The organism is Chromobacterium sp. INPA-IVC, assembly GCF_059047085.1.
In genome coordinates, this window is record NZ_JBTNLS010000003.1 from 1 (window position 1) to 57,671 (window position 57,671).

A 57,671-nucleotide genomic window follows, 5' to 3' on the forward strand; every position below is an offset into this window, starting at 1 on the left:
CGGGCCTTTCGGCGCTTCCACCGGGGCCGGCGTCGGCGCCGGTTGCGGCTTCGGATCGGACGTCACCGCCTGGATGGCGTTGGCCGATTGCGTGACCGGCGGCGGATTCACCACCGGCGGCACATAGGCCTGCGGCTTCGGCGTCGCCGGCTGCTGCACCACTTTCTCGATCTTCGGCGGCGGCGGCGGAGGGGGCGGCGGCGGTTCGCTGATCACCGACACTTCCACTTTCTGCTGGATCACCTTGACCACCCCCTGGGCCAGGCCTGTCACCAGCGCGTAGATCAACAAGGCATGGAATACGACGACGCCCGCCAAGCCGGCCGAGCGGCGGCTAAGCATCCCACTGTTGCGCTTGATGGAAACACTGCTCATTGCGATTACCTTCCCTGCTTGCATGCGCTTGCGGACCGGGAGCCGGCATTCGACGGCGCCCGACAACACAAAGTGAACTCCTGTAACGGACTTGCCGCAATCCGTAATCACCCCCAGACACCGAGCGGCGCCCGGGGGCCGCATGCCCTATGGCTTACATTTTGTAGTTGAACTTCATGAAGTAAGCGCGACCCACTTGGTCAGCAAAACGCGCATCGTAGTTGCCTTGGAACAGGTACTGCTGATTGCTCCACGGCGGCAGTTGGTCAAACAGGTTGCGCACGCCAGCGGTCAGGGTCAGCTGCTTGTTCACCTCGTAGCTGCCGGACATGTTCCAGGTGGAGTACGGCTTGACCATATGATTGGTCGAGGCGAACGCGCCGGAATTCTGGTCGGTATAACCGGACTTGTAGTTCTGGGACAGCAAGCCGCTCCAGGCGCCGCGGTTCCAGTTCAGGGTCAGGTTATGCTGCCAGCGGAAGGTCGGTTCGTTTTGCGTGGCGACGTACTGGCCGAGGTTGCTGTAATAAGGACCGTTTTCCTCGATCTGGTAGATGTTTTTGGCGAGATAGGTGCCCGCCAATTCGACCGTGAAGTTGCCGACCGAAGTTTTCGGCAGCATCCAGCGGAAATCGACATCCAAACCAGCCGAGCTGGAATTGCCCATGTTCTGGGTGGTGGAGATCGCCGTCAGGTTACCGCCATTGTTCGGATCGTAGAACAGCAGGCTGTTGTGATTGCCGTCAAACAGAGTCGCCTCGGACAAGGTGCTGATCTGATGCTTGACCATCACCCACCACAGATCCGCGCTGGCGGTGATGCTCTTGATCGGCTCGATCACGATGCCGACCGACAGCGAGGAGGACTTCTCCGGCTGCAGCTTGGTGTTGCCGCCCACCTTGAGGTAACGCTGCAGGCTCGGGCAGCTGGCGGACAGGCTCGGGCAGCTCAGCGGATCCGCGTAGAAGTTGCCGGTCAGCTGGCTCTGGTTGGGCTGGTACATGTCGTACAGCGACGGCGCGCGGAAACCCGTGCTTGCGGAGGTGCGCAGCAGCACTTGCGGCGACAGCTCATAACGCAGCGACACTTCCGGGCTGACAGAGTTGCCCACGTCATTGTAGTGGTCGTAACGAACCGCCACCTTGCCGTCCAGATGCTTCACGATGGGCACATCGGCCTCGGCGAACAGCGCCGACACGCTCCGGTTGCCCTTGGTGTTCAGGGACTGGTTCATGCCAGGACCGATGGCGTCCTTGGAGATCGGGTAATTGAAGTTGTGCTCCAGCGTGTCATGCCGGGTCTCTCCGCCGAATGCGACGGCGAGCGGACCTGCCGGCAACTGCAGCACTTCCTTGCTCAGGCTGAAATCGGCGCTGGCGACGGTGTACTTGCCGTCGTCAAGATGGCCCTTGATGCCGATCTGATTCCAGACGTTCGGGTCCGTGGCCAAACCGGATACCAGGCTGATCTGATTGTTCAGATAAGCGTTGGCCACTTCCTTGTCGCCAGTAAAGCCGCTAACCAGTTCCTCGGTCGCATAGCTCTGGGAATATCCCAAGCCGGTCTTATAATCCCAGCCGCCCAGTTGGCCTTCCAGGTTGAGTTGGAGCTTCTGCTGAACGTTCACGGCCTCCGTCACGCGATTGCCCAGAGGCATGGTGCGCAGGAAGGGAGAGATGGACGCGCTGCCGTCAGCCGTGACGATGCCCTGGGTCCCGCTCGGCAAGAAAACCTCAAGCCCGGTCGGCGCAGGCGCCGAGATCGTCGTGTTCTTGTTGCGGGTGATGTTGTAGGTCACCGACAGCTCATGATTGTCGCCTATGCGGAGCGTACCCTTCGCCAGGCCAGACCACTGCTCCGTTTCCGGCTGAATCCCCACCATGGTGCCCGGATACATTTTGCAAGTGCCGCCTTTGGCAGTGGCCGCGCCGCAATTCGGATAACCGCTCGGCCCGATCAGGCTGTTGCCGCCATCGATGGTGTAATTCGCCGGATAGCTGTTGGAGCTGGCCTTCATCGCCGGCGTGATCGCCGACGCGAAGTCGCGCTGGCTTGCCATGATGGGATCAGTCTTGTGATAGGAGGCGGTGGCGTAGACGTTGAAGCCGTCTTTGGACAAATTGCCATAGCCGTAAGAACCGTTCAGGTTCTTTTCATTGCCGCCGGAACGCTGCGGCGTCATGAAGTCGCCGCCGATGCTCAGGCCTTCGGAGGTCTTTTTCGTGATGAAGTTGATCACGCCGCCGATTGCATCGCTGCCGTAAATGGCCGCTGCGCCATCCGGCAACACATCCACTCGCTCGATGGCTGACAGCGGAATGGCGTTCAGGTCGGCCGCGGTGCCGTCGAAGGGGTGGTAAGGCACGCGGCGGCCGTCCAGCAGCACCAGCGTGTATTGCTGGCCGAGGCCGCGCAAGTTGGCAAACGCGGCGCCGCCGGTGGAAAGGCCGACGCTGGAGTTGGCGCCGATATTGGACTGGTTGGAAGCCAGGGCATTGACCACCTGCTCAACCGTATTCAGCCCCTGCTTGGCCAGATCGCTTACCTTGATCGTGGTGACCTCGGTAGCCTTTTCACTTTTCAGGCGCTTGATGTGCGAACCGATCACATCCACGCGCTGCAAAGAGTTATCCCCTGAGTCATCGGCATGAGCCAGCTGCGCGTATCCAACGCTGCCGACTAGCGACAGCGCCACCGCAAGCGCTTTTCTCTTGTAGTTCATCATTTCTCCAAATCCCTTGTAGAGGTACTGCCCGCCGCCTCATGGGCGGCCGTCTTATCTATTTGTCGTGCCAAGTAAAGGCGATTCGAGTGTGAAAGTTTGTAATGACTAACGTCAACAGCCATTTACTTTTGTCTATCGTCTCAAAAAGAAAGCAAACAAACACATTCAGATAAATCACAAACCGTCACAATTAAATCAAAAATACACGCAACAATTTCAGCACTATCTTGCTCTTGCCGTCACACTTCGTCACAAATACAAATTGAGAAATACTTTTTAACCCATATGAATGATGTCTAATTTGTTGCATTTACGCAGTGGATTCATCTTTATGTTGTGATATTCACACTCCACCTCGGCTTACCCCATCTTATTTAATTCATAAAAACTCATCACAGGCATGAGCAATGATAAAGCCCAAAAAATAGGCGAATCGTGCAAATGCTCTATTTCATCATTTGTCACTGCGATTCATCTTCCCAAAAGGATAAATGTTTGCAAATTTGATTAAATAATAAGTCAAAGTATGAATTTGTATTAAATTCATTTGGCATTTTTATTCTGAATGACCTATTGCGGAATAGTCGTATGAAATTACGGCATGCCTCAGACAATTTGTAGGCAACCACCGGCCAAGGGCGCGAACACAATTCGCAATACAAGCCCTGCCGCTATCAGGAAAAGACATATCGTTTTTTCCTGTATTTAAACCGCAAGAGGAGAAACTGCATGTTTGCAAAACAGCACGCTATAGCACTGATCGTTGCCGGCGTATTCGCCGCCGGCGCCCAAGCAGGAGAAGCCTGGGTCAACACCGCGACCCAAGCTCATCCGCTGGTCTCCACCCTGACCAGCTCCGTCGCCGCCAAGAGCGTCGGCGAACTCGCTGCCGGCCAATCCGTGCATGTAGCCGTGACCCTGAAGCTGCGCAACAAGGCTCAACTGGACGCGCTGACCGAAAGCCTTCTGGCCGGCACCAGCCACAAGACCCTGAGCCACGCCGACTTCATGGCCCAGTACGCGCCGACCCAGGCTCAAGTGCAAAAGGTGGTGGCCCACCTGCAAAAGAACGGCTTCCGCAACATCAAGGTGGCCCCGAACCGCATGCTGGTCACCGCTGACGGCAGCGCCGCCACCGCCAAGACCGCATTCAACGCCACCCTGCACCACTTCAACGTCAACGGCCGCACCGCCTTCGCCAACGTGACCGCCGCTCAGGTTCCGCAATCGCTGGGCGACACCGTGCTGGCCGTTCACGGCCTGCAGAACGTTCACACCTTCCACACCACCCTGCGCAAGAGCGGCGTCAAAACCCTGGCCTCGGCCAGGACCAACAGCGTGGTCGGCCACAACCCGACCGACTTCCCGTTGATCTACAACGCCAGCAGCCTGCCGCCGGCCAGCAACACCACCGTCGGCATCATCTCCGAGGGCGACCTGACTCAAACGCTGCAAGACCTGCAGCAGTTTGAAGACTCCGCCGGCTACAGCTACGTGCAGACCAATGTGGTCAACGCCGGCGACGCCTCCTCCGACACCGACGGCACCGACGAATGGAACCTGGACAGCCAGGACATCCTGGCGGCCGCCGGCGGCGCGCTGCAGCAGATGAACTTCTACGTCGCCACCTCGATGACCAACGCCGACATCACCGCCGCCTACAACTCGGCCGTCAGCGATGGCTCCGCCAAGGTGATCAACGTATCGCTGGGCGAATGCGAAAACGACGCGAAGAGCGACGGCACCATCGCTTCCGACGATCAGATCTTCCAGACCGCGGTAGCCCAGGGCCAAACCTTCTCGGTTTCCACCGGCGACTCCGGCTCCGCCGAATGCAGCGGCCCCGGCCAAAGCTATCCGGCGGTTTCCCCGTACGTGATCGCCATCGGCGGCACCACGGTGAATACCAGCGGCACGACCAAGTACTCGTCTGAGAGCGTGTGGAACGGCGGCGGCGGCGGCCCGAGCACCAACGAAGCGGCTCCGTCTTGGCAAACCAAGGCTGGCGTGCTGACCACCTCGAAGACCAAGCGCGGCGTGCCGGACGTGTCGTTCGACGCGGATCCGAACAGCGGCGCCCAAGTCATCGTCAACGGCAGCAGCTCGCAGATCGGCGGCACCAGCCTGGCCGCTCCGCTGTTCACCGGCTTCTGGGCCCGCATCCAGTCCGCGCACGGCAACAGCCTGGTTTCCCCGAACCCGGCCATCTACCAGTACTTCAAGGCCAACCCGTCGCTGTACCACGACGTGACCACTGGCAACAACGGCGGCTACAAAGCCACCGCCGGTTGGGACTACGCCACCGGTTGGGGCAGCCTGAACGTCGCCAACCTGAATACCTTCATCAACAGCCACTCCGGCTTCTAAGACGGCATCTGGCAAAAGAAAAGCCCCGGACAACCGGGGCTTTTTTCCATTCTGGCGCTGAGCAAACCACACTTCTCGGCGATGACAAATCTATTCAAATCATGCAATTACAAATCAACCGGGCAATTGAAGAGTAAATACTTTACAAACTAGAACAGACCCGCTATCACGGAAAAACGCGCGCATGGACACAAACTCCACTGCTCACGGCGCGGCTTTTCAGGAGAAATGGCATGCGGGCCAATAAACCGACTCTATCCCTGTTCCTTGGCCTGTTCAGTCTGGCGGCGAATGCCGCCGGCTGGATCAGCACCGGCACCCAGGCGCACCCGACCCAGCAGCTGATCCCCGAGGCCCGCGACGCGGGAGAAGTGGCCGGCGGCGAACTGGTGCACATTGCGGTCAGCCTGGCCGTGCGCAACAAGGCCGCGCTGGACGCGCTGACCGACAGCATCCAGGCCGGACAGGGGCAGCCGATCACCGATGCCCAGTTCATCGCCCAATACGCGCCTACCCAGGCCCAGGTGCAACAGGTGGTCAATCATCTGCGGCAAAACGGTTTCCGCAATATCGCCGTTTCCTCCAACAACCTGCTGCTCACCGCCGATGGCAGCGCCGCCACCGTTTACAGCGCCTTCCAGACCAAGCTGCGCCGATACAACGTCAATGGCCGCCAGGCGGTGGCCAATACGCAGGACGCCCAGGTGCCGGCCAGCCTGGCCGGCATCGTGCTGGCGGTTCACGGCTTGCAAAGCGCCCACCAATTCCATGCCGCCTTCCACGCCCAAAGCGTCAGCAAGGCCGCCTCCGGCGTCATCGCCCACAAACCGGCCGACTTCGCCTCCATCTACAACGCCGCCAGCCTCCCCTCCGCCAAGAACGGCGTGGCCGGCATCATCGCCGAGGGCAACCTGAGCCAGACAGTGGCGGACCTGAACAGTTATGCCAAGAGCGCCGGCTTCGCCGCGCCCAGCGTCGCCATCATCAACGCGGGCGCTACCAGTTCCGACACCTCGGGCATCATGGAGTGGAATCTCGACAGCCAGACCATGCTCGCCGCCAGCGGCGGCGCGCTGAAGCAGCTGCAGTTTTACGTCGCGCCGTCGATGAGCAACGCCGACATCGCCGCCGCCATCAACGCGGCGGTGGCCGCCAACAGCGCCAAAGTGATCAATGTGTCGCTGGGCGAGTGCGAGCTGGGCGCGAAAGCCTCCGGCATGACCGCCAGCGTAGACCAGATGCTGCAGGCCGCCGTGGCGCACGGGCAGACTTTTTCCGTGTCTAGCGGCGACTCCGGCTCTTATGAGTGCGGCGGCAATACCGCCTATCAAAGCTATCCGGCGGTTTCGCCCTACGTGATCGCAGTGGGCGGCACCACCCTGACCACCAGCGGAGCAACGATCTACGGCAGCGAAAAAACCTGGAGCGGCGGCGGCGGCGGCCCCAGCGCCACCGAAGCCGCGCCGTCCTGGCAAACGGCCGCGGGTGTGCTGACCGCGTCCAAGACCAAGCGCGGCGTGCCGGACATCGCCTTCGACGCCGACCCGAACAGCGGCGAGCTGGTGCTGGTAGCCGGCAGCACTTACCAGGTAGGCGGCACCAGCCTGGCCGCGCCGCTGTTCAGCGGATTCTGGATCCGCATCCAGTCGGCCAACGGCAACAAGCTGACTTCGCCGGCCAATGCCATCTACAAGTACTTCAAGGCCAACCCGTCGCTGTACCGCGACGTGGCCAGCGGCAGCAACGGCGCCTACAAGGCCGCGGCAGGCTGGGACTACGCCACCGGCTGGGGCAGCCTGAACATCGCCAACCTCAACGCCTTCGTCGCCAAAACCGCCGGTTTCTGAAATGCCAGACCGCAGCGCCCCGCCTCGGCGGGGCGTTTGCTTTGGCCAGGCTGCCGCTTAGAATGACAGCATCGCCTCCCATCCCGGCAAGCCATGAAACCCGACCTCGCCATCAGCCTGCTGCACCAATGCCGCCACGCCACGCTGGCCACCCAGTCGCACGCCTACCCGGGCTACCCCTACGCCAGCGCCGTCCAGTTCTTCTGCGACGAACATCATCGGCCGGTATTCGTGGTCAGCGCGCTGGCCGAGCACAGCAAGAACCTGCTGGCCGATCCTCGCATCAGCCTGTCCCTGCTCGCGCCGGACGGCGGCGCGGCGCAATCGGCCGCCCGGCTGACCATGCTGGGCGACGCCGAACGCTTCGACGCCTCCGACGCGCTGCGCCGCCGGCTGCTGCGCTATCTGCCGGAAGCGGAAGAATGGCTGGCGCTGGATTTCATGTTTTTCCGCTTGATTCCCACGCGGCAGCGCTTGATCGCCGGCCTGGGAAAGATGGGCTGGATAGAAGACAGCGCCTGGACGGCGCTGCCCGCGCTGGCGCTGGATGAAGAGCAAGCGCTGCTAGACGAGGCGCAGGCGGCGCTGCCGGCATCCATCCGGCTGCTGGGCTGCGATTGTTTCGGCGCCGACCTGCTGGACAATGGCCGCTACCGGCGCGGGGGGGGGGGGGGGGGGGGGGGCGACACGTCACAAGGGCGCGGAAAGGGTGTGTNNNNCGTACGCCCCCCCCCCCCCCCCCCCCCCCCCCCCCCCCCCCCCCCCCCCCCCCCCCCCCCCCCCCCCCCCCCCCCCCCCCCCCCCCCCCCCCCCCCCCCCCCCCCCTGCCCCCCCCCCCCCCCCCCCCCCCCCCAGGTCCGCGAACGGCTGCTGCGGCTTGGTTAAAGGATGATCAACCGCCCAGTTGCAGGCGCGAGGCGGCGAAAGGCGCCTTGGAGCCATCCGAGTAGCGCTGGGGCCAGATCAGCGGCGGCGTGGTCCAGGTGAAGTCCTTGCCCTCGAATTCGATGAAATAAGCCTGCCAGCCCGGTTGCGCGGCGTCCGGCGTGAATTCGAAGCGGCACTCGCCCAGCCGGCACTTGCCCTCGATCGGCTGATCCTGATAGCGGATGCCGGAACGGAGGCGGAAATCGCGGCGGTCCGGATTATGCGCCAGCCACAGTTTGGCGCGTACCGCCGGCTCCCGAGTGCTCACGCTGATCCGTCCATTGCGCTCGTCCCCCTCCACGCTGGCTTCGGGCAAAGACTTGCCCGCCAGCCAGCGGCCCATGAACTGGCTCAGCGCCTCGCCCACCTGCTTGCTGCCCACATAATGGGACTGATTGGGCAGATAGCGCAGCTGCATCGGCCCCTTCAACATCGGCAGGTAGCTCCAGGCGGAGTCCGGCACCGCGAAATCGTCCCCGGACGCGGAAATCATGTATTTCTTCAAGCGCGGCATGCTTTTCGGGTAATTGACCACATCCTCGAACCGCAGCAAGGCGTCGAAGCCGGGGCTGCCGTTCAGCACCTCGCCGGTGATGCCGTTTCTGTCATAATCGCGCAGCGCCACCGGCCATTGCTTGCCGTAGCTGTTGTACACGTGGGTGAAATTGACGCGCACATTCCAGAAATCGGCGACTACCGGCACGATGGCCTGGACCCGCTCGTCGTTCAATCCGGCCAGCCAACTGGTCCAGCCGCGCTTGGAACTGCCTGACAACACGAAGGCGCGCGCATCCGGCAGGCTGGCCTGGATCGCGTCCATCGCGGCGACGGCCGCCTGCGTCATCGGCAGATGCAGCGAGCTGAAACGGTCGGCCTCCGGCTGGTCCACGCTCTTGCGCCAGGTATAAGCGACCAACGCATCCTCGCGTCCGGCCGGCTGTCCGTCCAGTTTCAGGCTCTGGTTGGGCGCGTAATACAGCTCGGCCACCGCGATGCCCAGCCCGCGCGCCAGCTCCGCGATCGGCAACGGATCCCGCGGCGCTTGCGGCCCCTTCTCGGCATGGTTGCTGCCGCCGCTGACATACAGCAACACCGGCGAGCCGGGCTTGCGTCCCGGCGGCAACGCCAGCTTCAACTCATGCTCCCACTGCGGCGCGTCGCTGGCCAGCGTGCTGCCCTTGCCCGGCCAGCGCTGCGATACAAATCCATAATCGCGTACCTTGACGCCGCCCTCTTCGCTTTCGCCGAGCAACTTGGCCGGCTGCTGGCTGGCCCTGGCCTGCTTCAGGTATTGCGATACGGTTTGCGGATCGCTTGGCGCCGGGACGGGTTCCGCTTGCGAAATGGCGGGAAGCGACAGGCAGAGCGCGATGCCGGCGCGGCGCGCGGCGGTGGAAAGTGAAGCGTTCATCAGGATGGCATTCATATTATTTGCAAAGTTGATTTTCATTAGGCGCGGATAGAGCAAATGCACTCCCGCCCACGATGGACAGCCTCCGGTCCAATCCGTTCAGGAAATACGCCCCTGCCGCCCATCAATGAAAAAACCCCGCCGGATGCGGCGGGGTTTCTCGCGATGGCCATGGCCTCGGCGCTTACATCGATTCCAGCACCTTGATGCCCAGCAGGTCCAGACCGGCGCGCAGCGTCCTGGCGGTCAGCGCGGACAGCTGCAGGCGGCTGGCGCGAACCTCGCCCTCGCTCTTCAGGATCGGGCAGGCTTCGTAGAAGCGCGAGAACAGCGTGGCGATGTGGTACAGGTACTGCGACAGGTAGTGCGGGTAGCAGCCTTCCACCACGGCGTTCAGCGTGTCTTCGAACTGCGCCAGCGCGGCGGCCAGCTGTTTCTCGGCCGGCTCGGTGATGACGATCTTGGCGTTGGCGTCATAGCCCTCGGCCTTGCGGAACACGCTCTGCACGCGGGTATACGCGTACTGCAGATATGGCGCGGTGTTGCCTTCGAAGGCCAGCATGGTGTCCCAGTTGAAGATGTAATCGCTCATCCGGTTCTTGGACAGGTCGGCGTATTTCACCGCGCCGATGCCCACCGCGTTGGCGATTTCGCGCTTCTGCTCTTCGGACAGGTCCGGGTTCTTTTCCGCCACCAGCGCGTAGGCGCGTTCCTGCGCCTCGTGCAGCAGTTCGATCAATTTGACCGTGCCGCCGGAACGGGTCTTGAACGGCTTGCCGTCATCGCCCATCATCACGCCGAAGCCGACGTGCTCCAGCTTCATCGCCTCCGGCGCGAAGCCGGCCTTGCGGCAGATGGTGAACATCTGGGCGAAGTGCTGGCTCTGGCGCGCGTCCACCACGTAGATCACGCGGTCCAGCTTCAGCTCGCGGTGGCGGTAGCGCACCGCGCCGATGTCGGTGGTGGTGTAGATGAAGCCGCCGTCCTTCTTCTGGACGATCACGCCCATCGGCTGGTCTTCCTGGGTGCGGAATTCCTCCAGGAACACCACCTGCGCGCCGTCGCTCTCGGTGAGCAGGCCGGCCGCGCGCAGTTCCTGCACGATCACCGGCAGGTCGTCGTTGTACGACGATTCGCCGCGCACGTGCTCGCGTTTCAGACCGACGTTCAGCGTCTGATAAACCTCTTCGCAATGCTTCAGCGACACGTCGACGAAGCGGCGCCACAGCTTCAGCACCTCCGCATCGCCGCCTTGCAGCTTGACCACGTAGTCGCGCGCGGTGTTGGCGAAGTCCTCGCTCTCGTCGAAGCGGATCTTGGCGTTGCGGTAGAAGGTTTCCAGATCGGACAGCTGCAGGTCGGCGTCGCCGGCGTGGCTGGTTTCCACCAGATAAGCCACCAGCATGCCGAACTGGGTGCCCCAGTCGCCTACGTGGTTGGCGCGGACCACGTCGTGGCCGACGTATTCCATCACGCGCGCCAGCGCGTCGCCGATGATGGACGAGCGCAAATGGCCGACGTGCATTTCCTTGGCCAGATTGGGAGAGGAATACTCCACCATCACGCGCAGCGGCTGCACCGGCGCGATGCCCAGCTTGTCGTCTTTCAGGGCGGCTTCGCTTCGTCGGGCCAGATATTCAGGGGCTAGATGAATATTGATGAAACCCGGACCGGCGATTTCCACCTTGTCGGCGATGCCGGCAAGATCCAGAGCGGCGACGACCTTTTCGGCCAGCGCGCGCGGATTGGTTTTCAGCGCTTTGGCGGCGCCCATTACACCGTTGGCCTGGTAGTCGCCGAATTCCGGCTTGGAAGCCGGCTGGACCACGGCAGGCGCGTCAGGCGCGCCCGCTGCCGCCAGCGCTGCCTGTACCCGTTCGTTGATCAGTTGATGAATCGTCATTGATAGCCCCACGAAATGCCGCGAAAACGAAAAAATGTCTTCGCTTCTGAAAAATGTGTGTTTGATTGTATGCGCCCGCGTCGATGCGGGCAATGCTTGGCCCCGCCCGATCCGGCTGGAATCGACCATCATTTGATCCCATACGGCATGAGCCGGCTATTTCCGCCGGATAAACGCGCCGGCCGGCATGAAAAGGGACAATGATAAAGGCATTCGGCGCAGCGCGGAGCAAATAAAAAGGCAGCGGACAATGCCGCTGCCTATGGGAGGCAAACCGTTTAGAAGGTATAGACCGCCTGCGCGCCCAGCATGTCGTTGCCCTTCTTCATGCTGCCGTCGTTGCGCTGGAACACCGCCTGGCTGGCCCAATCGTGCCGGTACTCGAACTTCAGCGTGAACTGGTCGGTCGGGAAGAACAGCAGGTCGGCGGTCAGCGCCATGCGGTTGGCGCCCTTGCAATCGGTGGCGCCGCTGGCCACGCACGCCGGGTCGACGCCAAACGCGTTGACGCCGTCGTAGCCGCCCGCCCCCAATGCCACGCCGCCTCCGCCGCCGCCGTTCTTGCTGTTGTTCAGGTAGTCGTAGCGCAGCGTGGCGCCCATCTTGCCCAGCGACTCCGTCATCCACTTGCGGTGGCCCAGCAGCGATACGCCGTACCACTGCGCCGAACCGCCGTTCCAGGCCGCCTTCTGCTGCTGGCCGTAGTCCAGCTCGGCGTTGTACTGGATGTCGCCCAGCGTGTAGCTGGCGTCAGCCTCGGTGAAGAAGTAATTGGAGTAAGGATCGGCGGACACGCACTGGTAGCCGAAGCCGACATTGCCGCCCAGGCAGCCATTGGTCACCGGAACCGGGCTTGTCGCCGACTGGGCCGCGCTGGTCAGCAAGGTCTGCCGGCCGGCGTTGAACGACCAGCCCAGATCCAGCGCGCTGCTCCAGGTGTAGTCGACGCGGGCGGTGAAGGTGGGCGTGTTGTTGCTCTTCACCTGCGGATTGCCGTTGGCGGAGTTGGTGCCGGTATTGGCCAGGTTGGCGTGGGTGCGGTACTGCTCGTTGGCCAGCAGGAACTTCCACGCCCATACGTCGTGGCTCCAGTTGAAGCCGGCGCCGACGTAGCTGCCTGGGTCGCTGAAGTCGTACAGCAGGCCGTGGGTCAGCGTCACCATCTGATTGGACTGCTGCACCTCGTATCCTCCGAAACTGTTCATCAGGCCGGCGTTGAAGGTCCAGGTGTCGGACAGCGGGAAGTTGATCACCGCGGTATTGATGATGTTGTTGCCGCTGCCGCCATCCAGCAGCGTGTTGCCGCTGCCGCGATTGGGCATGATGCTGATTTCGGCGCTGGGCGCGGTGGGGCCGACGCCGAAGGTCTTCTTGATGTCCAGATAAACATCGCCGAAGGTGCTGTTGCTGTAGGCGTAGACGTTCTGGTGGTTCAGGAACTGGAAGCCGGAGCTGTTGTTGTTGCGGTTGTAGATATAGGTGGGGTCGAGATAGCCGGTGACGCTGAGGCCAGCCAGCGGCCCGTCGGTGGACGCGGTGTTGAGCTTGTCCACCTTCAGCTCCATATTCGCCACCCGCTCTTTCAGCTCGGTGTTGGCGTCCTCGCCCCCGGCTGCGGCCGCATCCTTCTGGCCGACAGTGGAAGTGGACGCCGTCGCCGCCTCCACCGCCTTTTGCAGCTCCGCCATCTGTTGCTGCAGCTTCTGCATCTGCGACTTCAACCTGGCGATCTCGTCCGCCTTGGCGTCGGCCATCGCCATGCCCGGCAGGGCCGCGATCGCCGCGCTGATCAGTAACCTCTTCATCTTCGTTTCTCCTTGTGCCGCACTGCTTGTCGTTGTTTCCATCCGCAACCGCCCGGCACGGCAGGCACAGCCCTGGCTCCGGGCCGCATCGCCCGCCGTTGTCAACTATTGGCGAAGGCCAAGCGCATCTCCTTTTCCCGCTTGCGCGTCATCGCGCTCATATAGATATTGGCCGCCACCACGCCCAGCGACACCAGCACGATGAACAAGGTGGCCAGCGCGTTCATTTCCGGATTCAGGCCCAGCCGCACCCGGGAGAAGATCACCATCGGCAGCGTGGTGGAGCCCGGGCCGGACAGGAAGGCGGTCAGCACCAGATCGTCCAGCGACAGCGTGAACGACAGCAGCCAGCCCGATACCAGCGCCTGCGAGATCAGGGGCAGCGTGATGACGAAGAACACCTTCAGCGGGCGCGCGCCCAGGTCCATCGCCGCTTCCTCCAGCGACAGGTTCAGCTCCCTCACCCGCGACTGCACCACGATGGTGACGTAGGACACGCACAGCATCACGTGGCCTATCCAGATGGTGAACACGCCGCGCCCCTCCGGCCAGCCGAAACTCTGTTCCATCGCCACGAACAAGAGCAGCAGCGAGATGCCCTGGATCACTTCCGGAATCACCAGCGGCGCATTGACCATGCCGGTGAACAGCGCGAACAGCCGGAAGCGGCCGAAGCGCCCCAGCACGAAGCCGGCCCAGGTGCCCATCACCACCGATGCCGTCGCCGTCATCAGCGCGATCTTCAGGCTGAGCCAGGCCGCGCTGATCAGCTCGTCGTCGTCCAGCAGCGCCGCGTACCACTTGGTGGAGAAGCCGGACCATACCGTCACCAGCTTGGATTCGTTGAACGAATAGATCACCAGCAACGCGATGGGCAGGTAGAGGAAGGCGTAGCCCAGCCCCAGCACCAGGAAAGACAAGGGTTTGCTCGGCTTGATCATCGCGCCTCCTCCATGCTCTTGACCTGGTAGTGCTGGAACAGCGCCATCGGCACCAATAGCAGCACGACCATGCAGCAGGTGACGGTGGCCGCCATCGGCCAGTCCATATTGTTGAAGAACTCGTCCCACATCACCCGGCCTATCATCAGCGTGTCCGAGCCGCCCAGCAGCTCCGGAATCACGTACTCGCCCACCGCCGGAATGAACACCAGCAGGCTGCCGGCGATGATGCCGTTCTTCGACAAGGGCAGCGTCACCTGCCAGAACGCGCGCCACGGCTTGGCGCCCAGGTCGTAGGCGGCTTCCAGCAACGTCAGGTCCATCTTCACCAGGTGGGCATACAGCGGCATGATCATGAACGGCAAGTAGGAAAACACCATGCCGATGTAAACGCCCCAATTGGTGTGGTACAGATGCAGCGGGCTGTCTATCACGCCCAGCCACAGCAGGAACTGGTTGAGGAAGCCGTCGTTCTTCAGGATGCCGATCCAGGCGTAGACGCGAATCAGGTAGGAAGTCCAGAACGGCAGCATCACCATCATCATCAGCGTGTTGCGCGTCGCGCCTTCGGCCCGGGCGATGTAGTAGGCCATCGGGTAGCCGATCAGCAGACACAGCACGGTGGAGACGAAAGCCATCTTCACCGAGCTGATGTAGGTGGCGAAGTACAGATCGTCGCTCAGCATGAACTTGTAATGGCCGATATTGAGCGCGATGCCGACCACGTCGTTTTCAAACTTGACCAGCGGCGTGTACGGCGGAATGCCCAGCTGTTGCTGGGAAAAGCTGATGCCCACCACCAGCAGGAAGGGCAGCAGGAAGAAGACGAACAGGAACAGGAAGGGCACGCCTATCGCGGCCCCTCTGCCCGTCGGCAGACAGCGTTTCAGATCTGGTAGTTTCATGACGGCACCACGACGCCCGCGGCGTCAAAGCGTTGCATCCCCATCGGCGGCGCGCGCCGATGCCCGTCGTCCGCCAGAATAAGCGGCCGATGTTCCACAGCTGTCCGGCCGTCCCGGAACATCCGGGCGGCGGACGATTGTGCTTATGCGATGAAAGGCCGGGCCGAAACCCGTCCGGCCCCGGGCTGGCTCAGCGGCCGGTCTTCAGCTGGGTCCACAGCCGGTTCTGCAGCCGCATGATGTCCGGCGGCAGCGGCTTGAGCAGGAACAGCGTCTTCATCACCGGCTCCGGCGGATAGATGGTGGGATCGTTGGCGATCTCAGGCTTGACGAACTTGCGGGCCGCCGCGTTGACGGTGGGATAGAACACCTCGTTGGTGATCTCGGCGTTCACTTCGGGCGTCTCGATGTAGTTGATCCACTTATGCGCCTCCTCCGGATGCGGTGCGTCTTTCGGGATCACCATCACGTCGAACCAGATCGGCGCGCCGGACTTGGGAATCACGTAGCCCAGCTGATAGGAGCGCTTGGCCTCCGCGGCGCGGTGCTTGGCGATGTTGACGTCGCCAGACCAGCCCAGCGCCAGACAGATGTCGCCGTTGGCCAGATCGTTGATGTAGCCGGAAGAGTTGAACTGGGTGATGTAGGGGCGGATCTTCTTCAAGGCCTCGAACGCCGCCTGGTAGTCGGCCGGGTTCTTGCTGTTCGGGTCCTTGCCCAGATGGTGCAGCGTGACGGCGAACACATCGTTGGCCTGATCCAGCACCGACACGCCGCAGCCCTTCAGCTTGGACACGTATTTGGGATCGAACAGAATGTCCCAGCTGTCCAGCGGCGCGCCGGCGCCCAGCAGCGCCTTGACCTTGGTGTAGTTGTAGCCCAGGCCGTCGGTGCCGTAGGCCCAGGGCACGCCATGGGCGTTGCCGGGATCGGCGTCGACGATCTTGGCCATCAGCGCCTTGTCCAGATGCGACAGATTGGGAATTTTGGACTTGTCCAGCTTCTGGTAGATGCCGGCCTCGATCTGCTTGGCCATGAAGTTGGAGGTGGGCACCACGATGTCGTAGCCGGCGCGGCCGGTCAGCATCTTGGCCTGCAAGGTGTCGTCGCTGTCGTAGACGTCGTATTTCACCTTGACCCCGGTCTGCTTCTCGAAGCCCGGAATGGTGGTCTTGGCAATGTAGTCGGACCAGTTGTAGACGTTGAGCACTTTATCCGCCGCCTGCGCGCCGGTAGCCGGCAGCAGCAACAGCAGCGAGTACAGCGCGTGGCGAACCAGTTTCTTCTTCATGACAGGCTTCCTAAAGTGGCACGACCATAAACGTCCTCCGTCCCGGAGCGGCCTGCGGCGATCCCGACGCGATGGACGCGCGTCGATATGGACATGCCGAATATTGACCGGCCACGCCAAGCGGCGGAACTTCGAATCACTGCGTTCCATGCTGTCAGCCGCTGACAATCCGCCGCAGACGCGCGACGGCATAATGCCAACATATACCCTGCGGCCATGGCCGCAATGATTACGGCGTTACGGCATGTAAAACGGCAAACGGATGGTATGGATTCAGCTGAGCGGGAAGGGACGGGAAGGCGGACCGGCGCGCGGGGCTTCCGCGAACGGACGAGAAGGATGGCTGAAAAGCGCGAAGTCTACTGGACAGCGACAGGCGGCGGGCATCATCGTTTCCTCTCTTGGTCTCCGTACTGCACTGATGCGTTTAATAAAATCAACGCATTCATATTTATGTCACTACTTTTTAACCATATTCCCGGATACGCGCAAGCCGGCAAAAGGTAAACGGCGATGTCCGTCGCGCGTGAACCCCATGCGCCATGGCCCCGCCGGCGCAAACGGGTTCTGGCTGGCATCCATTTCTCCCAGGCCAGCCGGCCATTCAGGACTATGGCATAAAAAATAAAACCAACTGTCGGCTGCGTGGAAATCGCGCAACACCAGCCATGCACGCAGCGCTCACCATGCAAAGCAAAAAGGCTGCCAAAGGCAGCCTTTTGCGAAGACGCGGAGCGGGCCGCGCTTACAGCAGCCGGGTGATCAGCGCCTTGCCGTCGTAACCGGCCAGCCCCGGGATGCGCACCTGCATGCCGTTGCCCGGCGCGACCTGCACCGCCTCGCCGTTGCGGGTCATCTCGGCCAGCTCGATCACGCGGTTGCCGGACGGATGGATCACTTCCAGCTTGTCGCCGACGCCAAAGCGGTTCTTTACCTCGATCAGCGCCCAGCCATCGGCGTCGACCTCGATCACGTCGCCGACATACTGGCTCTGCTTGGCCTTGGAGTGGCCGGTCAGATAGTTCTGGTAGTCCTGGCTCTGATGGCGCTCCAGGAAGCCCGGCGTGTAGCCGCGGTTGGCCAGGCCATCGAGATCGGCCAGCAGGCCGAGGTCGAACGGACGGCCGGCGACGGCGTCGTCGATGGCTTTGCGGTACACCTGAGCGGCGCGCGCCACGTAGTACAAGCTCTTGGTGCGGCCCTCGATCTTCAGCGAGTCCACGCCGATCTTGACCAGCTTCTCCACCTGCTCGACGGCGCGCAGGTCTTTGGAGTTCATGATATAGGTGCCGTGCTCGTCCTCGATGATGGGCATCAGCTCGCCCGGACGGCTGCCCTCTTCGATCAGATAGGTCTTGTCGGCCAGCGGATGGCGCTGTTGGCTGCCGCAGGACGAGAAGCTCTGATTGGCCTCTTCCATCGCCTTGTTGAAGTCGAACTGGATCACCTGCACGTCGCCGGCGGCATCGCCCTCGGTATCGTGCATCTTGTAATCCCAACGACAGGCGTTGGTACAGGTGCCCTGGTTCGGATCGCGGTGGTTGAAGTAGCCGGACAGCAGACAGCGGCCGGAATAGGCGATGCACAAGGCGCCGTGCACGAACACTTCCAGCTCCATGTCCGGGCATTCCTGGCGGATCTCGGCGATCTCGTCCAGACTCAGCTCGCGCGACAGGATGATGCGCTGCACGCCCAGCTTCTGCCAGAACTTGACGCCCATGTAGTTGACGGTATTGGCCTGCACCGACAGGTGAATCGGCACTTCCGGCCATTTTTCGCGAACCATCATGATCAGGCCTGGATCGGCCATGATCAGCGCGTCCGGCTTCATCGCGATGACCGGCTCCATGTCGGCCATATAGGTCTTGATCTTGCTATTGTGCGGCAGGATGTTGCTGGCGACGAAGAACAGCTTGCCTCGCGCATGGGCCTCGTCGATGCCCTGCTTCAGCTCTTCCAGCTTGAAGTCGTTGTTGCGTGCGCGCAGGCTGTAGCGCGGCTGGCCGGCGTACACGGCGTCGGCGCCGAAGTCATAGGCGGCGCGCATCTTGTCCAGCGTGCCGGCGGGCAGCAAGAGTTCGGGTGCTTTGATCATTGCGTGGGGAATTCTCGGTGTATCAGTTGAGCAGACAGGAAACCGGCAGCGGCTCCCTGTCCGGCTTGACGAAGGCCTTGCGCGCGGAGTCCGTCTGCAGACGCTCCGCGGAATAGTACTGCTCCAACACCGCCCGGGCGTCGCAGGCCAGATCGCTGCAACGATCGAGGAAGGCTGGCCAGTCCTCCATCAGCGAAGGGCAGGACTCGACGCGGCTGTACGCGATGGCCAGCAGCGCCATCGTCAGCGTATGGTTGTACTTGGTAGCCGCGCCATTGGCCATCGCGAAACGCGACAGCGCATGCGCGCAGCGCGCGGCCGCTTCGGGGGCCGGGTATTCCCGGCGATAACCCCAGGCTGCGTACAGGTGGGCTCGATGATTGAAATCCGACGCAGGCAGCGCATTGGCTTCCAGCTGACGCAGGAATACCTGGTGCTCCATTATGCAGACACTCCGCAAGTGCAAAAAACGACAGGCCCCGCACCATAGCGGAGCCTGTTTTGAATTTTATCCGGTCGCGATTATGCGCGGCCGAAAGGACAGCGTCAAGCCCGCCTGACGCATCCTGACAACTTTAAGCCGCTGTTTTTAAAAGCCGTTTCATTTTCGTGGTTTTTGTAAAAGAGCCAATAGCGAACTTAACTGCCCCGCCAGCGCCAACAACAGCAGCAACGGGCACAGCAGCGCGGCCAGCGCGCCCTCGGCCGCCCCGCCGCGCCAGAACGCGGAGGCCAGCATGAATATCAGGGTGGACAGCAGCAGCGTGGCGACGGCCAGCTTGCGATTGTCGCGCATGCGTTGGAACAGCTTGATCATGAATACCTGCTTCGGTGAGATTCAACGGCCGTCGGAGACGGATTCGGTCAGCCGCGCCAGCGCTTCCAGCTCGTCGGCGAAGAAGCCGGCCTCGGCGCGGGCGGACAGATTATAGTCGCCGGGATGCAGCTGCATCGCGTGCTGCTCCAACAGACCGCGAAAAGTGGCTTGCGGTTCCAGACCGCGTTCGCGGCACAGTCGGACGAACCAGCGGTTGCCTATCATCACGTGGCCTACCTCGTCGCGCAGAATCACGTCCAGCACCGCGACGCTGGCGTGGTCTCCAATGCCGGCCAGCCGGCGCTGAATGCCCGGCGTCACGTCCAATCCCCGCGCCTCCAGCACTCTGGGCACCAGCGCCATCCGGACCATCACGTCGTGATCGGTCTTGCAGCACATGGTCCACAGGCCGTCGTGAGCAGGAAAATCGCCGTAGGCGAAACCCAGATCGGCCAAGCGTCCTTGCAACAGGCGGAAATGCCCGGCCTCTTCCGCCGCCACCGTCAGCCAGTCGTCGACAAACTCGTCCGGCGTGTCGCGAAAGCGCCAGGCGGCATCCAGCGCCAGATTGACCGCGTTGAACTCGATGTGGGCGATCGCATGCAGCAAGGCGCCGTGCCCGTGGCGGGTGGCTAGGCTGCGCTTCGGCACCCGCGCCGGATGCACCAGTTCAGGGCGCTGCGGCCGGCCAGGCTGCGGCAAGGCATAGGCGGCGGGAGACGCCTCCCGGAACAGCAGGCCGCAGCGCCAGTCGCGGCGCAAGCGCTCCGCCAACGCCAGCTTGTCATCCACGACTGGGCACAGCAGCGCCTGCTCGATCAGCGGATAAAGCGATTGTGCTTGGTTCATGAGGGCGGATTCTAAGCCGGCCTCGCGGCCAGGCCAAGCCAGAAGGGGACGAACCGGCCAAACGACGGGCGAGCCCTATTCGGCCATGGTTTCGTTCTGGCTGGCCAGCCAGTGGTCGAATACCGCCAGTTGCTCTTCGAGGAATGCCATCTTTTTCCGGGCCAGCTCCAGATCGCGCGCCTTGCCCGCCTTCTCCACCGCTTCGGCGGCGTCGCCCATGCCGTTGGCCCCCACCATGCGGCTGGCGCCCTTGATGCGGTGGGCGGAAAAACCGACGCGCTCGGCGTCCTCCGCCTCCATTCCCGCGCGCAGTTCGGCTACGTCCTCGTTATTGCCGGTCTGGAATTCCCGCAGGATTTCCAGCTCCACGCTCAATTCGCCGTTGCTGTACACCTCCAGCACGCTGCGGTCCACGGGAATGCGCCCGTCGTCTGGCGACGGCTTGCTCGCGGCCGGCTCCGCGCTCTCGGTGACAGACGGCGCGGCATCGGCCGGCGGCGGGGGAGACTCCGGCGGGGCGCTCATCCATTTGCGCAGCGTAGCCTCCAAATCCAGGATGGACAGCGGCTTGGTCAGGAAGTCGTCCATGCCGGCCTCGCGCGTCTTGTCCACCTCCTCCTTGGCCGCGTTGGCGGTGCAGGCGACGATGGGAATGCGGCCGCGCTCGGGGTGGGATTCCTCATGCGCGCGCACCAGCCTCGCCAGCTGGTAGCCGTCGATGCCGGGCATGTGGCAATCGGTCAGGATCAGCGAATAGCGGCCGGACAGCCACTTGCTGAACGCGCGGTCGCCATCCTCGGCCCAGTCCGCCGGATAACCCAGCTTCTCCAGTTGCTTCAGCGTCAGCTTGCGGTTGGTGGGATTGTCCTCGGCGAATAGGATGGGGAACAGCCCGCTCCCTGCCCCGATTTCCTTGTCGGCCTGCGCCGCGGCGACCACGGCCTCCAGCGACACCCGCTGCTCGGGCAGCATCACCGGCTCCACCTGCTCGGCCAGCCATTCCACCTCCATCAGCAATCTGGCGCAGCTGCCCTTGCCCTGCTCGCTCTCCATCTCCACGTGCCCGCCCATCAGGCCGGCCAGGCGCCGGCAGATCGCCAGCCCCAGGCCGGTGCCGCCGAAACGGCGGGTGGTTTCAGAGTCTGCCTGGGTGAACGGCTGGAACAGCTTGCTCAACTGCTCCTGGGACATGCCGATGCCGGTATCCTCCACCTCGAAGCTCAGCACCTGGTAGTTGGACACCGTATCCATGACCTTGACCCGGATATCCACCCGCCCGCTGGAGGTGAACTTGATGGCGTTGCTGATGAAATTCTGCATGATCTGCCGCACCCGCAGCGGATCGATGACCAGCGTCGGCGCCAGCTTGTCGTCCAGCGTCAGCGCCAGTTCCAGCCCCTTCTTGCTGGCGTTCTCGTGATAGAGATTGCGCACGCTGTCCATGAAGGGACGGATCGCGGTGCGGGCGGGCACGATTTCCAGCCTGTCCGCCTCGATCTTAGAAAAATCCAGGATGTCGTCGATCAGCCGCAGCAGGGTGTTGGCGGAATCCTGGATGGTGGAGACGGTGTCGCGCTGCTCAGCATCGAGCCGGGTCAGCGCCAGCAGCTCCAGCATGCCCAGCACGCCGTTCATCGGCGTGCGGATCTCGTGGCTCATCGTGGCGAGGAAGGCGCTCTTGGCGCGGTTGGCCGCATTGGCCTGGTCGCGGGCCATCCTCAGTTCGAACTCGGCCATCTTGCGCTCGGTGATGTCCAGGCAGGCGAGGATGATCACCGACTCGTTGGCGTCCGGGAACAGCAGCTGCCCCTCGAACAGCACCCAGATCGGCCGCCCGGTGCCGGTCAGGCATTCCAGTTCGCAATGGATGCGGGCATTGTCCTGCTGCATCTTGGACATCTGCTCCGCCAGCTCGTACCAGCCATGCTCGGAGGCCAGCAGCTCCATCAGATGCATGCCGGAGAGGCCGTACTCGTCGCCGACGTCGAATATGCTTTCGGCCGTGAGATTGGCGCGAGTGATCTGGAAATGCTCGTTCAAGCGCAACAGGCCGACCGGCGACGCCGAATACACCGCCTCCTCTTCCTGCAGCACCGCGCGCAGCTGGGCTTCGGACAGCTTGCGGCGATCCTCTTCGGCGTAGAAGCCCAGAATATTGGCGTAGGCGCCCAGCAAGGGCAGGATGCTGATGCCCAGCTGCGACAAGGTGGGCCGCAGCAGGCATACCCCGGCCGAGGCCTCGCCGCCCAGCATCACCGGCAGCGACACCCAGGATGGCTGGGCGGTCAAGCTGCGGAACAGCGCCGCCAGCGGCATCTCCGCCTGGGACAGCTGCTGCGGCAGAGGCAGGAAGGCCGGCCAATCCCCTGCCTGCGGCTGAAGGCCCTCGCTGCCGTCCTCCCTCACCGCCCAAGCCACCAGCAAGCACTGCTCGGAGCTGGTGAACTCGAGGAAGGTGTTGTGCAGCCTCTGGAACACCTCGCCGCGCTCGGCCCGCGACAACAGCATCGCCTCGATTTCCGATATCACGGACAGCAAGGCGACGCTGCGCTCCAGCGAGTTCTCCGCCAGCCTCCGCTTGTGCTCGTCGCGCACGATCAGGATGTCGAGCGGCCGGTTGCCCTCCTGGAAGCGCCCGACGCTCAGCATCGCGTGAAAGCGCTCGCCGCTGCTGCCCATGCCCTCCACCGCTATAGTCCGTCCCGCCTGCACCTCCAGCGCGGCCAGCACCGACAGCAATTCGTCGTCCACCACGAACAGTTGCCGCGCAGCCGTGCCGATCAGCGCGTCCATGGCATAGCCGAACATGCGTCCCGCGCCCTCATTGGCCATGTCGATCACGCCGTTCTGATCGATCACCAGCATTGCGTCGCCCGACACGTCCAGCATGCGTTGCAGGAAGTCCAGCGGCTTGAGCACCTTGCGCACCACCACATGAAACAAGAAGGCCAGCAGCGCCAGCATCGCCAGCCCGAACACGCCTTCCCGCAGCAGCGTGTTGCGGTAGTGGGAGCGGTTGTCCTGCAAGGTGCGCAGCGCCCGCTCGCCGATGGCCACCCGGATCTTGTCCAGCGAGGCGGACAGCTGCAGCAGATTCCGCCGGTAGTCGGTGGCCTGGCTGAACTGCAAGCGGCCGTCCATTTGCTCCAACTGCAGCTGGGTCAGCAACTGCAAGCGGTTCGCCTGCATGGCCAGCTCTCCGAACTGCCGCGACAACTCGGCGTCGTCTATGCTGCCCAGCAACGACTGCGCCCTCCCCAGCAACAAGATGCTGGCGCTCAGTCCGTGGGCCAGCTCCAACTCGGTTCGCCGGTCCAGCCGGCTCTTCAGGCTAGAACGCAGCACCAGCGCCTGCGCGCTGGAATGCAGCCAGTAGCCCAGCATCGCCGCGTCCTGCCGCAGCCAGACCAGATTGCTGATCCGGTACTCCCCGCCGGAGGCCATGCTCGCCACTACCTCGTCCAGCAGCAATTGCGTCTGCTGCTGCACATCGCGGGTCCCCTCGTACAGCTTGACGAGTTGAGCCTCCCTCCCATCGGCGCCGGCCTTCATCGCCTGCCGCGTCGATACCCGCAACTGCTGGAACTGCTTGATCGACTGTCTCAGCCGTTCAAGACGCCCGGCCGAGCGAACCTCGTCCTGGCCATGCCAGGCGGTGAGCAGCGTCAGGAAATCTTCATCCACTTGCCGCGCCAGGCTGCTCAATTGCGCTTCGTCCGGGCGCTTCTCCAGCAGCCCCTCCATCAGCAGGCCGCTTTCCTTGAGCTGCAGATTGGCGAAATTGCGCAGCCCGTAAGCATCCTGGTTCAGATGCACCAGCCACTCGGCCTGCTGATAGGCGCTCCAGGCGGAAAACTGCAACACCGCCACCACGCTGGCCTGCAACAGGCCGAGCAACACCACGATGGCCAGCACGCTGCGCCCAATCGCCATCGCCTGACTGCGGCTGCGTCCCGACAACTGCATGCCTAATGCCTCGCAACGGATGGATTGGCGGCCGCCTCATCGCTGTTCGCGACATAAATCTGCGCGACGCCGTAACGCTCGCTGAAATCGCGCAGCACGTTCAACTGGTTGGCCGAGATGCTGGCGCCGCGGGGCAGCAGCAGGTGGCCCGCCTTGCTGCGCAGGTCGCGCGCTAACACCGAGCCGGGCTTGACCATGTCCAGCGACAGGCACTTTTCCTCCGGTTCGTCCTGGGAAACCGGCGCGCGGGTCTCGAACAGCCGGCCGAATACCTTTTTGTCGTACTCGGTGCCGGTGGCGACATGGTAGTAGCTGAACGGGTCGATCTCCGGCCGGTTGCGGCTCATCGCCACCTGTATCGATTTCTCCACCTCCGCCGGTTTGGGCGGCTTTACCACGAATCCGTCTGCATGCAGCTGGCTGGCCAGCACCACATTGCTCCGATCCGCATGCCCTGACAGGAAAACAAAGGGGAGATTGGACACATTGGCCGTATGGCCGCATCGCAACTCCTTGAGCAAGTCCATGCCGTTCATCGGCTGCATCTGCACGTCGCACAGCACGATGTCCACGCCCCGGATATCCAACAGCCGCATCGCCGTGGTGCCATCCGCCGCCTGGAAGATGCGGTCCTGCTTGACGCCCATGCTCTGCAAGGCCTGGGAAATCAACGACCGGACCAAGGTTTGGTCGTCGACGATCATGATGCGCAGGCGATCCAGATCGACAGAATTCATCTTGCCTCCTCCACTGGGCTGCCGTTCGGCGCCGGGCTCCCTCCCGGCACAGCGGCGACTTCCTGCTGCAGCTCGCCCTCCGGCACGATCATCGACACCGCGTCGCCGGCGCCCAATCCGCACCCCATGGCCTTCGCCAGCGCGACGCCCTCTTCGTCCTCCAATCCGGTGGCGCACACCGGCGTCTGCGTCAGCCCAAAGGATTTCAGCAGGCGGAAGGCGCCTGGATCCTCCCCCAGCAGCGCCTTCATCCACTGCAGCGCCTCCAGCGGGACATTGACCTGATCGAAAGGCAGCCGCATCAGATTGCTGACCGTCAGCGAACCCTGGCCAAAGCCATCCGCCAGCAGACGGAAACCCAGATACTTGATCTTGGAGAGATTCTCGAAGCACACGGCGTCGGAGCGCCGGTTCAGCCCATCGGCCAGTTCGAATCCCAAACAAGCTGGCGAAACCTCGTATTGCTGCAGCGCCATGAAGCAGCGGTCGAATACGTTGTCGGCGCACAGGCAGGCCTCATCAATGCGGATATCCACCCGGCAATCGTCGATTCCGGCGGAGAGGCGAAGGTGCTGCAACAGGCGAGCCGTGCGCTCCACCACGATTTCCAGCAGCGCGGCGGATGCCATTCTCCGCCCCGCCAGCAAGGCCAGCAGGCGGTCGAACGCCAGCCTGCGGCCATCCGGCAATTGCAGCGCGCGCAGGGAAAAGGACGCCAGCTTGCGGTTGGCTAGAGAGCGCGCCGGCGCGAACTCCATCACGAAGCTCTCCCCTCCCAGCTCGGCCAGCAGCTGCGCGACATCGCCTATTTTCGGCGCCTCGCTGCGCTCCATCTCGTTGAATATGCTGTTGAGCGAAGCGACGAAAGCTTCGGCGGAATAAGGTTTGGACAGAAAGCGCGTGCAGCCTATGCCCAGGTTGATCGACATGTCGGCGATGGTCTGCAACGTCTTGCCGTCATAGCCGGAGATGATGAGCAGCGCGGACTGATATCCCAGCCGGGCCACGTTCTTGATGAAATCGATCCCGTTCATGCCGGGCATGCCGATGTCGGTAATCACCAGATGGTAACCACCCTCGCCGATGCTGCGCAGCGCTTCGGCCGGGTCGCTGAACTCATCAATCTCCACGGCGAACCGGCTGAAGAAGCTGGCCTGCCGCGAAATCAGCTTGCGCAGCACCAACTGATCATCAAGTATCAGAAAGCGCTTCGGTTTCAGCTCCATGCCACGTTGCCCCTTTCAGACGGGCCAGAGCCGGAGCGCCGGACGCCGGACATGCCGCCTTGCCGATAGATGAACGCTGCGTGAAAACCGCGAGACGCACGCGAAAACGACCCTGTCCACGACTCAACATTTAAGACATTCGCGTAATGTCACGTAACGCAATACCATGTATAGGCTGACAAATTTGCCAGCACAAGCGGGGCCTGAGCGCGTCGTCGCGACAAGGGCCGCGCTCGGGTATCATTCCCGACGGAACCCACTTCCGCACAGGAGATCGCCATGCGCTTCGATTCCAACCAGCTCGGCAACGTCGAGGTCGATGAAACCACCGTCATCACTTTCCCGCAGGGCATTCCCGCGCTGGAAAACTGCACCCGCTTCAAGCTGTTCCACGACATCACCCACCCGGTGCCGCAAATGTACTGGCTGCAGTCGCTGGACGATCCCGGCATCACCTTCAGCCTGGCCCTGCCCGAGAGGCTGGGCGTGCGCTTCCAGATCGAGCTGTCGGATGAGGAGGTCGCGCAGCTCCAGCTCCAGGAGCCGCAGGACGCCGCCATCCTGCTGATGCTGTACCGCCCGCTGGATCAGCAGCGCGAATCCCACCCCGCGCTCGGCGCGCTGCAGGCCAATCTGTGCAATCCGCTGGTGATCGGCCTGTCGTCGCGGCGCGGCATCCAGAAAACCGGCCTCCAGATCGACATCCTGCTGCATACGCCATGAACGAAATCCAACGCTGCCCCTGGTGCGGCGACGATCCCTTGTACGTCGCCTACCACGACGAAGAATGGGGCCGCCCCGAACGCGATGACCGCAAGCTGTTCGAGATGCTGATCCTGGAAGGCGCGCAGGCCGGGCTGTCATGGATCACCATCCTCAGAAAGCGCGAAGGCTACCGCGCCGCATTCCACGGCTTCCATCCGGAGAAGGTGGCGGCGATGACCGACGACGACGTGGAGCGGCTGATGCAGAATCCGGCCATCGTCCGCAACCGGCTGAAAATCCACAGCGCCATCCGCAACGCCAGGGTATTCCTGCGGATGCAGCAGGAGCACGGCAGCTTCGCCGGCTGGCTGTGGGCGCACGTCGACGGCCAACCCATCCTGCGCCGCCGCGGCGACGAGCGGGTGCCGGCCAGCACCGAATTGTCCGACATCGTCAGCAAGGCGCTGAAGAAAGCCGGCATGAACTTCGTCGGCAGCACGGTGATCTACGCTTATCTGCAGGCCTGCGGCGTGGTCAACGATCACCTGCCCGGCTGCTTCCTGCACCCCGCCCGCGCCGGCTGAGAACCGAACAAGACCCCTGCGCCTGCGTCGCGCCGCCTTGGCTCAGGCGCGCCGCCATGAAAAACGGCCGCTTGCGCAAGCGGCCGTTTTCTTAGGTGGCGAGCGATGGCGGGGCAAGACTCAATCGAAAACCAGCCGGCCGTCGCGCGCCTCCACCATCACCGTCGATTTCGGCGGGTATTTGCCGGCGAGGATGGCCTTGGCCAGCGGATTCTCCAGCTCCGCCTGTATCGCCCGCTTCAACGGCCGCGCGCCGTAGACCGGATCGAAGCCGGCCTCGGACAGCAGCGCCAGCGCCTCGTCGCTGATCTGCAGATTCAGTTCCAGCTTGGCCAGCCGCGCCTCCAGGCCCTTCAGCTGGATGCGGGCGATGGACTGGATGTGCTTCTCGTCCAGGCCATGGAACACCACCACCTCGTCGATGCGGTTGATGAACTCCGGCCGGAACTGGGTCTTCACCTCGGCCATCACGGCAAGCTTGATCACCTGATAATCGTCTGTCGCCATCGCCTGGATCTGCTGGCTGCCGATATTGGACGTCATCACGATCACCGTGTTCTTGAAATCCACGGTGCGGCCCTGGCCGTCGGTCAGCCGGCCGTCGTCCAGCACCTGCAGCAACACGTTGAACACGTCCGGGTGCGCCTTCTCCACCTCATCCAGCAGGATCACGCTGTACGGCTTGCGGCGCACCTGCTCGGTCAGATAGCCGCCCTCCTCGTAGCCGACATAGCCCGGAGGCGCGCCGATCAGCCGCGCCACCGAATGCTTTTCCATGTATTCCGACATGTCGATGCGGATCAGGTGCTCCTCGCTGTCGAACAGGAAACCGGCCAGCGTCTTGCACAACTCGGTCTTGCCGACACCGGTCGGCCCCAGGAACAGGAAGGAGCCGTAGGGTTTGTTCGGATCGGCGAGGCCCGATCGCGAACGGCGGATCGCGTCGGCCACCGCAGTCACCGCCTCGTCCTGGCCCACCACGCGCCGATGCAGCACATCCTCCATGTGCAACAGCTTCTCGCGCTCGCCGGTCAGCATCTTGGACACCGGGATGCCGGTGGCGCGGCTGATCACCTCGGCGATCTCCTCCGCGCCTACCTGGGTGCGCAGCAAACGGTTGGGCTTGGCTTCGCTCTGGTCGCCGGCGGCCTCGGCCTCCTTCAGCCGCGCCTCCAGCTGCGGCAGCTTGCCGTACTGCAGCTCCGCCAGTTTCTGCCAGTCGCCCTTGCGCTTCAGCTCCTCCATGTCCACCTTCAGGCGGTCGATTTCCTCGCGTATGCTCTGCGTGCCCTGCTGGGCGGCCTTTTCGGCCTTCCAGATATCCTCGAGGTCGGCGTATTCGCGCGACAAACCGGCGATCTCATCCTCGATCAGTTGCAGACGCTTTTGCGAAGCCTCGTCAGTCTCGCGCCTCACCGCCTCGCGCTCGATCTTCAACTGGATCAGCCGGCGGTCCAGCTTGTCCATCGCCTCCGGCTTGGAATCCAGCTCCATCTTGATCTTGGACGCGGCCTCGTCGATCAGGTCGATCGCCTTGTCCGGCAGAAAGCGGTCAGTGATGTAGCGCTGGGAAAGCTCGGCCGCGGCGACGATGGCCGGGTCGGTGATGTCCACGCCGTGGTGGATCTCGTACTTTTCCTGCAGGCCGCGCAGGATGGCGATGGTGTCCTCCACCGACGGCTCGCCGACCAGCACCTTCTGGAAGCGGCGCTCCAGCGCAGCGTCCTTCTCGATGTACTTGCGGTACTCGTCCAGCGTGGTGGCCCCGAGGCAATGCAGCTCGCCGCGCGCCAGCGCCGGTTTCAGCATATTGCCGGCGTCCATCGCGCCATCGGCCTTGCCCGCGCCCACCAGGGTGTGGATTTCGTCGATGAAGATCAGCGTCTGGCCATCGTCTTTGGCCAGATCGTTCAGCACCGCTTTCAACCGCTCCTCGAACTCGCCGCGGTATTTGGCGCCGGCGATCAGCGCCGCCAGGTCCAGCACCAGCAGACGCTTGCCCTTCAGGCTTTCCGGCACCTCGCCGTTGACGATGCGCTGCGCCAGGCCCTCGACGATGGCGGTCTTGCCGACGCCCGGCTCGCCGATCAGCACCGGGTTGTTCTTGGTGCGGCGCTGCAGCACCTGGATGGCGCGGCGGATCTCGTCGTCGCGGCCGATCACCGGATCCAGCTTGCCCTGGCGGGCGCGCTCGGTCAGATCCAGCGTGTATTTTTTCAGCGCCTCGCGCTGGCCTTCGGCATCGGCGCTGGACACGCTCTCGCCACCGCGCACCGCGTCGATGGCGGCCTGGATGGAAGCGTGGCTGCCGCCATGTTCCTTCAGCAAGCGGCCGGCCTCGCCCTTGTCCTGAGAGAGCGCGGACAGGAACAGCTCGCTGGCGATGAAGTCGTCGCCCAGCTTCATCGCGATCTTGTCGGTCACGTTGAGCAGATTGGCCAGATCCCGCGACACGGTGATCTCGCCGCCATTCCCCTGCACCCGCGGCAAGCGCTCTACCGCCAGCTTGAGGCCGGCCTTCAGCGCCGGCACGTTGACGCCGGCGCGCGCCAGCAGGCCGCCGATGCCGGCCTCTGCGTCGTCGAGCATGGCCAGCAGCAGGTGCTGCGGCTCGATGAAAGGATTGTCGCCTGCCACAGCGAGGCTCTGGGCATCCCCCAGCGCTTGCTGGAATTTGGTGGTCAGCTTGTCGAATCGCATGGTGTCGGTTCCCCGGATGATCTGTCGATGACTTACATTTTGGGGAGCCAGATGGCCATTTCAAGAGTTGCCAAACGGCTGGAATTGACTACGCTCAAATCAATCAATGACGTTCAAATAAAACAAACGCAACCACCATCGCTCAGCAAGGGGAAGCCATGAAGCGTTTCGCATTGATCGCCGCCGCTCTGCTCATTTCCGCCCCATCCATTCATGCTCAGGATTTTTCGCTTCTGCTGTTCGGCGCCTCCCGCCATCATGGCTGCACCACCTGCAATCTCAATCAGGACAATCCCGGCGCGGGCCTGGAATGGGCATTCGCCGGCGATCAGGACAATGGCCGCTGGTTCGCCCGGACCGGCGTTTATCGCGATTCTTTTCGCAAGGAAGCCAATTTCGTCACGCTGGGCTGGCGGCGCGAATGGAAAATCCTCGGCCCGATCTTCGCCGGCGTCGGCCTGCAAGCCGGCTATCTGCATGGGTCCGGCCACAACGGCCCGGCCGCGCTGCCCACCCTCAGCCTGGGCGGCAAATCCTTCGCGCTGGAGGTCGGCTATTTGCCTAGGGTCAACGTAGGCAGCCATCACCCCAAGACCTCGGTCACCACCCTCAATCTGCGATGGACCATATGATCTCCCCGCACTTGGACGCGCTGGACCGGCATGCGACAATGGCGCCCAATCGATCTACCCTTCCCGCTGGCCCGCCATGGCTGGCGCTGACCACATAAATGACCCACACTCACGCACAACTCGTCTGGCAGGACGGCCAGCCCATGTCCGCCGTTTTCGGCGACGTGTACTTCTCCCGCGCCTCCGGCCTGGAGGAGACGCGCCATGTCTTTCTCCGCCACAACCAGCTGGAAAAACGCTTCGCCGCGCTGCGGCCGTCCGACTCCTTTACCATCGCGGAAACCGGTTTCGGCACCGGGCTGAACTTCCTCTGCGCCTGGCAATGCTTCGAGGCGAACGCGCCCGCCGACGCCAGACTGCATTTCGTCAGCGCGGAGAAGTACCCGCTGACGCCGGATGACCTCGCCCAGGCGCTGGCCTTGTGGCCGGAGCTGGCTGAATTCTCGGCCCCGCTGCTGGCGCAGTACGATGTCCTGACGCCGGGCTGGCACCGTCTCGTGCTGGCCGGCGGCCGGGTGACGCTGACGCTGATGATAGGCGATGTGCTGGACGTGCTGCCGCAGCTGGACGCGCGCGTAGACGCCTGGTTCCTGGACGGTTTCGCGCCCTCCAAGAACCCCGACATGTGGCAGCAGCCGCTGTTCGACCAGATGGCGCGCCTGTCCTCGCCGGGCGCCAGCTTCGCCACTTTCACCAGCGCGGGCGCGGTGCGGCGCGGCCTGGCCGAGGCCGGCTTCGAGGTCAAGAAAGCGCCGGGCCACGGCCGCAAGCGCCACATCGTCCACGGCGAAATCGCCGCCCCGCCCGACGCCGGCTGGCAGGAGCCCTGGTTCGCCCGGCCCGAACCGCGCTGGCGCGAGCGCAGCGTCGTCGTGGTCGGCGGCGGCCTGGCCGGCGCGTCCACCGCCAACAGCCTGGCGCAGCGCGGCTGGCAGGTGACTGTGATCGAAAGAATGCCCCAGCTCGCCAGCGCCGCCTCCGGCAATCCCCAGGGCGTGCTGTACACCAAGCTCTCCCCCCATCTGACGCCGCTGACCCGCCTGGTGCTGTCCGGCTACGCCTACAGCCTGCGCGCGCTGCGGGGCCTGCTGCCGGAAGGCGCCGACTGGCAGGCCTGCGGCGTGCTGCAACTGGCCCATGACGCCAAGGAAGCGGAAAAACAGCAGGGACTGGCCGGGCTGGAGCTGCCCGAAACCGTGATGCGGCCGCTCGACCAGGCGGCGGCCAGCGAGCTGGCCGGCACGCCGCTGCCGTCCGGCGGGCTGTTTTTCCCGCAGGGCGGCTGGGTGCATCCGCCCGCGCTGGTGCGCAAGCTGGTCGAACACCCGAATATCGTGGTCAAAACCGGCCGCACCGCGCTGACGCTGGATTACGACCCTTCGCAGCGCAGCTGGACCGCAAGCGACGAGCGCGGCCCGCTGGCGGTGGCGTCCGCGGTGGTGCTGGCCGGCGCGGCGGAAACCGCGCAGTTCGACAGCACGCGGCATCTGCCGCTGAAAAAGATCAGGGGACAGGTCACCAGCGTCGCCGCCAGCGAGGCCAGCAGCCGGCTGCGCACCGTGCTGTGCGGCGAAGGCTACATCTCCCCCGCCCGCAATGGCCGCCACTGCCTGGGCGCCACGTTCAAGTTCGATGCCGACGACCTCGCCGTCCACGACGACGAGCATGCGGAAAACCTGGCGATGCTGGCCGGACTGGCGCCGGAGCTGCGCGCCAGTCTGGAAAAGGACGCGCCGGAGCATCTGGAAGGACGCGCCGCCTTCCGCTGCACCAGCCCGGATTATCTGCCGCTGATCGGCCCGGTAGTGGCCGCCCGCGACTTCGTCCGCGCCTACCGCGAGCTGGCCCGCGACGCGACGCTGGAACTGGCGGAGACATGTCCGTGGGCCGATGGCCTGTACGTCAACGCCGCCCACGGCTCCCGCGGCCTGATCACCGCGCCGCTGTCGGGGGAAATCCTGGCCTCGCTGCTGGAAGGAGAGCCGGCGCCATTGCCGGCCGATCTGATGCGGGCCGTCCATCCGTCCCGCTTCCTGCTGCGCGACCTGATCCGCCGCAAGCTGGACCTGGACGCGCCCTGACCGGGCTCAAACCGCGGCCGTCGAACGCTCTATCGCCTCCCGGATCGCGTCCGGGATAGGCACCGACTGCTCGGCCTTGTAGTCCACCCAGACCAGCAGCACCTCGGCGCTGGCGTAGACCACGCCCGGATCGTCGCGGCGGTAGAAATGGTGGCGCAGCTTCAGGCTGCTGCGCCCCAGCTTCTCCAGTTCGATGGTGATGTCCAAAGTGGCGGGATAAGTCAGTTGCTTGCGGTAAGTGCAGCTGGTGCTGGCCAGCACCGGACCGATTCCCTCCGGCTCGATGCCGAATCCCATCCCCTGTAGCCACTCGATGCGGATCTGCTCAAGGTAGCGGAAATAATAAGTGTTATTGAGATGCCCCACCGCATCCATGTCTCCCCAGCGCATGCTGATGGTGCGCGTGTCCAGCACCGGCAACGGCGTCGTCAAGGCTAGCTCCCGACTGTTTGAAAGACTTCATGATAACGGCAAAAACGGGATGCCAGGCCTATTTGCCGATTCTTTTGCGAAAGTGTTAAATACAGGTCATTTTGATTACACCCCGTCACACAAGCCATCAACAATCATGCTACGGAAAAGGCCGGCGCATCGGGATAATGCGTCTTGTCCGGTTCACGATCTCCAACGGGATCGAGAGCGGGACATGATCGATGCCAGGTCTCCGACCGAGCCTCGATCACCTGAGCGAAGGTGCAATTCAGAGCCCCCCTGGGGCTCTTTTTTTTTGCCCACGCGCGCCAAGCCGCGCTAGTCGAACCCGCCGCGCCGATGCACAATGGCCATCATTGCCCCTCATCCCTTGCCGCCATGTGGAAATCCGTTCTCGCCATCGCCATCGGTGCCGCCGCCGGCGCGCTGCTGCGCTGGTTCCTCGGCCTGCGCCTGAACAGCCTGTTCCCCTCCCTGCCGCCTGGCACGCTGGCCGCCAACCTGATCGGCGGCTACATCATCGGCGTGGCCGTGGCGCTGTTCGCCGACATGCCGGCGCTGTCGCCGCTGTGGCGCTTGCTGATCATCACCGGCTTCTGCGGCGGCCTGACCACTTTTTCCACCTTCTCCGCCGAAGTGGTGGATCTGTTGCGCCAGGGCCAGCTGCAGCCGGCGCTCGCCGCCATCGCGGCGCATGTCAGCGGCTCGCTGCTGATGACCATGGCCGGCATCGCCAGCTGGCAGTGGCTGAAGCGCTGACCCCCGCGCATCCGGCGGCAAAAGGCCGCCGGCGCCCCGCAACGCGGGCGCTACGTATTCAACACCATATCAAACAGACTATCTGCTTCCTATGTTTCAACCTCCAACAAACCTGTCGCGGAGGAAAACATGGCCAATCCCCTTACCCTGCTGATGCCGGTGGCGCCCCACGCGGACCTGATCGCCCTTGCCGCCACCGTCAAGGAAAATCAACCCAAGCTGCATGCCGCCCTCACCGTAATCGGCACCGTGCACTACGCCCGCACCCTGCTGCTGGACCGCGCCGTCACCAACCTGCAGCCGGGCATCAGTCCCAGCAAGGCCTATGTCCTCGCCGTCATCACCGAATACGACGGCAGCTTCGATAAGTACATCCAGGACTTCGTGAAAGAGGTCGGCCCCATATTCGATGCCTTGCTGCGCTTCGTGGACGGGGCTGAGAAGCTGATTCCGGTGGCCAACAACACCGCCGCCTTCACCGCCTTCATCGCCAAGAACGACGCCTCCCAGCACGATCTGAACCAGGGCCTGTACCAAGCCTACGACGCCACCGTGCAAACGATTCTGGCCTCCTTGCCCTAAACGCTGCGCACCGTCTCCGATGCGGCCGCCGACGGCGCGCCGCATCTTTCTCCCGGAGCTCCCATGAACATCCCATTCGACGACGTACAAGGCACCATCCTTCGCGGCTACCGGGTGGAGCGCGCCCGCCACTTCGTCCTGCGCATCGATGACAAGGCCGGCGCAGGCGATCTGATCCTCAAACTGGTGGACGGCCAGCTGGGACTCCCGCCGATCACCACCGCCCAGCGCGGCCAGCAAAAGCCGATCCACTTCCTGAACATCAGCTTCACCCGCGTCGGCTTGTCCCGACTGGGGCTCAGCGACGCCCAGCTGCAGACCTTCGACGCCTCTTTCTACAAGGGCGCCACCAATCCGGACGTCGCCGCCGACGTCGGCGATTGCGACGACAGCGCGCCGCAAAACTGGATAGGCGGCCTGAGCGACGGCAGCCAGGTCCACGCGCTGCTCAGCCTGTGGGTGGACGGCGGCGTGGAGCCGCTGGAATCGGCGTCGGCCACGCTGCGCCGCGCCTTCGCCGTATCCGGCGTGACCGAGCTGTCCGCGCAGGATGCCGTGGCGCTGCCAGACAACCGGGTGCACTTCGGCTACCGCGACAGCATCGCCCAGCCCACCATCGACGGCGCTCCGCCGCGCAAGCGCAGCATCCCGGACGATCAGCCATCAGTGGCCACCGGCGAGTTCCTGCTCGGCTACCTCAATGAAAGCGACGGCTACTACTCGCTGCAACCGGAGGAGCTGTCCCTCAACAGCAGCTTCGCCGCCTTCCGCATCCTGGAACAGGACGTGCCCGGTTTCGAAAGCTTCCTGCAGACCTATGCCGGTCAGTTGGACATGGACGCCGAAATGCTGGCGGCCAAGGTCTGCGGCCGCTGGCGCAACGGCAACCCGCTGACCCTGATGCCGAACGATGAAGGCTCCACGCTGCCGCCGGATCAGCTCAACGCGTTCCACTATGTCAGCAATGATGCGAAGCAGGACGACACCCTGGGCTTGAAATGCCCGATAGGCTCCCACATCCGCCGCAGCAATCCGCGCGACGGCGCCGTGGTCGGCGCCGGCAGCCCCTCGCACCGCATCGTGCGCCGCGCCATGCCCTATGGCCCGGAATACGATCCGGCCAAGCCGGACCAGCAGAAACGCGGCCTGGTCGGCTATTTCATCAACGCCAGCCTGAGCAACCAGTTCGAATTCTTGACCAGCCAGTGGATACTGGACTCCCAATTCGTCAAATCGGCCACCGGCCCCGGCGGATCGGAACAAGGCAACGCGGTGTTCAACATCAGCGGGGAGGATGTTTTCCTCGGCGTCAATCACGAGAGCCAAAGCTCCTTCACCGACGCCCGGCCCGGCGCCAAGGGGCACGGAAACAAGCGCATCACCGGCTTCCCCCGGCTGATCCACACCCGCGGCGGCGCCTATTGCTTCTTCCCCAGCATCAGCGGCCTGCGCTACCTGGCCGCGCTGGCTTCCGGCTGACGGCAAGCAAAACCCCCGCGGCCCATCAGGGCGGCGGGGGCGGGATGATGCCGGCCTTCCGGAAAATCAGCCGCGGATGCGGCGCAGCACCTCGTCCTTGCCGATCAGGGCCAGCACCGCGTCCACCGACGGCGTCTGGGTGGTGCCGCACACCAGCACGCGCAGCGGCATGCCCAACTGGCCCATCTTGATGCCTTCGTCGGCGCAGAACGGCTTGAACAGCTCATGGATGGACTCAGCGGTCCAGGCCTCCAGCGCGGCCAGACGGTCGGCGAAACGGCCCATGCGCTCCACGGCGTCGCCGGCCAGATGTTTTTCCACATCGGCGGCGGCCGCTTCGCGCTTCTTGTAGAAGTAATCGACTTCCAGCGCCAGCGCGTTCAGATCCTGCACGCGCTCCTTCACCAGCGCCAGCACGTCGACTATGGCCGGGCCGCTGGCTGTGTCGACATGGGAGGCGGCCAAACGCGGCGCGATCAGCTCGGCCAGGCGGCCGTTGTCGGCGGCCTTGATGTGCTGGGCGTTCAGCCACATGAATTTTTCCTGGTTGAAGCGGCTGGCGGACGGGCTCACCGCCTCCAGGCTGAACCACTCGACGAACTGCTCCATGCTGAAGAATTCGTCGTCGCCGTGGCCCCAGCCCAGGCGCGCCAGGTAGTTCAGCAGCGCTTCCGGCAGAATGCCCTTGTCGGCGTAATCCACCACGCTGACCGCGTCGCGGCGCTTGGACATCTTCTGGCCGTCTTCATTCAGGATCATCGGCAGGTGGCCGTACACCGGCAGCGGCGCGTTCAGCGCCTGCAGGATGTTGATCTGGCGCGGGGTGTTGTTGACGTGGTCGTCGCCGCGGATCACGTGGGTGATCTGCATGTCCCAGTCGTCCACCACCACGCAGAAGTTATAGGTGGGGCTGCCGTCCGGACGGGCGATGATCAGATCGTCCAGCTCTTCATTGGAAATCTCGATGCGGCCCTTGACCGCGTCGTCCCAGGCCACCACGCCGGCGAGCGGCGTCTTGAAGCGCACCACCGGCTGCACGCCTTCCGGGACGGCCGGCAGGGTCTTGCCGGCTTCCGGACGCCAGCGGCGGTCGTAGCGCGGCTTGTCGCCGCGGGCTTCCTGCTCGGCGCGCATCGCTTCCAGCTCGTCCTTGCTGCAATAGCAGTGATAGGCGTGGCCGGATGCCAGCAGTTGCTGGATCACTTCCTTGTAGCGGTCGAAACGATGGGTCTGGTAGAACGGGCCCTCGTCATAGTCCAGACCCACCCAGTGCATGCCGTCCAGAATCGCCTTCACCGATTCCGGCGTGGAACGCTCCAGATCGGTGTCTTCGATGCGCAGCACGAACACGCCGTTGTTTTTGCGGGCGTAGGCCCAGGAGAACAGCGCGGTGCGCACGCCGCCGATATGCAGGTAACCGGTGGGGCTGGGGGCGAAACGGGTACGGATCATGATGGGTTGGACTCTGAGAAAAACACAAAGGCGTTATTGTACGCCGCCAACAAAAAAGCCCGCAAACGCGGGCTCGGGAAAAATCGGGTTCAGACCATCAAGGCGGCCAGCGAATGAGCCGGCAGCATCTCCGCCAGCAGCCATACCGCGGTCAGCGCCAGCATCGCCGCCATGCCGCAATTGAAGGCCCGCAGCCGCATCGGCGAGTCCAGAAAACGGCGAATGGCGACGCCGGAGCCGGCCCACACCGCGATGCACGGCAGGCTGGTGACGAAGGACACCAGGGCGAACACGCCGGCCGCGTGCCAGGGGTTCATCTGCGCCGGCAGGAACACCATCACCAGATTGAAACCCATCAGCCATACCTTGGGATTCAGCCAGTTGAACATCAGCCCGCCCCAGAAACCCATCGGCCGGGCGCCGGCGTCGCCCGCCTTGGCCTTGCCGGCGCGGGCCAGATTCCACGACAGCCACAATAGATAAACGCAACCGGCGATAGCCAGGTAAAGCTGCAAGGACGCCATCAGCGACATCAGCGCGCCGAGGAACAGCGACAGCAGGCCAATCTGCAAAGACAAACCCAGCGCCATGCCCAGCAGGGACGGCAGCGTGCGGGAAAAACCGAAATTGACGCCGGACGAGGCCAGCACCAGATTATTGGGGCCTGGGGTGATGGACATCACCAGCAGGTAAGTGACAAGCGCAAGCAGATTCATGACGACTCCCGAAACCGCGGCCGGCAACGCGCCGGATCCTCCGGGGCAGATCCCCGATTCAAGGTCGTCATATTAGGCGTTTTGACTGGACAATTACAGATTCAGAAAAATAGAATTGAGACCATAACAGTTTTTGATTGACCAAACTGTTATGGTCGGTTTCATTCAAAACTGTACCGACGCCAGAACCATCCTGTACTTCATACCCAACCGAGGAACCCCGCATGAGCGGCGAGACGCTGTACCAGCAACTGGTCAACGAATGGACGGAACTGATCCAAAACGGCACCGTGCGTCCGGGCGAGCGCCTGCCCTCGGTGCGCAAGGCCTGCGCGATGCACAAGGTCAGCCCGTCCACCATCCTGCAGACCTACCGCATGCTGGAAGACCGCGGCCTGATCGAGGCCCGTCCGCAATCGGGCTTCTATGTCAAAACGGCGGCCAGCCTGCCGCTGCCGCGGATGCGCCGCCAGAGCGCCGTCCACCACACCGGCGAGGTGGTGGACCAGATCGAAGCCGTGATGGGCGCGCAGAACCAGGCCGACTTCATCGACCTGTCGCTGGCCAGCCCGCGCGGCAGCGACTTCTACCCCACCACCCGCTTCAAACACATCATGGGGAGGCTGCTGCGCCAGCAGCCGGAGCTCACCACCGATTACCCCTTCCCGCCCGGCTCGGAACGGCTGCGGCGGCAGATCGCCCAGCGCGCGGTCAGCTGGGGCTGCGTGCTGGCGGCGGACGAACTGGTGATCAGCAACGGCTGCACCGAGGCGCTGCAGCTGGCGCTGCGGGCCGTTTGCAAGCCGGGCGACACCGTCGGCGTGGAGTCGCCGACCTATTTCGCCTTGCTGCCGATGCTGAAAGACCTGGGGCTGTCGGTGATCGAGATCCCCACCCACCCCACCAGCGGCCTGGCGCTGGACGCGCTGGAACTGTTGTTGTCGGAAAAGCGGCTGAACGCCATTGTCGCGATGCCCACCGTGCACAATCCATTGGGCAGCACCATGCCGCCCGAGGCCAAGCGGCGGCTGGCGCAGCTGGTCAACGACTACCAGGTGCCGCTGATCGAGGACGTTCCGCACGCCGAGCTGTTCTACGGCGCCGCGACGCCGGACGCGGTCAAGGCCTATGACCGCGACGGCTGGGTCCTCTTGTGCTCCAGCTACAGCAAGACATTGGCGCCGGGCTTCCGCATCGGCTGGATCGCGCCGGGCCGCTTCCTCAGCGAGGTGCGGCGGCTGAAATTCTCCAGCAGCCTGGGCCAGCCGGCCCTGCTGGAGGAAACGCTGGCCGAATACCTGGAAAGCGGCGGCTACGACCACCACCTGCGGCTGATCCGCCGCCACTTCATCAGCCAGATGGAAAAACTGCGCGGCGCGGTGGCCCAGCATTTTCCGGACGGCACCCGCGCCACCCTGCCCTCCGGCGGCTGCCTGCTGTGGGTGGAGCTGCCCAGCCACGCCGACACCATGGAGCTGTTCCGCGCCGCGCTGGCCGAACGCATCACCGTGGTGCCCGGCGCGATGTATTCGGCCAAGGGGCGCTACCGCAACTGCCTGCGTCTGTCCTGCTGCTATCCGTGGAACGAGGCCTACCAGCGGGCGCTGGTCCGGGTAGGGGAACTGGCGGGGGGGCTGGCCGCGCGCAATTGAGCGCGGCTATGCCTCGCCGGCTGCGGCCGGCACGCTCTTGCGCCGCGGCGCCGGCGCGGGGATCAGCGAAGCGTTCAGCGCGGCGATATCCATGAACTCATGCAGCATGTCCAGTCCGCGCGTGGACGCATCCTGCTTGAGCTGGATGTTCTTTTCCTCCATGCGCAGGGTCTCGCGCAGAGCGGCCAGAATATCTTCCTTGCTCGTCAAGCCATCGTCCTGCTCCAGCTCCTCCAGCTTGTACAACAGATGCTGCACGATCATGCGCGGCGAGCCGTCCCGTTCGCTCTCGGCCTGATGCTCGTAAGACTTCAGCAGATCGTCCACCTCCCGCGCGATGATCTGCACCTGCGGCTCCGGCTTTACCTGCTTGCGCTCCCAATGCGATACCGCCACCTTGCGCCGGCCGAATAATTGCGCGAAAGAGTCCTGATTGATCGCCAGACGCAAACGCAGCGTCGGCATATCCACCTGCCCGAACGGGAACCGTTCCGGATGCGCCGCATACCAGCGCACCAGATTGGCGATGGCGCCGTCCGCCGGCTTGTCCGCGTTCTTCTTGACGATGGTGGACCAGCGGCCGTGCGTCTGTATGCCCAGCGCGGCCAGAGCCTGCGCCACGGTGGCGCCGAAGTAGTCCTTGAATGCGTCCAGATCGCGCCCCAGAATCGGTCTGTCCATTGGGAAGGAAAGGACTCTCGGCAATCTGGACGCCATAGGCGGCTCCTGCGCCGGAATATTATTCTCTGCCGGAAGAAGCGATTGTTGTTCAGTCATTTACACCTCAATACGATATGCGATACGCCGCTTGGAATGACTGGAGTATACCGCAGCCCCGGCTCCAGCCTCTCCGGGAGCCGGGTCGTCCTTGCAACGGCCGCCAGAGGAGCGGCTTATCCTGCTCCGCCATTGCGTCCGAAACGATGAATAGAAAAAGCCAGTCGACATCCGACTGGCCCAACCGCGCAAGCATGCCCGTTTGAAACCAGGCGCTGCGATACCCGCCATCCATGCGTTTTAGCTAAACAGTCAAGTCATGCGGCGCGCTTCCGCAGCGCGCGCCCCCAAAAAAACCAATGAAATCCTCTGCCGGCACAGCAGGCGAGAACAGAAAGCCTTGCCAGGAATCCGCGCCCATTTGCCTGAGCGCGGCCAGTTCCTCCGCCGTCTCCACGCCTTCGCACACGCTTTGCATGCCCAGATCCCGAATCATCCCAATCAGGCTGCGCATGATGATATGGTCGCGCTCGACGCTCAACACCTTCCGGGTAAGGCCGCGGTCTATCTTGACCGTGTTGGCCGGGATATGGCGCAGATGCGCCAGGATGGAATAACCGGTGCCGAAATCGTCGATCGCCAGCCTGAGTCCGAGCCGACGCAGTTGGCGGGCGATATCGGCCATCGCCACCATGTCGGGAGAAAAGTACGACTCGGTGATCTCCAACTCAATCAACGAGGGCGCGATGCCGGCTTCGCCGAGCAGGCATGCCACCCTCTCCGGCAAGGCGGGCGTCAGCTGCCTCGCTGACAAATTGATCGCCATCCGGAAGCCCGCCGGCAAACACCCCGCATCCTGCCAAGCACGCAATGTCCGCATGACGTGCGCCATGCTCCAGTCGCCCAGCTCGATAATCAAGCCATCCCGCTCAGCCAGCGGAATGAAGTCTGCCGGGCTCACCCATCGTCCCAAAGCGCTGCTGTTCCAGCGCATCAAGGCCTCGGCGCCGATCACGCGCCCGCTGCGGCAATCCAGCTGCGGCTGGTAGTGCATGCGGAACTCGCCATCGCGCAGCGCGCGGGCAAGCCCCGCTGCGGACGGCTGCTCATGGCCAGCCCCCGCGCGCCCGGAGCCGCTCCAGCCGATCGACGGCGCGTTCACGCCGCCCACCCAACCAGCGCCCCCGCGCCTACCGGCTGCGCCTATGCCTTGATGCTCAACCATCCCAGCACTCCACTGATCAAGTGATACTCATGTCCGAATTAGAGCTCTGATGGGATTTCATGCTTTCATCGGAATCCTGCCTTGCCAATACAGGAGGCGCAATCGGCGTTCGGTACCAAGCGCTGACGCTACCGCCCTCGCCTAGATGCAATCCCGCCGCATAGGCATTCATTCCCTGCGAGAAGCCGGTATCATTGCCATACGCGGTGAATACAACATTTCCACTCTCGGCTCGCTGCTTTATGTCTTGATACTCATTGGGGCAGTTTTGCTGCAAATTCGTTTCCCAAACATCGGTAAATTGCCGAAGCTGCTTAGTCACGTTGTCGATATCGCCTATTGAGAACTCGTCTGGCATTCCCCATTTATCAATTGCAATTGCTCCCTCCCCCCGCCCACCCACCACATCGAATTGATACTCACTGGCATAGCCTGCCAGCGCCTTATTCGGACTGGAGGCGGCCCAAGGATCAAAAACAATCAATCCAGGCACGCCAGCAACCTTTACCTCAAGAAACGAATGCTTTGCCACCAGATCCGACTTGCGCTCATAACTTTCAATCGTCGCCAAGCCCTCCATCTCAAGCTTGGGTTTAATGACACGACTCAGATAAAACTCACCAAGCGCGGAATAATGATCGCAATTCCCACCACCGTACTTCAATGCCAAGCCCGCCTGGAACAGCGTACTTTCAGAACTCGCCTGCATGGGTGAAAGACCTGAGCGTTGGCGATATTGGGTGTACAAATTTCCCATATCATACGCATACGCCGCAGATGCCGGCCCACTCGTCCCCTGGCCTTCCGGCTTATTTCCTGGATGGATCATGCCTCGTAGCTCCACCCCAAATTGATTCAAAACAGAAATTACTTTTTCGCCCGGAGTCACGGACTGCGTTTGTGCGACGCCAACAGTCGCTAGCGAACTGATCATCATCCATCTTCCCCTTATCACGTTGAATATGCATGCCATGCCTTGAAATCAGGCCTCATCCATAAATGGCCTCAACTCTCTTAAGCCTTGGGCGCGATCACTCCATTTCCCAAGCTTTCGCCAAACACCTAGCCACCACCTCGCGCACATCCGCTACCGTTCGCATTCCCGCGACATCCGCCGCACCGATTTCGATGCCGAACTCGTCGTTCAACGACATCACCATCTCCAGCAATTCCATCGAGTCGGCGTACAAATCGTCAATCAGCCTCGCCGCTGGCTGGATCTGCTCTATCTTTGCTCCCAGCGTGAGGTGCAACACGGCTCTCACCCTCTCCTCCAACGCTACGATCCCCCTGCTCCGATCCTCCACGTCCAGCCGCATCCTCTATCACCTCATCCTTCAAATCGCCCAGCACAGAACCACCTCGCAGCGACGTGGCCTCGTTCAACGGCTCAAGGCCGCTGTCTGCATCAAGCTTGGTTTCAGGCTGCGCCAGTTCCGCTCGCAACAGCAAAGGCAGCGCGGCCAGCAGATCCAGATCCCGCGCCAGCTTGCCGACGCCGGCGCCATGGCTATCCATCAGCTCCCGCCTCGCCCGGCTCAAGTCTTCAAAGACCTGGCGAGCCGCCCGTTCAAACTGTTTCTGCCCATTGCGCACGGCGTTCGGATCCGGACTCATGCCCAACTGCTGCGCCAGATACTTGCCCGCCAGCGGCAGCACCTCGCGCGTCAGGAATGATTCGCTCAGCTGGCCGACGCCCTCCTTCAGCGCAACGGCATGCTGCGCCAACTTATGCTCCAGCTGGCTGCGCAGCTGGTAGCCCTTATTGGTTTTTGGCGTCCAGGGGCCAAAAGCGGACTTCTCCCCCAAGCCATCCTTCAGAATCAGCGCCGCATATTGCCGCGCCTGTTCCTGCAATTGCGGCTTGCGCCCCTCGCCGAAGTCCGGCTGCTGAGCCAGTTGATGAAACACCTTGGCGAACTCGGCCACCTCCATCCTGGCGTAGAAGTTGCTGGAGCCTTGGTACACCTCCAGCAAGCGGCCCGGCGGCTCTCCCAAGCTGGACAGAGCCTCCAGGCTCTGCGTAGCGAGGCCTGCGGACAAGCGACTCAAGTCCAGCGCAGGCCGCATCGGCTTGGACGGGCAGTTGCTCGCGCCCTCCACTTTCTCGAGCAACTCTGGAGACATGGAGCAAGCGCACACGCAGCCCGAATCGACCATCCCCAGTCGGATGACGGATTGCGAACCTGACGACGACACTGACTGGACAGGCCATCCCGGCATAATTTCCTCTCCCGCCTCAAATCTGCAGGAAGGATTTGGCTGTTTCCTGGCACGCGCTGATGGTGCTGCTCAGCACCTTGACCAGGTTATCGAACAAGGAATTGGCATTGCTGTACTTCTGCGTCAGCGTCTGCAGCGTGTTCTTCATTTTTTCTTCCTCGGCGTCAAAACCCGCCTTCCAGGCCTGGAACTTGGCGCTGTCCATGGTCTTTTCTTTCGGAAGATCGGCAATCATCTGATCGATCGCGCTCATATCGATCACCACCTTGTCCCCCTTGGCGCAAGTCTCCGGCAGGCCCAGCTGTTTGGCCCACTCGACCGCGCCATCATGATTCTTGCCATTCGGGGTCGCGCTCCATAGCGCGACGTCCTGATACTTGGATTTCAGCGCGGTGAGCGCGTTGCGCAAGGAATCCGTGTCCAACGTGATCTGCTCGCCCTTCTTTTCATCGTTAGCGGTGGTGATCCAGTTGCTCAACGGCGACATGACGGTATCGCTGAATTCGCTGTAGAACTTGACGTACTTGCTGGTTGCGTCTTGAAACACGCCCAGATATTCCGTATTGACCTGGCCGATATACTGCGAAATCTTGTCCCACAGCGCGAAATCGTCATGGCCATTGGAAAGACTGGACCCGGCAGCCATTCGCGCCACCTGGGAGCGGACGAAGGGCGACTCCGAACGGAAAACGCGCTCGGCGCCCACTGCAAACGATTCCGCCAGCGGCGCCGGCAAAGCGACCTTTCCGGCAGCCAAGCTGCGCAAGCGGCCGTCCAGCTGATGCCACGCCAGCTGACTGTCATCCCCCGCCGAGGTTTTGCCGGTCGTGACCGCTCGAAACAGCGGCGCCAGCGTGTCGCTGAAGCGCTGGCTTGCCGTCAGCGTATGCTGCAAGGGCTTGGGATCGCCCGTCGGGCGGCTGCCGTTGTCCGGCGCGGCCTTGGCCGGCGGCGCCGGCGTCTGGCCATCATCGCCGTTCGGGGCCTGCAAATTCGGCAACCCCGTCGATGCGATGTGATGATGGATATCAAGCATTCAAACCTCCCGATGCGCGGACCAAGCCAACTCGAAACGGCATAGGTGAAAAGCGCCGCCACGGGTGCCCGCGCGGCCGGATTGACAGGTGGCGGAACTCACGCCCGGATATTGCCGGCCACCGTTCCCATCGCCGCCATATTGGATTGGCTGACGCCATCCAGCACCTTGAGCACGTCCTGGATGATTCCATCGGTGCTGCGGCTGCGATCGCGCGCCTCGCCCGATGCGTTGGACGCCACCTGGCTGGATGCCTGGGCAATCTGCTGATTGGCCTGTTCGGTGGACGCCGCGTAGCGGCCGGCCGAGCCCGCCACGTTGCCGACCGCTGCGGATGTATCCATCACCAGTTGGCCGCTGGTTTTCTTCTTGTCCGCGGCAAGCCTGGTGTCCTCTCCGGTCCTGTGTTCCTGCTGACGCTTGATCTCCAGGTCTCCGTTTTGTTTCATCACCTCTTGCCGATAGGAAGACTTCACATCCGGAGACTCGAGCTTGATCTTGTTGTTGTTGATGTCGCTGTCAAGCTTCGCCACTTTTACGGAATTGGTCTTCAAGACGCCCCGCTCAGCCGACAAGCCGCTATGCCTCATCCCGGCGCCGGTGGCGCTCATGCCGACCTGCAGCGTGCTCTGCGCCACGCTGCCGAGAAGCTCGTCCTGACCAGCCTTCACCGTCGCCGCCGCGCCGGCCTTGGCAGCGTCGAAACTGACGACCGACATCTTGCCGTTGAGCTTGCTATCCGCCGTTCTCACCTTGACCAACGCATGCATCAGCAATGTCTGGGTATCGGCAAACTTTGTCGACATATGGCTGATGTCGAGACCGCTGCCGTCCGGCTTTTTATCGTCATCCTTCACCGGCTGTTCTTCGCTTTTCAGCTGGATGAAGCTTTTCAGCTTACGGGTGCCTTCCTCTGTCACCGCCGTTTTGGGCTGGGTCAGGTGCGGCTTCCCTCCATCATTCTTTTCTTTGTTGTCGATATCGCTGGGCGGCGGCATCGACACCGTCTGCACGCCGCCGCCGCGTCCCACCGGCACGCCCGTAGGAACCACAACCTGGTTAAGATTGGGATTGAAAACAGTGCTGTTCTGAACCGTCATATTCTTAAACTCCCTTTAGCTCAGGCGCGGGTATGCCCTAAGACGAAACGCCCCGCATCCGTGGTTTGCTCGAACACATTGGACATGCTCACAGTCAGATCCTGGGTAATCTTCAGATTGCTGCCGAAAGTCTCCACCGCCTGCTGCAGCCATTTCTCAAGTTGCTCCATGCTGGCGCGGGCAAGCGAAAAACCAGCCAGCGCTTCGGCTGCCTTCTTCTTGAACACCCCCTGCTCCACTCCTCCGATCCCCTGAATGGTGGAGTTGATGAACGACCCTGCCGTCACCACCCGGTCCAGCGTATTGGCCACCAGTTTCTGGGACGCCTCGTCGCTGCCCAGGCCAAGGCTCTTGGTCAAGCGCTCCATGCCTTGGGAGAACAGCTTGCCGGTGCCGCTGGCCAAATCCTTCAAGACCTGCGGCACGATGTCCTTGACTGCGTCGCCGATCAGTTTGCCCAGCATGTCGCCCATCTTGCTGGCGGCGTTCTTTCCCACCGCCGCCACCGCCACCATGGCCACCACCATCACCACCGCCGCAATCACGGCGCCGACCACGGCTCCCACCATTTCCGCCGTGCTTTTATCTACGCCCAAACCTTCCAGCGCCTTGGTGATCGCCTTGCTCAACAGCTCCATCAAGGGCTTGAGGATCTTGTCCATCAGCGGCTTCAAGGCTTCTTCTATGAACGACTTCCCGGTCACGGCCTTGCAGATTTCGTCCGCCACCATCAGCCCCACCCCCACGGCGGCCAACGCCAGGCTGGCGCCGCCGGTGAAGGCGGCGGACACCACGCTGACCACCGTCAGGATCGCGCCCAGAATCTTGCCGAGACAGCCCATGACGCTATTGAGGGTTTCCGCCTTTTGCACCTCTTTCTGGTACTCGTCGGCCTTTTTCTCCATTTCCTTCTGCCGGCTGTCCTGCATGGCTTCGAACAGGGACAATTCGTTTTTCAGGCTTCTCTCGCTGTTGTCGCCGAGAAGCTTGGAAAACCTGGCCATCACCTCAGTCAATTTGGCGAGATTGTTCAAATTGTCCTTGTCGGCCTGTTTTGCGGTTTCGCTGTCTATGCCGGCGTTGTGTATCTTGTCGACCACGCCATCGGTAACGGCGGCCTTCTGCGTCGCCACTTGCTGAGCCTGGGCCGCCGCGTCGACGGCATTGCTTGCAGCCGTCTTGGCTTGGGCCAGCGTCGTGTTCGCCGCATCCAGGGCGGCCTTGGCGTCGGCGTAGCCCGCGTCATTCGGCGACATCTTGTCCAGCTTGCTCTTCGCCTCATCCGCCTTGCTCTGCGCGGCGGCGACCGCCGCATTCGCCGTTTCGCTGTTCTGCGTCGCCGTTTTGAATGCCGCGGTGGCTGCCTCCGACTCGCCCAAAGCCTTCTCGAACTCCTGCGACAACTCGGCGCTCATCGCCTTTTCCGATTCGCGCATCGCGCGCCAGGTCGCCAGGCGGGCTTCCAGTTCCTTCAGGCTGCTCTCGCCCAGCAGAACTATCAGTTTTCCCACCACGTAAGTGAACGCGCCGTCCTTGTTCAATCCAGGCAAGGAACTGTCGGTAGGCGGCGTCAACTCCGGCGAACCCGTTTCGTTCTCGCGCACAACCGTCACACCGCCCGTTTCACCGGCATGAATAGCCAACATTTTCTTATGCGCTTCATGCGCCACAGTCAGAAACGGACCACCCTGGCGCACGCTTTCCGTCACCGCCTTGATGAGATCGGGGTTTAGCGGCCGGTGGCCGCCTACCGTGCCCACATCGCTCATGCCCGCTCCTTTTCCAGGCTTCGGGACCGCTCATCCTCAGCCTCCTGCAAAGTATCCAGATACACCTGGGCCTTGACGCGCAGCGCTTCATCCTCGCTGCGTTCCAGCACCAGCTCGAAACATTGCCGCGCCTTGGCTGCTTTGCGCATGAACAACTGGCACTGTCCGGTGAAAAACACCGGCCGGTAATCGTTCTTGCCCAGCGCGAAAGCCACCGCGTACAAATCGGCCGCCTTCTGAAACTGCTTCTTCAACTGGGATACCGCGGCCAGACCGATGATGTAGTCCGGGTTGTAGAAGTCGTAGATGCACAGAAAACGGAAGAATGTCTCGGCGTCGTCGAGCCTTCCCTTGTTGTAAAAATCGTAAGCGTGGGCATATAGGCCATCCATCAGGTCTTGCGGAATGCCTTGCACGTCTTTCAAGGTGGCGCCCTCGCTCACGGCTTGCCAGATCACCTCCGCCAGGCGATCGTCATCGGCGCTGTCCATAAAACTCATCAATCTGCTCCCAAGTAACGGTCGCCAACTCGGCCAAGCTGGCAGGAGACGATCGCCGGACAACGATGGCCGGCAAGCATCATCCCGGCCATTAAACCCGGGTCGGCGAAGATAAACATTCAAGAATCGCTCATTGCGGCTCAACCTCGGCATCCCGCTCCGGCAAGCCCGCGCTTTCCACCTGCTCCAGCCACGCCAGCAGCCGCAGCACTTCGTCCACTTCATCCAGGCTGATGAAGGCATAGCGCCGATGGCTGGCATAAATGCGCCGCGCCAGCGGCACGTCGCGGACCACCGGCACGCCCACCTTCCGGGCGTAGGCGCGGACGGCCAGCGCGCGCTGATTGGTTTCCATCACGGAGATGAACGGCGCCGGCGACAGCTCCGGCTTGAAATAAATGCCGATGGCGATATGGGTGGGATTGGCGACGATCAAGCGCGAGTTCGCCACATCCGACTTAATCTGCTCGGACAGGATTTCCATATGCACCTCGCGCCGGCGCGACTTGACCTCCGGATTGCCTTCCTGCTCCTTCATCTCGCGCTTGACCTCTTCCTTTTCCATTTTCATGTCCTTCATGAACAGGAAATACTCGGCCAGCGCATCCAGGATCAGGATCAGCGCGATGCACCCCAGACAGGTCAAGACCAGCGACAGCAGCAACTCGCGCCAGACGGCGGCCAGATCCAGCGGGCCGCCATGCAGCTGGGCGAACAGCAGCGTCTTGTGCTTGTGCCAGACCACGATTGCGGCCACGGCGAAGCTGGCCAGGTACAGCAAAGCCTTCACCACGTCCTTTACCGTGCGCAGGCTGAACAGCTTCTTGAAGCCGTTCACCGGATTCAGCGCGTCCAGATTCAGCTTCAGCGCCTCGCTGGCCAGCACGAAACCGCTCTGCAGCAGGGACGGCAGCGCCGACGCCAGCGCGCACAACAGGAAAATCGGCAAAAACAGCCTCAGCCCCAGCCATGCCAGCGCCTTGGCGTAACCCTCCATATCCAGCCGGAAACCGCTGGCGATCGTCTGGCGAAACACGCCCATCAACTCGGCAAGGGAGGCAAACGACACCAGATAAGCGACTCCGCACAGGGTCAGACAGGCGACGATCAGATCGCGGCTCTTGAACGACTGCCCTTTCTTGGCCGAATCTCTCAGCCGCTTGTGTGTGGGCTTTTCGGTTTTCTCGGCCATCTCAGCGCGGCGCCGCCAGCCAATTCGCCAGCGCCGCGGGCTTCAGCGCCAGTTGCCCGACCGTGCCCGGCAGCACCGGCGCGAAATACAGCAGCAGAATCAACAGCGCCACCGCGCTCTTGACCGTCATCGCCACCGAGAAGGCGTTCAATTGCTGGGCAAAGCGCGACAGCAGCCCCAACGCCGCCTCGGACAGCAGCAAGGCCGCCACCACCGGGCTGGCCAGCACCAAGGCCTTGGCCATCACTCGGTTGATCAGGCTCAGCAGAGGCGTCAGCGGCGGGGCGCAATCATGCAGGGGATCGCACAATTGATAGCTCTGCCCGATCAATTCCAGCGCCAGCTGGATGCCGCCGCTTTGCAGATAGACGGCCGCCGCGAACAGATTGAAGAAATTGGCCAGCTCGGACGTATCCACGCCGTTGGCCGGGTCGACGCTGCTGCTGAAAGTCGCGCCGCGCTGGTTGTCTATGACGCTGCCCAAGGCATGGAAAACCCAAAACGGCCAGGCCAGCAGACAGCCCAGCAACAGGCCGACCGCCGCCTCCCGCCCCAGCAACGCCAGGAACGGCAGCGAATCGGCGGCCATCGGCTCATCCACCCCGTGAGGCCACACTCCCTGCGCAACCAGCATGGAAACCGCGGTGCGCGCCACCCCGCTCAACACATTGCTGTTGAAGAAAGGCAGGATGAAGAAGATCGGCGCCACCCTGGCAAACCCAAGCGCCGCGGTGGCCGCCCAGCCATGGATATCGAAAAACAGGGAAGCCGGCATCGCCTCACCCATGGCTAAGCGCCAGACGCATCACCTCGCGGCCAAAGCCCAGCAAAGTCTCTCCATACCAGCCAGACAGCATGAACAGGCACAGGCTGACGCCAAACAGCTTGATGCCGAACGGCAGCGTCTGCTCCTGCAGCTGGGTCACGGTCTGGAACAGGCCCACCAACAGGCCAATGACGGTGGCGACGATGATGGGCCAGGCCGACATCATCAGCACCAGATACAGCGCCTTGTTGCTGGCGAATATCATTTCATTCATGGCGGAGCGCCTCTTCGCCGCGCCGCATCAACTGGCGAGCTCCAGATATTGCTGCACCAGTCCCTTGGCCAACAAAGACCAGCCATCCAGCGCCACGAACAACACCAGCTTGACCGGCACCGATATCGTCACCGGGCTCATCATCATCATCCCCAGCGCCAGCAGCACGCTTGAGATAACCAGATCCACCACCACGAACGGCAGATACAGATAGAAGCCGATCTTGAACGCGCTCTTGATCTCGCTGAGCGCATAGGCCGGCAGCAAGGCGAAGATGGACGGCTGCTCGTCGGCCGCCGCGCTGCCCGCGGCCTCTCCCATCCGCTGCGCTTGCGCCTTCTCGAAGAAGCGCGTCAATTCCGGGTCAGAATATTTCTGCAGATAGCCGCGGTAGCCATCCAAGCCGTTTTCAACGAAATTGCGCACCGACTCGATGCTGGAAAAGCTGACGTGCTCTTCCTGGTAGTAATCGCAGGCCTGCCGCGCGATGGGCAGCATCACGAACATCGACAGCAGCAACGCGACGCCGTTGAGCGTCATATTGGAAGGCACTTGCTGCAGACCCAGCGCATTGCGCACCATCACGAACACAATGGAAAACTTGATGTAGCACGTTCCGGAAGCGATCAGAAAAGGCAGCAGCGTGGCAAACGCCATCAGCGCTATCAGGGAAATATCATTCGACATCCGCGACCTCGCCCTGCCACTGCGCCATTTCCACGCCCAGATGCCCATCCAGCTGCACAAGTTCGCCGCGCCCCAGCAACGCGCCGTTGGCGCGAACCTCCACTCGCAGCTCCGCTCCCGTCTGCACAGGCAGCAACCGCCCTTGGCACAACTGCTGCAATTCGGCCAGCGTCACCATGCTCTGTTGCAATACAAACTCCAGCCTCACCGGCAACTGGCGGACATCCGCCGCCGCCGGGACGTCCTCGGGACGCTCCTCTTCCGTTTGCCACTCCATCGCGATTCCCTCGTCACTCCGTTGATAACGCCCTAATACCCGCCCATGGCAACTCACCCGCGGCACGGCCTCCTGGATCAGCAGCATGTCGCCCAGGCGAACGCTCCGCAGCAAAGACAGGCTGATGCGGCTTCTGCCCAACTCGAAGCGCAGCGGCAACGGCAGCGTCCCCAGCCGCGTCGACGCGGAATCAGGACTGGCCATGGCCGGCACCTTGGCCAGCCACACGGGGCCGAGATCCGTCGCCACTCTCAACAAGGCCTGCGCAGGCAGTTCGCTTCCGTCTATCAAGCCGCCCAGGCGCAGCCCTCGATAAGCCAACTCCGGCATAGGCCAGCGCAGCGGCTGCTCGCTGGCGGCGATCAGCCGGACCGCCTGCTCCTCTACCCCGGATGCGCTGGCCAGCGCCGCCAGCTCCGGCGCCATCTTCTCCAGCCAGACTCGCGGCTGCAGCCAACCCTGCCAGCGCCGCTCTTCGTCGCTCAGCGCCAGCCATCTGCCGACGCGGGCCGGATAACAGATTTCAGCCTCCCAACCCTGCTGTTTCCATGCATCCCCGGCCTGGCGCAAGGCTTGGAACTGCCGGTCCACATGCCGCAGCTTCAGCATCAGGCCTCCTCCTCGCACTCATCCGGCGCCTGCCTCGGCGATTGTCTTTCTCCGCCGTCGCGATCCAGAATCCAATACTGTGGGTTGCCCGACGGCCACTGTTCGCTCAAGCGTTGCTGCACCAGGCTGTCGGATGGCTGTAGCGACAATCTGCCATTCCGGCTCTGAATCCTCACCGCGTGCTCTCCGCCCCAGCGCAAAAAACGGTAGCCGATGCCCGACGATTGCTCCGGCTCGCTCTGAGGTAACGATTGCGGCGTCCCATCGGTCCAATTGCGAGGACGCGGGGCCGACGCCCCATCGCTTGCCGCCATGGGCGGCGGCGAGAGCGCATCTTGTCGTCCGGCTGCCGCGACAGCCGCGGCATCCTCATATTGTTTGCGGCTGCGGCCAGGGAGCCCCGAAAGCGGATTCGCCGCCGCGCCTCCCGCCGCGCCAGGCGACACCAACCCAGTTGAGGCGGAAGCGAGCTTGATCCGGCTCGAGTTGTCCGATGCCGGAACGGCCGGCTCGCGCTGGACGCCCGCATTGGCGCTGCCCGCCGCCCCCGGCGCGCCCTGCCCGCTGACGTGGCCCGCATGTCTGGCCACGCCGGTCGGCGCATCCACCGGCACGCCCGCCGCCATGCCGACGACAGCGGCTGGCGATGGGCTTGCGACGGCGGCCTTTCCGTCGGCCGGCGGGAAAAGCGCGGCAGCCGCTGGCAGGCCGTCCTCGCGGCGCGCCTCCGGCCATGCCGGCGCCGGGCTGGAACGAATAGCGGCGGCGCTTGGGCTTCGTCCTGCCTCTCGCCCCTCAGGTCCGGTCTCCAGGCGAGCCGCATCCGACAATGGCGGAGCCGGCGTCTGGCGCGAAGCCATCGCCGCAACGGGAGATTGACTTGGCGCGGCCGCTCTCCCGCCCACCGACATGGAAGGCATGGCTGTCTTGGACGACGAGGAGCGGGACGGCTCTACGCGCGTCCTCGGCTGCAAATCCGCGGGAACACTCGTCTCCGCGCGCGCGGAAGAACGGTTCGCAGGCGCCGCCACGCGGGTTGTCCCGCCATCTCCGTGCCGATGGTATTGCGACAGCCGCAGCGGCAAGGGCGGCAACCAGACCGGCGGCGGAAATTCGCCGAGGACAGCGCGGATATGCGGGCCGGACTCCAACCGGTTCTCTTTTTCCGACCGGCCGGAAAACCAGTCGCGGCGATTCCGCTCCGCCTCGTCATCCACCGAAGGAGGCGCATCCTGCTGGATCGCCGAAGATGATCCCGCTGTTTCCGGCCAGCCATCCGCTCCGATCCGGCCAGCATTCGACGGGCTTGATCCGCCGTCCGCCGATGCCGCGGCCATCGTCTCCGCCATCGCGTCCTTGCCGCGCCCAGCGCGGCATGGCAGCGGCTTGTCGATGCCTGGAGGCTGATGCGCATCGGGACTGGAGAGCAGTTTGGCGAAACTGCTTGCCGCCCCCTCAGCCTCCTCGGGCTTGAGCGCGGCCGGCCATCTGCCCGCCCCGGTCACGGTTTCCATTTCGTTCGCTCCTCCAGTTCGCCTTCTTCCTGCCGCAGCCGAACCAACCGCCTTTGCTTGCGGACCCGTTGCGCCCATCGCTGATATTTGTCTTCTTTGCGCAGCCATTGCCGGCTCAGCCCGCTTTGCCGTTCTCTTTCCTGCTGCAGTTGCTGGCGCTGTTCCTGCAACTGCTCGCCTTGCAGCGCCAGACCCTGCAATTGCTGGCGCAATACCGCCTGCCGGCGCTGCAAGGCGAACAGTTGGCCGCGATCGACGACCGCGCCGGCCAGTTGCTGCGCCTGCAATAGCTGGCGCACGCCTTGCCCCTGCGCCTCAAGCGCCCGCAGTTCCCGCTGCAGGCCATCGTCTTGCCGCGTCAGTTGCGCCAGCGCCTGCTGGCATCGGGAATGCGCAAACTGGCAGCGCCGCAACAGCGCGCCGATCTTAGGCAATAAGCTCATGCATGCCCCGCAGCGTGGAGTCGAACGACGAGTTCTGCGCCAAAGGCTGGCGCAGCCATTGCCGCAGCGCTTCGCGGGCCTGCATGGCGCGGTCGTTATCGGCGTTCTCCCCCTGGCGGTACTCGCCCAGATCGATGAAGACCTGCAGCTCCTCCAGCCGCGCCATCAAGCCCCGCACCCCTGATGCCGCTTGCAGATGCGCGTCGGCGCAGACCTGGCCCGCCACCCGGCTGGCGCTCTTCAGCACGTCGACGGCCGGGTAATGCCCCTGGCCCGCCAGTTTGCGGCTCAGATAGATGTGGCCGTCCAGAATGGACCGGATCTCATCCGCCATCGGATCAGGCTCGTCGTCGCCCTCCAGCAGCACCGTGTAAAAAGCGGTGATGCTGCCCTCGCGGGTCGCGCCGGGCCGTTCCAGCAGGCGCGGCAGGCTGTCGAACACCGACGCCGGATAACCGCGCCGGGCCGGCGGCTCCCCCGCCGCCAGCGCCACGTCGCGCAAGGCTCGGGCGTAACGCGTCATCGAATCGACGAACAACACCACCCGCTTGCCCTGATCGCGGAAGTATTCCGCCACCGTGGTCGCCAGCAAGGCCGCGTTGCAGCGGTCCACCGACGCGTAATCGGAAGTGGCGTACACCAGCACGCAGCGGTCGCGCTTGGGCGACTGCCGCAATGACTCGGCGAACTCGGTCACTTCGCGGCCGCGTTCGCCGATCAGGCCGATCACGAACACGTCGGCCTCGGCCTGGTCGATCAACATATGCATCAACATGGTCTTGCCGCAGCCCGCGGAGGCGAAAATGCCCACCCGCTGGCCGATGCCGCAGGTCAACAAGCCATCGATGACCCGCACGCCGGTGACCAGCGGCTCGCGCACTCCGACCCGCTGCGAGTACGGCGGCGGGTCGACATCGATGCCGCGCTCGCCGCCGGCATGGCCGGCAGGCTGGCTGGCGAATCTCTCCACCACCTGGCCGGTGGGGTCCAGCATCGCGCCCAGCGCGGCATCGCCGATCCAGGCCGACAACGCCCGCCCAGTCGGCTGCAGCACCGCTTCGCGCGACAAGCCGCGCGCGTTGCCGATCAGGCTCAAGACCGCGCGCTCCTGCTGAAAACCCACCACCTGGGCGCGCGCCACCACCTCGCGCTCCTGCCAGCTGCGTCGGATTTCGCATAACTCCCCTATCGCCACATCCGGCAGTGCCGCCTCCAGGATCGGACCGGACAAGCGCTGCGGATAAGCAAGGCGGCGCAACAAGCGCGGGGGTTTCATCACAGCAGCAGCTCCAGAAAATGATTCAGCGCGTCGAAAAATCCGTTCAGCGCCGCAGCGAAATGCGGCCCATCCGCCAGGCAATCCGGATGCAACTGGACCCTAAGCTCCAACTCGCCCTCGCTCTGCGCCAGCTGCAGCTGGCCGCTGCGGGCAAAGCCGCAGCCCGCCATCAGCGACTTGAGCAAACTGCCGCCGAAACGGTCCAGCGCCGCATCGCTCAGGCTGCCCAGGCGCGACCACAGCCATACCTCGCCCTCTTGCTCGGTGATGTGCATGCTGGGCAGATCGCACAGCTCGAGCGCGATGGTGCAGCCGCCGTCCAGCGTCGCCAGCCTCTCCGGCGCATAGCCGCCTTTCAAGGCGGCACTCAACAGTTGCGCGATATCGATTGACTGCATGGCGCTCTCGCCTCCCCTCAGATGGTTTTGATCACATTCACCGACACGCTGTCGGTGATTTCCCCGAACGAGATCACCTCCAGATCATGGAAGCGCGTTTCCACCAGTTTCTTGATGAAGCGGCGCACATCCACCGACGCCAGCAACACCATGTCCTTGTGGGCGATGCTCAAACTGCCCAGCCCCACTGCAAACAAATCCATCAACTCTTCCGAGGCGGACGGCTCCAGATTGAGAAAGGCGCCGGCCGAAGTCTGGCGCACGCCCTTGCGCACCACGTCCTCCACCTCCGCCGACACCATCACCGCGCGCAATTCGTTGCCGTTGGCGAATTTGTGGCAGATGTAGCGCGCCAGCGCGCCGCGCACGTGCTCCACCAGATTGATCACGTCCTTCTCGCGCGGCGCCCACAGCGCCAGCGCCTCCATGATCAACTTCATGTTCCGTACCGAGATCCGCTCGGTCAGCAGCCGCTGCAGCACCTCGGCGATGCGCTGCACGGTGGCGTGGCGCAGCACTTCCTTCAGCAGGTCTGGATATTTGCCTTCCAACTGGTCCAGCATGTGCTTGGCTTCCTGTATGCCGAAGTATTCGCTGACATGGCGCGCCAGCAGCGCCGACAGGCACTGGTAGAGCTCGTCCAGCGCCGGCCGCAGCTGATAGCCAAGCTTGGCCAGCTTTTCCCCCTCGGCCGGCGCGACCCATGCGCACCGCCCGGCCCCCTGCCCAGCCCATGTCGGCTGGATGCCCAGGGCCTCCACCTCGTCCGAGTAGTTGACCACCCGCGCCAGATCGAAATGCAAGGCGAACTCCTCCGCGCGGATCTCATTGATCAGCACCGCCGCGCGGTTATCCTGCATCGAGGAGGAATCGCTCAACATCATCTGCGGCAGGCGAACGCCGTAATCGATGAAGAACTGGCTGCGCAGACGCTCCGCCAGCTGCATCCGCTCCAGTTCGGCGCGGCGCGCCTTGGGCACCAGCAAGATCAGCGGCACCGTCTCTGTGGCCACGCGGTCAAGATTGCTGATCAGCCCCAGCGAGCTATCCGAGCCCGGCTTGCCGGATTCGGCCGCCGCGCCGCCCTGAACCACGCGGCCGCCTGCCGGCTGGCCGGGCGCGGCGGTAGCCCGCTCCGCGCGCCGCTTGAAATAGAACAAGCCGCCCAGCGCGCCGGCCAGGATCAGAAATACCAGCAGAGGAAAACCCGGCAGCATGCCCACCGCCAGCGCCAACCCCGCGGTGACCACCAGCACGAAGCGGTTGCCCAGCAATTGGCCCACGATATTGCGGCCCATATTGTCGCTATCGCCGTTGACGCGGGTGACGATGAAGCCCGCGCTGATGGCGATCAGCAGCGCCGGAATCTGAGCGACCAGGCCGTCGCCGATGGTCAGCATCGTGTAAGTGGACAGCGCGGCGGACAGGCTCATGCCATGCTGCGTCACGCCGACGGCGATGCCGCCGACGAAGTTGACGAAAATGATGATGATGCCGGCGATGGCGTCGCCCTTGATGAACTTCATCGCGCCGTCGAAAGAGCCGTACAGCTGGCTTTCCCGCTCCACCACGCTGCGGCGCTCGCGCGCGCCGTCGGCATCGATGATGCCGGCCCTCAAGTCGGCGTCGATGCTCATCTGCTTGCCCGGCATGCCGTCCAGCGAGAAACGCGCCGCCACCTCCGCCACCCGCTCCGAACCC

At 63.3% G+C, this 57,671-nt stretch carries 48 protein-coding genes and 1 pseudogene (1 of these 49 running past the window's edge); 11 read left to right on the forward strand and 38 right to left on the reverse strand.

Annotated features, from left to right (window positions below; translation table 11 throughout):
- Together ACX17K_RS05445 and ACX17K_RS05450 are read right to left on the reverse strand one after the other, a co-directional pair.
- Positions 1–375, reverse strand: a pseudogene (locus tag ACX17K_RS05445) (hypothetical protein); the annotation flags it as partial.
- 154 nt (positions 376–529) lie between these two features.
- The gene (locus ACX17K_RS05450) at positions 530–3,097 is read right to left on the reverse strand and encodes a TonB-dependent receptor (protein WP_493774004.1); all 2,568 of its coding nucleotides are present in this window, start codon (positions 3,095–3,097) and stop codon (positions 530–532) included.
- A gap of 732 nt (positions 3,098–3,829) precedes the next feature.
- Here ACX17K_RS05450 and ACX17K_RS05455 point away from each other — a divergent pair.
- The 3 genes from ACX17K_RS05455 (at position 3,830) to ACX17K_RS05465 (ending at position 8,199) form a co-directional block, all read left to right on the forward strand.
- A complete protein-coding gene (locus tag ACX17K_RS05455; RefSeq protein WP_493774005.1) occupies positions 3,830–5,467 on the forward strand; it encodes a S53 family peptidase in 1,638 nt (545 codons plus the stop codon).
- Between the two features lie 233 nt (positions 5,468–5,700).
- Entirely contained in the window at positions 5,701–7,314 is a 1,614-nt protein-coding gene (locus tag ACX17K_RS05460) for a S53 family peptidase (RefSeq protein WP_493774006.1), read from the forward strand.
- Between the two features lie 93 nt (positions 7,315–7,407).
- The gene (locus ACX17K_RS05465) at positions 7,408–8,199 is read left to right on the forward strand and encodes a pyridoxamine 5'-phosphate oxidase family protein (RefSeq protein WP_493774007.1); all 792 of its coding nucleotides are present in this window, start codon (positions 7,408–7,410) and stop codon (positions 8,197–8,199) included.
- Between the two features lie 7 nt (positions 8,200–8,206).
- Here ACX17K_RS05465 and ACX17K_RS05470 read toward each other — a convergent pair whose 3' ends face one another.
- The 13 genes from ACX17K_RS05470 to ACX17K_RS05530 all read right to left on the reverse strand — a co-directional run bounded on the left by ACX17K_RS05470 (position 8,207) and on the right by ACX17K_RS05530 (position 26,187).
- Complete coding sequence (locus ACX17K_RS05470; protein ID WP_493774008.1) at positions 8,207–9,667, reverse strand: PhoPQ-activated protein PqaA family protein; 1,461 nt, start codon at positions 9,665–9,667, stop codon at positions 8,207–8,209.
- 169 nt (positions 9,668–9,836) lie between these two features.
- Positions 9,837–11,555 (reverse strand): arginine--tRNA ligase, encoded by a 1,719-nt coding sequence (argS, locus tag ACX17K_RS05475; protein ID WP_231161977.1) that lies wholly within the window; start codon positions 11,553–11,555, stop codon positions 9,837–9,839.
- Positions 11,556–11,833: 278 nt separating this feature from the next.
- Positions 11,834–13,360, reverse strand: coding sequence for a DUF3138 family protein (locus ACX17K_RS05480; protein WP_493774009.1), 1,527 nt, complete (start codon positions 13,358–13,360; stop codon positions 11,834–11,836).
- A 101-nt stretch (positions 13,361–13,461) separates the two neighbouring features.
- The gene (locus tag ACX17K_RS05485; RefSeq protein WP_021477939.1) at positions 13,462–14,301 is read right to left on the reverse strand and encodes an ABC transporter permease subunit; all 840 of its coding nucleotides are present in this window, start codon (positions 14,299–14,301) and stop codon (positions 13,462–13,464) included.
- Positions 14,298–15,206 (reverse strand): ABC transporter permease subunit, encoded by a 909-nt coding sequence (locus tag ACX17K_RS05490; RefSeq protein ID WP_231150768.1) that lies wholly within the window; start codon positions 15,204–15,206, stop codon positions 14,298–14,300. Before ACX17K_RS05490 ends, ACX17K_RS05485 begins: the two co-directional genes overlap by 4 nt.
- A 190-nt stretch (positions 15,207–15,396) precedes the next feature.
- Positions 15,397–16,497, reverse strand: a complete 1,101-nt coding sequence (locus tag ACX17K_RS05495) for a polyamine ABC transporter substrate-binding protein (RefSeq protein WP_493774010.1) — start codon at positions 16,495–16,497, stop codon at positions 15,397–15,399.
- 745 nt (positions 16,498–17,242) lie between these two features.
- Positions 17,243–18,589: a prephenate-dependent tRNA uridine(34) hydroxylase TrhP gene (gene trhP / locus ACX17K_RS05500; RefSeq protein WP_231162011.1), complete on the reverse strand. Its 1,347-nt coding sequence runs from the start codon at positions 18,587–18,589 to the stop codon at positions 17,243–17,245.
- Between the two features lie 25 nt (positions 18,590–18,614).
- On the reverse strand, positions 18,615–19,034 hold the full coding sequence (locus tag ACX17K_RS05505; protein ID WP_021477935.1) for a hypothetical protein: 420 nt from the start codon (positions 19,032–19,034) through the stop codon (positions 18,615–18,617).
- Between the two features lie 159 nt (positions 19,035–19,193).
- Entirely contained in the window at positions 19,194–19,409 is a 216-nt protein-coding gene (locus ACX17K_RS05510) for a hypothetical protein (RefSeq protein ID WP_021477934.1), read from the reverse strand.
- 21 nt (positions 19,410–19,430) lie between these two features.
- Positions 19,431–20,258, reverse strand: coding sequence for a ferritin-like domain-containing protein (locus ACX17K_RS05515; protein WP_493774011.1), 828 nt, complete (start codon positions 20,256–20,258; stop codon positions 19,431–19,433).
- 75 nt (positions 20,259–20,333) lie between these two features.
- Entirely contained in the window at positions 20,334–24,224 is a 3,891-nt protein-coding gene (locus tag ACX17K_RS05520; protein ID WP_493774012.1) for an ATP-binding protein, read from the reverse strand.
- A 2-nt stretch (positions 24,225–24,226) separates the two neighbouring features.
- A complete protein-coding gene (locus tag ACX17K_RS05525; protein WP_493774013.1) occupies positions 24,227–24,961 on the reverse strand; it encodes a response regulator in 735 nt (244 codons plus the stop codon).
- Entirely contained in the window at positions 24,958–26,187 is a 1,230-nt protein-coding gene (locus ACX17K_RS05530) for an EAL domain-containing response regulator (RefSeq protein ID WP_493774014.1), read from the reverse strand. Before ACX17K_RS05530 ends, ACX17K_RS05525 begins: the two co-directional genes overlap by 4 nt.
- A gap of 279 nt (positions 26,188–26,466) precedes the next feature.
- Here ACX17K_RS05530 and fliW point away from each other — a divergent pair, with 279 nt between their 5' ends.
- Positions 26,467–26,910 carry a flagellar assembly protein FliW gene (gene fliW / locus ACX17K_RS05535; protein ID WP_493774015.1) on the forward strand — a complete coding sequence of 148 codons (444 nt, stop codon included), beginning with the start codon at positions 26,467–26,469 and terminating at the stop codon, positions 26,908–26,910.
- Entirely contained in the window at positions 26,907–27,476 is a 570-nt protein-coding gene (locus ACX17K_RS05540) for a DNA-3-methyladenine glycosylase I (protein ID WP_493774016.1), read from the forward strand. Before fliW ends, ACX17K_RS05540 begins: the two co-directional genes overlap by 4 nt.
- 120 nt (positions 27,477–27,596) lie before the next feature.
- Here ACX17K_RS05540 and clpB read toward each other — a convergent pair whose 3' ends face one another.
- On the reverse strand, positions 27,597–30,176 hold the full coding sequence (clpB, locus tag ACX17K_RS05545) for an ATP-dependent chaperone ClpB (protein WP_493774017.1): 2,580 nt from the start codon (positions 30,174–30,176) through the stop codon (positions 27,597–27,599).
- A gap of 158 nt (positions 30,177–30,334) precedes the next feature.
- Here clpB and ACX17K_RS05550 point away from each other — a divergent pair, with 158 nt between their 5' ends.
- Complete coding sequence (locus ACX17K_RS05550; RefSeq protein ID WP_493774018.1) at positions 30,335–30,808, forward strand: hypothetical protein; 474 nt, start codon at positions 30,335–30,337, stop codon at positions 30,806–30,808.
- Between the two features lie 98 nt (positions 30,809–30,906).
- Positions 30,907–32,889 (forward strand): bifunctional tRNA (5-methylaminomethyl-2-thiouridine)(34)-methyltransferase MnmC2/FAD-dependent 5-carboxymethylaminomethyl-2-thiouridine(34) oxidoreductase MnmC1, encoded by a 1,983-nt coding sequence (mnmC, locus tag ACX17K_RS05555; protein ID WP_493774019.1) that lies wholly within the window; start codon positions 30,907–30,909, stop codon positions 32,887–32,889.
- Positions 32,890–32,895: 6 nt separating this feature from the next.
- Here the strand turns inward: mnmC and ACX17K_RS05560 are convergent, their stop codons facing one another.
- Complete coding sequence (locus tag ACX17K_RS05560) at positions 32,896–33,321, reverse strand: acyl-CoA thioesterase (RefSeq protein ID WP_493774020.1); 426 nt, start codon at positions 33,319–33,321, stop codon at positions 32,896–32,898.
- A 378-nt stretch (positions 33,322–33,699) separates the two neighbouring features.
- On the opposite strand from ACX17K_RS05560, the gene crcB reads away from it, so the two are divergent.
- The 3 genes from crcB (at position 33,700) to ACX17K_RS05575 (ending at position 36,141) form a co-directional block, all read left to right on the forward strand.
- The gene (gene crcB / locus ACX17K_RS05565) at positions 33,700–34,080 is read left to right on the forward strand and encodes a fluoride efflux transporter CrcB (RefSeq protein ID WP_493774021.1); all 381 of its coding nucleotides are present in this window, start codon (positions 33,700–33,702) and stop codon (positions 34,078–34,080) included.
- Positions 34,081–34,209: 129 nt separating this feature from the next.
- Positions 34,210–34,662 carry a hypothetical protein gene (locus tag ACX17K_RS05570; protein ID WP_493774022.1) on the forward strand — a complete coding sequence of 151 codons (453 nt, stop codon included), beginning with the start codon at positions 34,210–34,212 and terminating at the stop codon, positions 34,660–34,662.
- Between the two features lie 63 nt (positions 34,663–34,725).
- Positions 34,726–36,141: a Dyp-type peroxidase gene (locus ACX17K_RS05575; RefSeq protein ID WP_493774023.1), complete on the forward strand. Its 1,416-nt coding sequence runs from the start codon at positions 34,726–34,728 to the stop codon at positions 36,139–36,141.
- A 66-nt stretch (positions 36,142–36,207) separates the two neighbouring features.
- Here ACX17K_RS05575 and gltX read toward each other — a convergent pair whose 3' ends face one another.
- On the reverse strand, positions 36,208–37,596 hold the full coding sequence (gene gltX / locus ACX17K_RS05580) for a glutamate--tRNA ligase (RefSeq protein WP_493774342.1): 1,389 nt from the start codon (positions 37,594–37,596) through the stop codon (positions 36,208–36,210).
- Positions 37,597–37,682: 86 nt separating this feature from the next.
- On the reverse strand, positions 37,683–38,309 hold the full coding sequence (locus ACX17K_RS05585; RefSeq protein ID WP_493774024.1) for a LysE family translocator: 627 nt from the start codon (positions 38,307–38,309) through the stop codon (positions 37,683–37,685).
- Positions 38,310–38,533: 224 nt separating this feature from the next.
- Between ACX17K_RS05585 and ACX17K_RS05590 the strand changes: the two genes are divergently transcribed.
- Complete coding sequence (locus ACX17K_RS05590) at positions 38,534–39,961, forward strand: aminotransferase-like domain-containing protein (protein WP_493774025.1); 1,428 nt, start codon at positions 38,534–38,536, stop codon at positions 39,959–39,961.
- A 6-nt stretch (positions 39,962–39,967) separates the two neighbouring features.
- On the opposite strand, the gene ACX17K_RS05595 is transcribed toward ACX17K_RS05590, so the two are convergent.
- The 19 genes from ACX17K_RS05595 to ACX17K_RS05685 all read right to left on the reverse strand — a co-directional run.
- Positions 39,968–40,642, reverse strand: coding sequence for a hypothetical protein (locus ACX17K_RS05595; RefSeq protein ID WP_493774026.1), 675 nt, complete (start codon positions 40,640–40,642; stop codon positions 39,968–39,970).
- Positions 40,643–40,982: 340 nt separating this feature from the next.
- Complete coding sequence (locus ACX17K_RS05600; protein WP_493774027.1) at positions 40,983–41,840, reverse strand: EAL domain-containing protein; 858 nt, start codon at positions 41,838–41,840, stop codon at positions 40,983–40,985.
- Between the two features lie 79 nt (positions 41,841–41,919).
- Positions 41,920–42,840 carry a hypothetical protein gene (locus ACX17K_RS05605; protein WP_493774028.1) on the reverse strand — a complete coding sequence of 307 codons (921 nt, stop codon included), beginning with the start codon at positions 42,838–42,840 and terminating at the stop codon, positions 41,920–41,922.
- A 94-nt stretch (positions 42,841–42,934) separates the two neighbouring features.
- Positions 42,935–43,210 (reverse strand): acyl carrier protein, encoded by a 276-nt coding sequence (locus ACX17K_RS05610; protein WP_493774343.1) that lies wholly within the window; start codon positions 43,208–43,210, stop codon positions 42,935–42,937.
- Entirely contained in the window at positions 43,098–44,030 is a 933-nt protein-coding gene (locus tag ACX17K_RS05615; RefSeq protein ID WP_493774029.1) for a hypothetical protein, read from the reverse strand. Before ACX17K_RS05615 ends, ACX17K_RS05610 begins: the two co-directional genes overlap by 113 nt.
- Before the next feature lie 112 nt (positions 44,031–44,142).
- Positions 44,143–45,162, reverse strand: coding sequence for an IpaD/SipD/SspD family type III secretion system needle tip protein (locus ACX17K_RS05620; RefSeq protein WP_493774030.1), 1,020 nt, complete (start codon positions 45,160–45,162; stop codon positions 44,143–44,145).
- A 98-nt stretch (positions 45,163–45,260) separates the two neighbouring features.
- Positions 45,261–46,262, reverse strand: a complete 1,002-nt coding sequence (locus ACX17K_RS05625; protein WP_493774031.1) for an IpaC/SipC family type III secretion system effector — start codon at positions 46,260–46,262, stop codon at positions 45,261–45,263.
- A 20-nt stretch (positions 46,263–46,282) separates the two neighbouring features.
- Positions 46,283–48,031, reverse strand: a complete 1,749-nt coding sequence (sctE, locus tag ACX17K_RS05630) for a type III secretion system translocon subunit SseC family protein (protein WP_493774032.1) — start codon at positions 48,029–48,031, stop codon at positions 46,283–46,285.
- Positions 48,028–48,531, reverse strand: coding sequence for a type III secretion system translocator chaperone SicA (gene sicA / locus ACX17K_RS05635; RefSeq protein WP_493774033.1), 504 nt, complete (start codon positions 48,529–48,531; stop codon positions 48,028–48,030). Before sicA ends, sctE begins: the two co-directional genes overlap by 4 nt.
- Before the next feature lie 130 nt (positions 48,532–48,661).
- On the reverse strand, positions 48,662–49,723 hold the full coding sequence (locus ACX17K_RS05640) for an EscU/YscU/HrcU family type III secretion system export apparatus switch protein (RefSeq protein ID WP_493774034.1): 1,062 nt from the start codon (positions 49,721–49,723) through the stop codon (positions 48,662–48,664).
- A 1-nt stretch (position 49,724) separates the two neighbouring features.
- The gene (gene sctT, locus ACX17K_RS05645) at positions 49,725–50,498 is read right to left on the reverse strand and encodes a type III secretion system export apparatus subunit SctT (protein WP_493774035.1); all 774 of its coding nucleotides are present in this window, start codon (positions 50,496–50,498) and stop codon (positions 49,725–49,727) included.
- Positions 50,499–50,502: 4 nt separating this feature from the next.
- Positions 50,503–50,763 (reverse strand): EscS/YscS/HrcS family type III secretion system export apparatus protein, encoded by a 261-nt coding sequence (locus ACX17K_RS05650; RefSeq protein WP_493774036.1) that lies wholly within the window; start codon positions 50,761–50,763, stop codon positions 50,503–50,505.
- A gap of 27 nt (positions 50,764–50,790) precedes the next feature.
- A complete protein-coding gene (locus tag ACX17K_RS05655; protein WP_493774037.1) occupies positions 50,791–51,450 on the reverse strand; it encodes an EscR/YscR/HrcR family type III secretion system export apparatus protein in 660 nt (219 codons plus the stop codon).
- On the reverse strand, positions 51,440–52,336 hold the full coding sequence (locus ACX17K_RS05660) for a YscQ/HrcQ family type III secretion apparatus protein (protein WP_493774038.1): 897 nt from the start codon (positions 52,334–52,336) through the stop codon (positions 51,440–51,442). Before ACX17K_RS05660 ends, ACX17K_RS05655 begins: the two co-directional genes overlap by 11 nt.
- Entirely contained in the window at positions 52,336–53,850 is a 1,515-nt protein-coding gene (locus ACX17K_RS05665; RefSeq protein WP_493774039.1) for a SpaN/EivJ family type III secretion system needle length determinant, read from the reverse strand. Before ACX17K_RS05665 ends, ACX17K_RS05660 begins: the two co-directional genes overlap by 1 nt.
- The gene (locus ACX17K_RS05670; RefSeq protein ID WP_493774040.1) at positions 53,838–54,293 is read right to left on the reverse strand and encodes a SpaM family type III secretion system protein; all 456 of its coding nucleotides are present in this window, start codon (positions 54,291–54,293) and stop codon (positions 53,838–53,840) included. Before ACX17K_RS05670 ends, ACX17K_RS05665 begins: the two co-directional genes overlap by 13 nt.
- Positions 54,277–55,569, reverse strand: a complete 1,293-nt coding sequence (gene sctN, locus ACX17K_RS05675) for a type III secretion system ATPase SctN (RefSeq protein WP_493774041.1) — start codon at positions 55,567–55,569, stop codon at positions 54,277–54,279. The genes ACX17K_RS05670 and sctN overlap by 17 nt, the downstream gene beginning before the upstream one ends.
- Positions 55,569–55,970: an InvB/SpaK family type III secretion system chaperone gene (locus ACX17K_RS05680; RefSeq protein ID WP_493774042.1), complete on the reverse strand. Its 402-nt coding sequence runs from the start codon at positions 55,968–55,970 to the stop codon at positions 55,569–55,571. The genes sctN and ACX17K_RS05680 overlap by 1 nt, the downstream gene beginning before the upstream one ends.
- A 17-nt stretch (positions 55,971–55,987) precedes the next feature.
- Positions 55,988–57,671, reverse strand: the 3' portion of a protein-coding gene (locus ACX17K_RS05685; RefSeq protein WP_493774043.1) for an EscV/YscV/HrcV family type III secretion system export apparatus protein. The gene runs 392 nt beyond the window's last position; the window shows 1,684 of its 2,076 coding nt (coding positions 393–2,076); its start codon lies off the right edge, out of view — the gene reads right to left on this strand; the stop codon is at positions 55,988–55,990.

Bases quoted from the DNA above. Each gene is read 5' to 3' on its own strand.
- ACX17K_RS05450 (WP_493774004.1), bottom strand. From the start codon at position 3,097: ATGAACTACAAGAGAAAAGCGCTTGCGGTGGCGCTGTCGCTAGTCGGC.
- ACX17K_RS05455 (WP_493774005.1), top strand. From the start codon at position 3,830: ATGTTTGCAAAACAGCACGCTATAGCACTGATCGTTGCCGGCGTATTC.
- ACX17K_RS05460 (WP_493774006.1), top strand. From the start codon at position 5,701: ATGCGGGCCAATAAACCGACTCTATCCCTGTTCCTTGGCCTGTTCAGT.
- ACX17K_RS05470 (WP_493774008.1), bottom strand. From the start codon at position 9,667: ATGAATGCCATCCTGATGAACGCTTCACTTTCCACCGCCGCGCGCCGC.
- argS (WP_231161977.1), bottom strand. From the start codon at position 11,555: ATGACGATTCATCAACTGATCAACGAACGGGTACAGGCAGCGCTGGCG.
- ACX17K_RS05480 (WP_493774009.1), bottom strand. From the start codon at position 13,360: ATGAAGAGGTTACTGATCAGCGCGGCGATCGCGGCCCTGCCGGGCATG.
- ACX17K_RS05485 (WP_021477939.1), bottom strand. From the start codon at position 14,301: ATGATCAAGCCGAGCAAACCCTTGTCTTTCCTGGTGCTGGGGCTGGGC.
- ACX17K_RS05490 (WP_231150768.1), bottom strand. From the start codon at position 15,206: ATGAAACTACCAGATCTGAAACGCTGTCTGCCGACGGGCAGAGGGGCC.
- ACX17K_RS05495 (WP_493774010.1), bottom strand. From the start codon at position 16,497: ATGAAGAAGAAACTGGTTCGCCACGCGCTGTACTCGCTGCTGTTGCTG.
- ACX17K_RS05505 (WP_021477935.1), bottom strand. From the start codon at position 19,034: ATGGAGCACCAGGTATTCCTGCGTCAGCTGGAAGCCAATGCGCTGCCT.
- ACX17K_RS05510 (WP_021477934.1), bottom strand. From the start codon at position 19,409: ATGATCAAGCTGTTCCAACGCATGCGCGACAATCGCAAGCTGGCCGTC.
- ACX17K_RS05515 (WP_493774011.1), bottom strand. From the start codon at position 20,258: ATGAACCAAGCACAATCGCTTTATCCGCTGATCGAGCAGGCGCTGCTG.
- ACX17K_RS05520 (WP_493774012.1), bottom strand. From the start codon at position 24,224: ATGCAGTTGTCGGGACGCAGCCGCAGTCAGGCGATGGCGATTGGGCGC.
- ACX17K_RS05525 (WP_493774013.1), bottom strand. From the start codon at position 24,961: ATGAATTCTGTCGATCTGGATCGCCTGCGCATCATGATCGTCGACGAC.
- ACX17K_RS05530 (WP_493774014.1), bottom strand. From the start codon at position 26,187: ATGGAGCTGAAACCGAAGCGCTTTCTGATACTTGATGATCAGTTGGTG.
- fliW (WP_493774015.1), top strand. From the start codon at position 26,467: ATGCGCTTCGATTCCAACCAGCTCGGCAACGTCGAGGTCGATGAAACC.
- ACX17K_RS05540 (WP_493774016.1), top strand. From the start codon at position 26,907: ATGAACGAAATCCAACGCTGCCCCTGGTGCGGCGACGATCCCTTGTAC.
- clpB (WP_493774017.1), bottom strand. From the start codon at position 30,176: ATGCGATTCGACAAGCTGACCACCAAATTCCAGCAAGCGCTGGGGGAT.
- ACX17K_RS05550 (WP_493774018.1), top strand. From the start codon at position 30,335: ATGAAGCGTTTCGCATTGATCGCCGCCGCTCTGCTCATTTCCGCCCCA.
- mnmC (WP_493774019.1), top strand. From the start codon at position 30,907: ATGACCCACACTCACGCACAACTCGTCTGGCAGGACGGCCAGCCCATG.
- crcB (WP_493774021.1), top strand. From the start codon at position 33,700: ATGTGGAAATCCGTTCTCGCCATCGCCATCGGTGCCGCCGCCGGCGCG.
- ACX17K_RS05570 (WP_493774022.1), top strand. From the start codon at position 34,210: ATGGCCAATCCCCTTACCCTGCTGATGCCGGTGGCGCCCCACGCGGAC.
- ACX17K_RS05575 (WP_493774023.1), top strand. From the start codon at position 34,726: ATGAACATCCCATTCGACGACGTACAAGGCACCATCCTTCGCGGCTAC.
- ACX17K_RS05585 (WP_493774024.1), bottom strand. From the start codon at position 38,309: ATGAATCTGCTTGCGCTTGTCACTTACCTGCTGGTGATGTCCATCACC.
- ACX17K_RS05590 (WP_493774025.1), top strand. From the start codon at position 38,534: ATGAGCGGCGAGACGCTGTACCAGCAACTGGTCAACGAATGGACGGAA.
- ACX17K_RS05595 (WP_493774026.1), bottom strand. From the start codon at position 40,642: ATGGACAGACCGATTCTGGGGCGCGATCTGGACGCATTCAAGGACTAC.
- ACX17K_RS05605 (WP_493774028.1), bottom strand. From the start codon at position 42,840: ATGATGATCAGTTCGCTAGCGACTGTTGGCGTCGCACAAACGCAGTCC.
- ACX17K_RS05615 (WP_493774029.1), bottom strand. From the start codon at position 44,030: ATGTCTCCAGAGTTGCTCGAGAAAGTGGAGGGCGCGAGCAACTGCCCG.
- ACX17K_RS05620 (WP_493774030.1), bottom strand. From the start codon at position 45,162: ATGCTTGATATCCATCATCACATCGCATCGACGGGGTTGCCGAATTTG.
- ACX17K_RS05625 (WP_493774031.1), bottom strand. From the start codon at position 46,262: ATGACGGTTCAGAACAGCACTGTTTTCAATCCCAATCTTAACCAGGTT.
- sctE (WP_493774032.1), bottom strand. From the start codon at position 48,031: ATGAGCGATGTGGGCACGGTAGGCGGCCACCGGCCGCTAAACCCCGAT.
- sicA (WP_493774033.1), bottom strand. From the start codon at position 48,531: ATGAGTTTTATGGACAGCGCCGATGACGATCGCCTGGCGGAGGTGATC.
- ACX17K_RS05640 (WP_493774034.1), bottom strand. From the start codon at position 49,723: ATGGCCGAGAAAACCGAAAAGCCCACACACAAGCGGCTGAGAGATTCG.
- sctT (WP_493774035.1), bottom strand. From the start codon at position 50,498: ATGCCGGCTTCCCTGTTTTTCGATATCCATGGCTGGGCGGCCACCGCG.
- ACX17K_RS05650 (WP_493774036.1), bottom strand. From the start codon at position 50,763: ATGAATGAAATGATATTCGCCAGCAACAAGGCGCTGTATCTGGTGCTG.
- ACX17K_RS05655 (WP_493774037.1), bottom strand. From the start codon at position 51,450: ATGTCGAATGATATTTCCCTGATAGCGCTGATGGCGTTTGCCACGCTG.
- ACX17K_RS05660 (WP_493774038.1), bottom strand. From the start codon at position 52,336: ATGCTGAAGCTGCGGCATGTGGACCGGCAGTTCCAAGCCTTGCGCCAG.
- ACX17K_RS05665 (WP_493774039.1), bottom strand. From the start codon at position 53,850: ATGGAAACCGTGACCGGGGCGGGCAGATGGCCGGCCGCGCTCAAGCCC.
- ACX17K_RS05670 (WP_493774040.1), bottom strand. From the start codon at position 54,293: ATGAGCTTATTGCCTAAGATCGGCGCGCTGTTGCGGCGCTGCCAGTTT.
- sctN (WP_493774041.1), bottom strand. From the start codon at position 55,569: ATGAAACCCCCGCGCTTGTTGCGCCGCCTTGCTTATCCGCAGCGCTTG.
- ACX17K_RS05680 (WP_493774042.1), bottom strand. From the start codon at position 55,970: ATGCAGTCAATCGATATCGCGCAACTGTTGAGTGCCGCCTTGAAAGGC.